The following is a 57,317-nucleotide window of genomic DNA, read 5'->3' as shown; positions in this document are numbered from 1 at the left end:
CCTCCACCGACGGGGTCTCGGAGCCGTCCCAGTAGGCCCGCAGCACGAGGTCGCGAAGGACAAAAGGCCCGGCTTCCGTACGGTCGGCGACCGTGATCCAGATGTGCCGGATCACGCCGGGCCCCTCGATGTCGGCCAGCGTCAGGGTCTCGCCCGCGGGCAGCGGCAGAAACGCCGTGCCCTTGCGGCCGACACCGAGCTTCGAGGCGGTCCGCGCGCCGGCGCCGGGCGCCCCGGTCGGGTTCTCGGCGTTGATCGAGCGGCTGCGGACGCCGGGCCGGGGCAGGGTGCTCCACGAGTTGAACAAGAGAGGGGTCCTTTTACTTGATCGAGCCGGCGGTGACGCCGTGGCTCAGGGTGCGCTGGAAGATGAGGAAGAAGACGAGCGTCGGCAGCAGCGACAGCAGCGAGCCGGCGTTCAGCGTGGTGATGTCGATCGAGTGCTGTCCGCGCAGCGTGGACAGGGCGATCGGGACGGTCTGGGACGACGCGTCGGCGAGCAGGACCACCGGGATGTAGAACTCGTTCCACGTCCAGATGAAGAAGAACACCACCAGCACGGCCAGCGTGGGCCGCAGCACGGGCAGGATGATCTTCCAGAGGATCGTCCACCGGCCGGCGCCGTCGATCCCGGCCGCGTCCAGCAACTCCTTCGGTACGGTGCTCATCACGCTCGACAGCAGGTAGGTGCCGAACGCGGCCTGCAGCACGGTGAAGATGATGATCACCGACCAGACCGTGTTGAACGTGCCGGTCTCCTGGGCGCCGTAGAAGAGCGGGTAGATCAGCGCCTCGTGCGGCACCATGGTGGCCAGCAGCAGGACGGCCAGGATGACCGCGCTGCCCTTGACCCGTCCGATGCCGATCGCGTACGCGCTGATCAGGGCCAGCCCGGTGCCGGCGAACGCGACCACGGTCGAGATCAGGATCGAGTTCCACAGCGCCCGCGGGAAGTCGACCATCGACATGTAGTCGCGGAAGGCGTCCAGGGTGAACGACTTGGGCCACGCGATCGGGCCGCCGGAGGAGTAGTCGGCGCCCGACTTGAACGCGTTGAGCACGAGCAGCAGGAACGGCGCCAGCATGAGCACCGCGAACAGGCCGCACAGGCCCAGGACGACCCATTGCATCGGCGTGTGTTTCTTGAGGGCGTGCATCACGCACTCCTTTCCGAGCGGCGCTGCCAGACGAGCATCACCGCGGCCACCGCGAAGATCACGACGGACATCACGGTCGCGATCGTCGAGCCGTACCCCACCTGGGAAAGCTCGAAGAAATTCCGGTACGCGTAATAGGACGGCACCACGGTCGACCCCTCCGGGCCGCCGCCGGTCAGGATGAGGATCGGCGCGAACACCTTGAGCGCGCCCACCGTGGCCGTCAGCACCACGATGAACAGCTCGGGCCGGATCTGCGGGATCGTGATCGCCGCGAACTGCCGCCACCAGCCGGCGCCGTCGAGCTCGGCCGCCTCGTACAGCTCGGGATCGACCCGCGAGAGCGCCGCGATGAAGATGACCACCGGGTAGCCGATCTGCAGCCAGACCAGCATCAGCATCACCGAGTACAGCGCCAGGTCGGGATCGCCCAGCCAGTCCGGCGGATCGGAGACCCCGATCGACTGCAGGAACGTGTTGATCGAGCCGTTGCCGGAGTCGAGCACCCAGCTCCAGATGAAGCCGGCCACCGCGATCGGCAGGATCTGCGGCAGGTAGTACGTGGCCCGCAGGAAGGCCGCGATCCGGCTGCCGAAGCGCTTGCCGATGTAGTCGTAGAGCACCGCCGCCAGCAGGATGCCGATCATCGTCGGGATCACCACGATCGCGATGATCATGAAGATCGAGTTCCGGAACGACATCCAGAAGTTCTCGTCGGAGAACAGCGCGGTGTAGTTGCCGAACCCCTCCCAGCGGAAGGGGGCCATGCCGCCCTTCCACCGGAAGAAGCTGAACACCACGTTGACCACGAACGGGATCAGAACGATGGCGGTGAAGCCGATCAGGATCGGGAGCAGGTAGAGCCACCAGCTCCCGGACCCCTTTTTCGCCGGCATGGTTACTTGCCCTTGCCCTCGTCGTAGAACTTCTGCAGCGTGTCGATGTACTGGTCGGCCGTCTCGTTCTTGTTGCTCATGGCCTGCATGTGCTGCTGGATGAAGTCGAGGAAGCCCGGCACCGGGTAGTCCGGGTAGAAGGTCAGCGTGTCGGCCTGCACGAGCTCGTTGAACCGCTCGGTGAACTTCTTGGTGATCGGGTCGGTGATGACGCTCGCGTCACCGGCCAGCGGCAGGCCGCCCAGCTTGCCGATCTCGTTCTGCACCTCGGGGCTCAGGGTGGTGTCGATCCACTCGTACGCGAGTTCCTTGTTCTCCGCCTTGGCCGGCACGCCCCAGAGGTGGCCGGAGGAGCCCATCGTCATGTTCGCGCCCGGCAGCGTGAAGTAGTCCCAGTCGAACGAGGCGTCCTTGCGGATGCGGGCGAACTCGCCGTTGTTCCAGATCAGCATGGCCGCCTTGCCGCTGAGGAAGTTGACCGTGGCCTGCTCGAAGGAGAGGCCGCCGAGCTTGTCGCCGACGTAGCCCTTGTCGATCCACTCCTGGAACTTCTTCGTGCCGTCCGACCAGGGCGCGGCCTCGAAGTCGACCGGCTGCCGCACGAACATGAAGTCGTCGATCTGCTGCCGGTTGGCCTGGGCCGAGACCAGTGAGTACCAGACCCACATCTGGTTGAAGCCCTGGCTGGTGGCGGCCGAGCTGGAGATCGGGATGATCTTCGCCGCGATCAGCTTGTCCATCGCGGCCTCGAACTCGTCGAGGGTGGTCGGCAGGGTCGTGATGCCGGCCTTGGAGAACAGTTCCTTGTTGTAGTAGAACATCACGTACTCGCCGATGTTCGGGATGCCGTACCAGTCGCCCGAGCCGGCGTAGCCGTCCTCGTCGTACTTGGCGAAGGCCGACATGCCGCCGGTGACTTTCTTGTCCCAGCCGTACTTCGTGACCTGCTCGGTGAGCGGCTCGAGGAGGCCCTGCGCGGCGAGCTGGCCGCCGTCGGCGTTGCCCTTGTTGAACTCGACGACGTCGGGCACGTCGTTGCCGGACAGTGTGATCTTGGCGTTCTGGCGGGCCGCGTCGAAGCTGGTCTGCTCGAACTTGACCTCGACGTCCGGGTGCTTCTGCTTGAAGATCTCCAGGGCCTTCTGCCAGCCCTGGCCCTGCGCGCTGGTCGGGTTCTCGTACTGGACGATCCTCAGGGTCTTGCCGTCTCCGCCGCCGCTGTCGTCCCCGCCGCCGCAGCCGAACGTGGCCAGGGACAGGGCGGCGGCGCCGATCAGGGCGACGGCCTTGCGTCGTGTTGTCACGGGATTTCCTCCGGGAGGGATTATTCTGACAAAACGGTCATGCCTGGGGCGCATTGATGGCTTTGGCAAGGCGTTTCGGGCTTACCTCAGGCGGGCGACGGATGTTCGCTCGACCAGCGGACACGGCATGAGGCAGTGCTCCTCGGCCGGCTGGGCGGTGCCGCGCAACCGGGCGATCGCCCGCCGGGCGGCCCAGGCGCCCATCGCGCTGTGCGGCAGCTGCACGGTGGTGAGCCCGGGCAGCAGGCTGTCGGCGACGAACTGCTGGTTGTCGAAGCCGACCACCGAGACGTCCCGCGGGATCTCCAGGCCCAGCCGGTGGGCGGCCTGGTAGAGGCTGAACGCGAGCTGGTCGGAGAAGCAGAACACGGCGGTCGGCCGGTCCGGGCGGCTCAGCAGGCTCTCGGCCGGGGCCAGCCCGGCCATGGTGCTGGGCTCGGTCGCGGCCACGATCAGCGAGGGGTCGACCTCGATGCCGGCCTCGGTGAGGGCCCTCGTATAGCCGGTGAGCCGCAGCTCGCGGGCCACGAAGACCTCGCTCTCGATGGTCAGGAAGGCGATCCGGCGGTGGCCGGCCTCGATCAGGTGGCGGGTGGCCGTGTAGGCGCCGCCGGTCTCGTCCGGGACCACCCAGTCGACCCGCGCGTCCGGCTCCTTCGGGCGGCCGTCGAGCAGAACCATCGGGATCGGCGTGGACACCGGGGGCAGTTCCATCTCGCGGTGGAACTTGGAGGCGAGGATGAGGCCCTCGACGTGCCGCTGCAGCAGCGCCACGGTGGCCGGGCGTTCCATCTTCCGGTCGCCCGCGGTGTCGATGAGCAGCAGCAGGAAGCCCTCCTCCCAGGCCGCGACCTGAGCGCCGGCCAGCATCTCGCCGGCGAACGGTATGGTCGCGACCTGGTCGGAGAGCAGTCCCAGGGTGTGGGTCTGCCGGGTCTTGAGGCCGCGGGCGAGCAGATTCGAGGCGTAACCCATCTGCTCGGCGGCCTTGCGGATCCGGTCGGCGATCTCCGGCTTGATCCGGCCCGAGTCGCGGTCGTTGAGCACGAGGGAGACGCTGGAGATCGAGACCCCGACCTCTTTCGCGATGTCCTTCAGGGTGATCACTGCGCCTCCGGTTATGCTCACCACTGCGTGTCAAACGTTTGATGTGAAGCTAAGCACGTCAAACGTTTGACGCAACGGGGAAACACAACCGTTATCCGCAGGGCGCTGCCCCGGAAACGCCGATGGGCGCCGGCGACATCGACTGATGTCGCTGGCGCCCGAGCTCTCAGGCCTCCGGGAAGTCCTCGCCCAGCAGCGCGCGCAGCCGGGGCAGGGCGCGGGCGTTGCGCATCTTGACCACCGAGGCCGAGACGCCGAGGATTCCGGCCACGGTCTCGACGCTGTGGTCCTCGGCGTGCCGCAGCACCAGCACCGCCCGGTCCTCGACGCTCAGCCGGGCCAGCGCGTCGACCAGGGCCACACGCAGCTCGTGCTCACCCTCGTGCCGGGCGAGGACGGGCTGGTCGGGCGGGTCGGCCAGCACGATCTCGGAACCGCTGCGGCGGCCCTGCTGGTCGAAGACCAGGTTCATCATGACCCGGCGGCTGTACCCCTCGAGGTTGGTGCTGGTGCGGATCCGGTTCCAGACCGCGTACATCTTGGTGAAGGTCTGCTGGGTCAGATCCTGGGCGAGATGCCAGTCCCGGCACATCAGATAGGCGCTGCGGCGCAGCCGGGTGGCCGAGGACTCCACGAAGACGGTGAACTCCGCGTCCCGGCCTTTGGGGGCCCGTTCGACGGGCTTGGGCGGGCTCACGGTGTCGGTCACTGCACCCCACCGACCGGTGCGCTGGGCGGGCAGACGTGGCCGACGATGTCCAGCACGCCCGGCTTCCTCCGGTAGTCGGCCTGGAACGCCGGGAACCGGGACCGGTCGGTCAGGCGTACGCGGAAAGACTCGGGAAAGCTCTCGGTGCTGAGCGAGGCGACGAATTCGGGGCTGCTGTCCTCCCACAGCGCCTTGAACCGTTCGTACGCCTCCTGGTTGCTCTCATAGGTCAGCGACTTCACCCGCGGGTCGGCGTCGAGGGCCGCGCGGAGCGACGTGCGTTGCGGCTCGCTCAGCGTGCCGAAGATGGCGGCATCGGTGGCGTCGGCCTCCTCGGCCTGGGCCCGGCAGGCCGGCGCGACCTGGGGCAGCATCGCCGCCGCGATGGTGATCGGCGGTGCCGCCGTCTCCGGTTGCCGGGCCGAAAGGCCGAAGACAGTCCCCACCCCCAGCGCCACCGCCACCCCGGCGGCCATGCCGGCCATAGCCGTCCGCCGCCGTCGGCGCACCTGACCGCCCTCGGCGATGGCGACCCGCGCCATCTCCGAGACGTCGGCGCCGGGGTCGTCGCTGACCGCCCGGTCGAACTGCTCCCGCAGGTTCGCGTCCAAGACCCGATCTCCTCGCTGTCCGTTCCTGGGTGTGTCCCGAGGTGGCGCCGGTGCTCGACGGTCCATCCTCTGCTGTTAGGACCGGATGGCCCACCGATCCGGTCACAGGGCCGTTCTAGGCTGGGGTGATGTTCCAGGTTCGCGGTGATTCCGGCCCGGCGGTGCTGCTGCTCCCGGGCGGCGCGGCCTCGGCCGACGGGTTCTTCCCCGGGCTGGCCGAGGGGCTGATCGCCGACCCCGGATGCCGGGTGATCCTGCACGACCGCCCCGGCACCGGCACCTCGGAGCGGCCCGGCTCTTTGGCCTCGGCCACGTCCGGCCTGCACGTCACGATCGCCGAGGCCGGCCTGGGCCCGGTGGTGGCGATCGGCCAGAGCCTGGGCGGCGCGGTGGCGGCGCTGCTGGCCCGCGACCACCCCGGCGACGTCGCCGGCCTGGTGCTGATCGACCCGTCCCCGGTCAACGACGCGGCGCGGGCCCACCAGCTGACCCAGACCATGCGCAAGATCGAGACACTGCACCGCCTGCCGTTGCTCGGCCGCGTGATGCAACCGCTGATAGGTGCGCTCGGCGCCAACAAGCATCTGAAGAGCGCGACCCGCCCCGACATCCGAGCCGCGTGGCAGAGGATGAAGGAGCTCGACCTCTCCCAGCTGGCCCGCGCCGCCGAGGGACTGGACACATTGGCCGCCGGTTTCCGCGAGTCCGACCTGCCCCGGGTGCCGGCCGCCGTGATCACCGCCGACCGCAAGCCCGACACCCCGATGCACCGGGCCCACGAGCGCCTGGCCACCGCATTGGGCGCGCCGTTGCTCTCGTGGCCCGGCGCCGACCACAACGCCCAGCTGACCCACCCCGACGAGGTGCTGGCCGCCTGCCGCGCCGTGGTCCGACAGGTCCAACCGGGTCTAACGGATTAATGCCGATAAGTTCGTAGAGTGAAGCGATGGGAATCGACTTCGCCCCATCGGAAAGATCGCGTCTAGGGATCGAGTGGGAGATCGCCTGTGTCGACCGGCGCAGCGGTGAACTGGCGCCGGCCGCGCCGGAGCTGCTGGCCCGGGTCGGGGCCGGGGGAGACTTCCCGCATGTGACGGGGGAGTTGCTGACCAACACGGTGGAGCTGGTCAGCGCGCCGCACCACCGCACCCGAGACGCCGTGGCCGATCTGACGCGGCTGGCCGAGCGGGTGGCCGCGGCCGCCGAACCGATGGGCGTCGACCTCATCTCGTCCGGCACGCACCCGTTCAGCCAGTGGTTCCAGCAGTCGGTGACGCCGGGCCGGCCGCGCTACGACACGCTCATCGACCGGACCCGGTGGTGGGGCCGGCAGATGATGATCTGGGGCGTGCACGTCCACGTGGCGGTCGACGACCGGCGCAAGGTGCTGCCGATCATCGACGGGCTGCTCACCTATCTGCCGCACTTCCAGGCGCTCAGCGCGTCCAGCCCGTTCTGGGCGGGGGAGAACACCGGGTACGCCTCCAACCGGGCCCTGATGTTCCAGCAGCTGCCGACCGCGGGGCTGCCGCCCCAACTGGACGACTGGGCGCAGTACGAAGCCCTGGTGGCCGACCTCGAGCACACCGGCGTCATCGAGCAGCTGAACGAGCTGCGCTGGGACATCCGGCCGTCGCCCAGGTGGGGCACGATCGAGGTGCGGACGTTCGACGGCATCTCGACCGCGGGCGAGATCGGGGCCATCGCCGCGCTCACCCAGTGCCTGGTCGAGCACTTCTCCCGCGAGCTCGACGCCGGCCGGGGCGTGCCCAAGCTGCAGCCGTGGTTCGTCCGCGAGAACAAGTGGCGGGCCGCCCGCTACGGCATGGAGGCGATCATCATCCAGAACGCCGCCGGCGACGAGCTGCTGGTCACCAAGGACCTGGAGGAGCTGCTGCCGGCCCTGGCGCCGATCGCCGAGGCCCTGGACTGCCAGGCCGAGCTGGAGGGGCTGCGCGACATCGTCGAGGGTGGCGCCAGTTATCAGCGTCAGCTGCGGGTGGCCGCGGCCAACAACGGAAGCCTCAAAGCCGTCGTGTCGTCGCTGGTGCGGGAGTTGCGCGAGGGCTAGATGCGTTTCACGGAAACGGTCACCCGGCGGGCGGTGGCATAGATCGCGCCGGCCCAGCCCTGGGCGTCACGGAAGGCCAGGCTGGTGGCGCCCGTTTCGGCCCGGTCGGCGAGGACGGTGAAGGCGCGCGGCAACTCGCGGCGGTAGAACGACAGCACGGTCTCGGGGTCGGGCTCGGTCAGCGTGAACGAGGCGCCGGACTCGCGGTCGGCCAGGTCGGTGACGCGGCTTCCGGGCGGTAGGGGAAAGGCCGACGGCACATTGCGTACGGCGGTTCCGACGCGTTTCACCGGCGCCTTGGTGTCGGCCGCGCGCACCATCGCGGCGGGCTGGCTGCGGCGGTTGTCGGTGGTCGTGGCCGCGGAGGCGCTGGTCGCCCCGAGACCGGGGACCGCCAGCAGAGTGGCCAGCACCGTGACAATCCGACGTGCGAACATGCGCCGCCGCCTCTCTGTACGAACCCGGTCCGAGTTGCCGAGCCCATCCTCCGCCATTCGGTCAAGGAGTGGTGTGGCAGTCGACACGTATTCGATATAAACCCGTCACTTTTCGTTTCCCACCCGTAACGTTGAACGCTGCCCCGGGCGGCTGAGCGCCGTGCGACCGGCCGACAATGACCTGAGGTATGGGATGGAGCACGCCCGGTGACCGTGACGACCGCTGACCTGCGTCTGATCGACCTTCCCGAGTTCACCGTCGAGCCGGAGTCACCGGCGCTCTTCCACTCCACCTCCACCCCCGTCCGCCGCACGCTCGTCGACGTCCTCGACACCACCGTCCGCGCCCACCCCGGCGCCCGCGCCCTCGACGCCGGCGGCACCGCGCTGACCTACCGTGAGCTGGCCGACGAGGTCGAGAAGCTGCGCATGACCCTGCGGCAGCACGGCATCGGCGTCGGCGACCGGGTCGGCGTCCGGGTCTCCTCCGGCACGACCGACCTCTACCTCGCGATCCTCGGCGTGCTGGCGGCGGGCGCGGCCTATGTGCCGGTCGACGCCGACGACCCCGAGGAGCGGGCCGAGCTGGTCTTCGCCGAGGCCGACGTCTGCGCGGTGCTCGGTGACGACCTCAAGATCACTTTGCGCCGGGAGCCGGAGGGCCGCCCCGGAAAGCCGGGCCCGTCCGACGACGCCTGGATCATCTTCACCTCCGGCTCCACCGGCACCCCGAAGGGCGTGGCCGTCTCGCACGGTTCGGCCGCCGCCTTCGTCGACGCCGAGGCCCAGCTGTTCCTGGCCGACGACGACGCCGAGCCGATCGGCCCGCACGACCGGGTGCTGGCCGGGCTGTCGGTCGCGTTCGACGCCTCCTGCGAAGAGATGTGGCTGGCCTGGCGGCACGGCGCCTGCCTGGTCCCGGCCGCCCGCTCGCTGGTGCGCAGCGGCGTCGACCTGGGCCCGTGGCTGGCCGAGCAGCGCATCACCGTCGTCTCCACGGTGCCGACCCTGGCCGCGCTGTGGCCGGTGGAGGCGCTCGACGACGTCCGGCTGCTCATCTTCGGCGGCGAGGCCTGCCCGCCCGAGCTGGCCGAACGTCTCGCCGTCGAGGGTCGCGAGGTCTGGAACACGTACGGGCCGACCGAGGCCACCGTCGTTGCTTGCGCGGCCCGGATGACCGGCGAGGGTCCCGTACGCATCGGGCTCCCGCTCGCCGGCTGGGAACTGGCCGTGGTCGACGCCGACGGCATGCCGGTCGCCATGGGGGAGACGGGCGAGCTGGTCATCGGCGGGGTCGGGCTGGCCCGCTACCTCGACGCGGCCAAGGATGCCGAGAAGTTCGCGCCGCTGCTCTCGCTGGGCTGGGACCGCGCGTACCGCAGCGGCGACATCGTGCGTGCCGAGCCCGAGGGCCTGTTGTTCCTCGGCCGCGGCGACGAGCAGGTCAAGCTGGGCGGCCGCCGCATCGAGCTGGGTGAGGTCGATGCCGCGCTGCAGGCGCTGCCCGGTGTCGCCGGCGCGGCCGCCGCCGTGAAGCGCACCGCCGCCGGCAACCAGCTCCTGGTGGGCTACCTGGTTCCGCTCGACCCGGCCGGGTTCGACACCACGGCCGCCTCCGAGCGCATCCGCGAGCAGCTTCCGGCCGCGCTGGTGCCGCTGCTGGCCGTCGTCGAGGGCCTGCCCACCCGAACGTCGGGCAAGGTCGACCGGGCCGCGCTGCCCTGGCCGCTGAGCACCGGTGGCGCCGGCGCGGACGAACTGACCGCGACCGAGGCCTGGCTGGCCGGCGGCTGGGAGGAGATTCTGGGCGTACGCCCCTCCGAGGCCGGTGCCGACTTCTTCAGCAGCGGCGGCAGCAGCCTCAACGCGGCCCAGCTGGTGGCCTGGATCCGGCGCGAGCACCCGCAGGTGTCGGTGGCCGACGTCTACCAGCAGCCCCGCCTGTCGCAGATGGCGGCCAAGCTCGACGCGCTCGGCACCACCGCGACCGTGCGCCGCGAGGTCCGCCCCACGCCGCGCTGGTCGGGCCTGGTGCAGGGCCTGCTCATGCTGCCGATGCTGGCCCTGGTCGGGCTGCGCTGGCTGACGATCCTGGCCGCGGTCGGCAACCTGATCCCGGCCTCGTGGGCGCCGCAGGTCTCGTGGTGGTGGATCGCCGGCGCCTGGCTGCTGCTGTTCAGCCCGCCCGGCCGCATCGCCGTGGCCGCCGCCGGGGCCCGGCTGCTGCTGCGCGGCGTACGCCCCGGCAAGTACCCCCGCGGCGGAAGCGTGCACCTGCGTCTCTGGGCGGCCGAGCGGCTGGCCGAGCTGACCGGCGCGACCGGGGTGGCCGGCGCGGGCTGGATGATCACGTACGCGAAGGCTCTGGGCGCCCAGATCGGGCCCGACGTCGACCTGCACTCGGCGCCGCCGGTCACCGGCCTGCTCAAGCTGGGCCGGGGCGCGGCCGTCGAGCCCGAGGTCGACCTGTCCGGCCACTGGGTCGACGGTGACATCGTCCGCGTCGGCAAGGTGCGTATCGGCGCCGGCGGACGGGTCGGATCGCGCAGCACGCTGATGCCCGGCGCCCGGGTCGGCAAGGGCGCGCGGGTCGAGGCCGGCACGACCGTCACCGGTGCCGTGCGGGCCAAGAAGGGGTCGTCCGGCGTGGCCTGGCCCGCGCAGCGACCCGAGCGCCGCTCCCGCGTCTGGGTGGCCGCTTACAGCCTGACCGCCCAGCTGCTGGGCCTGGTGCCGGTCGTGGCCGCGCTGCCCGCCATCGCGATCCTGGCGTGGGCGGTCACCGGTCGCCCGGTGCTCGAGGCGGCCCTGATCGCCGTGCCCGTCGCGACCGTGGCCTACTTCCTGACGTACGCGCTGCTCGTGCTCGCCGGTGTCCGCCTGCTGAGCATCGGCCTGCGGGCGGGCTTCCACCCCGTGCGGGGCCGGGTGGCCTGGCAGGTCTGGACCACCGAGCGCCTGATGGGCATGGCCCGCACCGCGCTGTTCCCGATCTACGCCAGCCTGTTCACGCCGGTCTGGCTGCGGCTGCTGGGCGCCAAGATCGGCCGCAACGCCGAGCTGTCGACCGTGCTGGCGCTGCCCGCGATGACGACCGTCGACGACGGCGCGTTCCTGGCCGACGACACGATGGTGGCCACGTACGAACTGAGCCACGGCTGGCTGCACGTGGCCCCGGCCCGCATCGGCAAGCAGGCGTTCCTCGGCAACTCGGGCATGGCCGCGCCCGGCCGCTCGGTGCCCAAGCGCGGCCTGATCGGTGTGCTCTCGTCGGCGCCGCGCAAGGCCAAGAAGGGCTCGTCCTGGCTCGGCTCGCCGCCGATGCCGTTGCGCCGCACGGTCGAGACCGCCGACACCAGCCGCACCTTCAACCCGCCCTCCCGGCTCAAGGTCGCCCGCGCCCTCATCGAGCTGTGCCGGATCGTCCCGGTGATGCTGGCCGGCGCGCTGGCCGTGCTCGTCCTGGCCGCGCTGGCCGTGCTCTGGCAGGAGTTCGGCGCGATCGTGGCCGCGCTCGCCGCCGGCCCGGTGCTGCTGGCCGCCGCGCTCGTCGCCGGCCTGACCGCCACGCTCGCCAAGTGGCTGCTGGTCGGCCGGTTCCGGGTCACCGACCGCGCGCTCTGGACCTCGTTCGTCTGGCGCAACGAGCTGGCCGACACGTTCGTCGAGGTGCTGGCCGCGCCGTGGCTGTTCCGCTTCGCCACCGGCACGCCGCTGCTGAACGTGTGGCTGCGGTCGCTCGGCGCGAAGATCGGGCGTGGCGCGTGGGTCGAGACGCTCTGGCTCCCCGAGTACGATTTGGTGCGGCTCGGAGCCGGTGCCACGGTCAACCGGGGGTGCGTGGTGCAGACCCACCTGTTCCATGATCGGATCATGAGCATGGACACTGTGACCCTGGGCGCGGGCGCCACGCTCGGCCCGCACGGGATCGTGCTGCCCGGCGCCGGCATCGGTGCGCGCACCACCGTCGGCCCCGGCTCGCTGGTGACCCGTGGTGACGTGGTGCCCGACGACACCCGATGGCTGGGCAACCCGATCGCGAACTGGGCATGACCCCACCGGGCGCCGACCACTCGACCGATTCGTACCTCCCCCGCAACGGCAACGGCGGATACCGGGTCCTCCACTACGACCTGGACCTCGACTACCGGATCATCTCGAACCGGCTCGCGGGCAAAGCGACTGTCACGGCTCAGGCCGGGCAGTCGCTGTCCCGTTTCAGCCTCGATCTGGGTGTGTTCCGGGTCGAGGAAGTGCGCGTCGACGGGCGGCGGGTCACCTTCACCCACCGGGCCGGCAAGCTGCGCGTCAAGCCGGACAAGGTGATCGGCTACGGCGCCATTTTCAAGATCGAGGTCCGGTACGCCGGCAAGCCCGTCCCCGTGTCGGGCCGGTGGGGCGACCTGGGCTGGGACGAACTGACCGACGGCGTGCTGGTGGCCAGCCAGCCCAACGGGTCGCCGTCGTGGTTCCCGTGCAACGACCGGCTCGAGAAGGCCACCTTCCTCGTGCGGCTCACGGTGGCTTCGCCGTACACGGTGATGGTCACCGGCGACCTCGTCTCGCGGCGCCGCGGCGCGGGCAGCACGACGTGGGTCTACGAGCGCACCGAACCGACCGCCCCCTACCTGATGAGCGTGCAGATCGGCCGCTACGAGCAGGTCGAGCTGGCCTCCGGCGCGGTCACCCAGCGGGCCGCGATCCCGCCCCGGCTGCGCGCGCTGTTCCGGCACGACTTCGGCCGGCACGGCGAGATCATGGGCACCTTCGAGCGGCTGTTCGGCCCCTACCCCTTCCGCGAGTACGTGGTGGTGGTCGCGGACGACGACCTCGACGATCCGGTCGAGGCGCAGGGCATGGCCGTGTTCGGCCGCAACCACCTCGATGGGCGGCGCACCCACGAGCGGCTGGTCGCGCACGAACTGGCCCACCAGTGGTTCGGCAACAGCCTGACGGTCGCGGACTGGCGCCACATCTGGCTGAACGAGGGCTTCGCCACGTACGCGGAATGGCTGTGGTCGGCCGCCTCCGGGGGAGCGTCGGCCGACACGCACGCCGCCCGCTGGCACATCTGGCTGGCCGGTCAGCCGGCCGACGTGGCGATCGCGAACCCCGGCGTCGGGCGGATGTTCGACCCGCTGGTCTACAAGCGGGGCGCGCTGGCGCTGCACGCGGTGCGGGCCCGGCTGGGCGACGCCGCGTTCCTGCCGATGCTGCGGGCGTGGACCGCCGAGAACCGTCACGCCATGGTGACTACCGAGCAGTTCCGTACGCACGTGGCCCGCTTCACCGCCGAGCCGCTGCGCGACCTGTTCACCGCCTGGCTCGACCGGCCCGCCCTGCCCCCGTTGCCACGCGCCGGCGCCTGACCGGTCCTTTCCCGTCACCGCCGAGCCGCTGCGCGACCTGTTCACCGCCTGGCTCGACCGGCCCGCGCTGCCCCCGTTGCCACGCGCCGGCGCCTGACCGGTCCTTTCCCGTCACCGCCGAGCCGCTGCGCGACCTGTTCACCGCCTGGCTCGACCGGCCCGCGCTGCCCCCGTTGCCGCCCGCCGGCGCCTGACCGGTCCCTTCCCGCTCGTCCGCGAGATTTAGCGGTCGCTTCCCTCGCCCCGGCGCTTGGCCGGTCGCTCTCTCGCCCGTGAGCTGTCCCTCGCCCGCGAGCGTTTCTCTGCCGCAAGCATTCCCCCGGCCCGCGAGCGTGGTCGCGCGCCTTCTCTCGCGCGGCGCGCCTTCTCTCGCGGGCGTGTCTTTCTTCGCGCCGCGCGTTTTCCTCGCGGGGCGGGCGCGCCTTCTTTCGCGCCCCGCGCGCCTTTCCGCGGGGCGCGCTTCCTCGCGTGCGAGCCTGACTAATTCCCTTCCTCGCCCGTGGGTCGGGCCGGCCGTTTCCCCGTGTTGCCGAAAATCGGTGGAGCGGCGAGGGTCGATGCCGTTAGCGTGCTGCCGACCGCCGTCGTCCAGGTGAAGGCACACCCTTGTACATCGCGTGAGACATCCCAAGCGCTGATCTGACGCGCGCCGCATCGCTTGCGGCGCGTCGCTTCCTGCTGCGGATTCTTCTCACGGAACCGGTGTGTTTCTGTGCTTCAAACCTGGATTGTCATGCCCACACGCCTGCCGCTCGTGCGTCGCCGCTGTCACGCGTGCACGTCCGACCGGCTGCGGGCGAACGGCAAATTTCGCGTCAACGCCAACCACAAACTGCTCGACGCCTGGATTCTCGCGCTCTGCACCGCCTGCGGCGAGACGGCGAGACTGACGTATCTGGAAAGAACGAACGTGCGTTCCGTACGGCCCGAACTGCTCGACCGGATGCACCACAACGACCTGGGTCTGGCCGCCGAGCTGCTGCGCGACCCGGTCCTCCAGCGCCGCAACCGTTTCCGGCTCGACTGGGACGGCGCCTGGCGCCTCGACACCGGCGAGCCGCTTCCCGCCGACGTCGAGGTGCTGGAGGTGTCGGTCCGGTTCGCGGCTCCGATCCCGGTGCGGCCGGTCCGGCTGATCGCCGAGGGCTGCGGCCTCAGCCGGGCCGAGGTGGAACGCCTGCTCGGAGACGGGCGGCTTGTCTCGGCCGTACGGCTGGGTGGCAAGCTCTCCGCCGATTTCACCTTCACGCTGAAACGCTGAGCGATCGCGGGCCTGTCCGGCGACCCAGCCGGGCAGGCCCCCCTAGCCGGCTCGACCTTCGGCCACGGCGGCCATCTGGGCCGTCACCGTGCCCCAGCCGTCGAGGAAGCCCAGCTCTTCGTGACGCTTGCGGGCGGCCGGGTCGCCGTGGCGCACCAGGGCGCGGAAGTCGGTGCCCTCCGGGTGCTCCCCGAACGTGATCTCGGCGGTCATCGGGACCGGCTGCGGGTCGGCCGGGCGCCAGCTGCTGTCGATGGCGTTGGTGAACACGATCCGCTCGAGATCGTCGACCACCAGGAACAGCGCGTCGAGGTGGGGCACGAACTCGCTGCCGTCGTCGCTCATCCGGGTCACCAGGCCGCCGCCCGGCTTCGGCTCCAGGCGGTCGACGCGGCAGACGGTCGGCGCCGGGACCCACCACTGGGCGAAGCGGTCGGGGTCGGTCCAGGCCTGCCACACGACAGTGCGCGAGGCCCGGATGACACGTTGCACGGTCAGGTCGAGGTCGGGATTCATGACGGGTTCTCCTCGGGGTCGGTGACAGACGGGTTGGTGACGGACGGGTTGGCGCCTGGCGCGTCGGTGACTGGTGGGGCGGTGACTGGCGGGTTGGTGACGAACTGTTCGAGCCGGTCGGTGCGCTGCTCCCAGATCCGGTGCTGCTCGGCCAGCCAGTCCTCGATCACGGCGAGGCGCTCGCGGTTGAGCGCGCACGTGCGCACCCGGCCCGCCTTCGTGGTGCGGATGAGCCCCGCAACCTCCAGCGTCCGTACATGCTTCATGAACGAGGGCAAGGTCATCGGGAAGGCGGCGGCCAGGTCGCCCACGCTGGCCGGGCCCTGGCCGAGCCGCCGGACGACGCCGCGCCGGGTCGGGTCGGCCAGGGCGACGAAGACGTCGTCGAGGTGCGCCGAATACTGTGCCACGCGGCTAAGTATTGACCGGCCAAATACTTAGCGCAAGGGCTAAGTGTTGAGATCGCCGGAAACACCGGCCCGTCGGAGCGACATGTCGAGGGTGTGACAGAGATGCGAGAACGACAGCAGCGGCAACGCTACGAGGAGGTGTACGCACGCACCTACGTCGACCTCGTCCGGTTCGTCGTGCGCCGTGGTCACCCCACCGATCAGGCCGAAGATGTCGTGGCCGAGGCCTTCGTGGTGGCGTGGCAGCGCCTGAAGGACCTGCCGGCCGACGTCGGCGAGGCCCGCGCCTGGCTCTTCGGCATCACCCGGCGGCTGCTGCTGGCCAAACAGCGCTCCGACACCCGCGGGCAGGCGCTGTCCGTCCGGATCGCCGGTCAGGCCGCCGTCGACGGCACGACGATCGAGCACGACGACCTCGTCGCCACCTCGGTCGACCTGGCCCACGCGTGGGGCCGGCTCACCGCGATGCACCAGGAGGCGCTGAGCCTCTCGGTCTTCGAGGGGCTGACCGGCGCCCAGGCCGCGCAGGTGCTGGGCATCTCGTCGGTCGCCTTCCGGATCCGCCTGAGCCGCGCCCGCCGACTCCTCAAACACGGCCTCGGCCCGCCCGACGTCGTCGTCGCCGCCCCCGACCGCAGGCCCGCTGACCCTCACCGCATGCCCACCAGCAGCGAAAAAGGATACGTGTGATGACCCTCGACGATCAGCTCCGCCGCCACGACCCGGCCCGTCACGTCCCCGACGATCTGGCCCGCTCGCCGCACGCCCTGGCCACGCTGGCCCGGGTGACCGCCACCGAGCCCGGCACCGGTTCCCCCGCCGTGTCCTACCGTCCGCCCCGCCGCCGCGCCTTCCGCTACGCGATGGCCGCTGCTGTCGCGACGGCCGGGGTTGCCGTCTCCGCCCCGATCCTCGGCGACGACCAGGCAGCCGTCGCGACCTGGGACGCCCAGCCCAAGCCGGCCTCGGCCCAGGACGCCGCCCGCTATACCAAGGATTGTTCGCAGTGGACCGGCATCCGCACCGGCACGGCCCAGATGGTCGAGGTGCGCGGGATCTGGGTGATGACCTACTTGTCCACCGCCGACGGCGACGCGCAGTGCTTGCGGTCGACCCGGCCCACGGCCGAGTCCCCCGACGGTGAGGGCCAGGCTTCGTACGGCCCGGCCCTGCCCGCGCCGGCCGCCGATGCGCTCTCGACGGTCGGCGTCATGGAGACGTCGGGCGGCGTGACGGCCACGCAGTTCCTGATCGCGGGCAAGGCCGGCGCCGACGTCACCGGTGTCGTCTTCCACGCCGAGGACATGGACATCCGGGCCACGGTCCGCAACGGGCACTTCGCCGCCTGGTGGCCGCAGCGCAAGCCGTCCAGCATCGTCGGGCGGATGGTCGAGAACACCGGCTACAGCGGGTCGCCCAACCCCGATGTCACCATCACGCTCAAGAGTGGCCGCAGCTTCACCACCGAGATCAAGGACTACGACACGAACCAGTAGGCCTCCACTCCGCTCTCCTCCGGTGGTGCGGATCGAGGTCATACCGGGGAGGCCCCGCTGTCCCCGGCTGCTATCCGTCAGGCGACGCGGTTTCTTCCGAGAGCCGCGGTGTCCCCGCCGGTCGCCGATATTGCGTTGTCGGCGACCGGCGCGTCCTGTCACCCTGATCATGGCCCCGGCGGCTTCAGAAGAAAGCGCTACCGCAACGGATGCATTGGCGATCAAACCACGCTGATCCGCTGCCTTCACGGCGACCGATCCTTCCCATCGGAACCGCTCCGGGGCCACCCGAATCGTTCAGAGGTGAAACAGTCATGACCAACACTCACGAGGTGATCGTCCACAGCGGATTCCGCGGCCTGCGTTATGCCGACGGCCGTTTCGACCAGGTTCTCGAGCCCGGCCGGTACGAGCTGCCCAAGCGCCGCTTCGGCGGCCGGCGCGTGCCCAGCGTCCGGGTCGTCCCGATCGACGTGCGCGAGCGCGAGCTCAACATCAAGGGCCAGGAGATCCTGACCGCCGACAAGGTCGCCGTACGGGTCAACATCGTCACCCACTTCCGGGTGGTAGACCCGCAGGCCGCCGTCGAGCAGGTCGCCGATTACTCCGACCGCATCTACAGCGACGTGCAGCTGGCCGCGCGGCGCTCCCTGGCGTCGATGACCCTGGAGGCCATCCTCACCAACCGCAACCAGCTCAGCGAGGACATCCTGCGCGACGTCGAGGGCGTCTCGGCCGGTTACGGCGTGCAGATCATCCGGGCCGACGTGAAGGACCTGGTCTTCCCGGGCAACCTCCAGGAGATCATGAACCGGGTGCTCACGGCCCAGCGCATGGCCGAGGCCCAGATGGTCGAGGCCCGCACCCGGGCCGAGCGCGACACGCTGGAGGCCAACTCGAAGGCCAACGCCGAGCGGGTCGCGGCCGAGGCCGACGCCGAGGCCAAGCGCATCCGGGCCGACGCCGAGGTCGACGCGCTGCGCCGCCTGGCCGAGGCTGCTGAGGCGTACGCGCAGCACCCGGCCCTGCTCCGCCTGCGCGAGCTGGAGACGCTGGGCGCGCTCGGCACGAACGCGGCCGCCCGCCTCTACATCGGTTTCGACAAGCACAGCGACGTCGGCCCCGAGTAGAACCCGGTCCCATCTGGAACGCAGTGCCGGTCGGAACGCGGTGCCGGTCGGAACGCGGTGCCGGTCGGAACGCGGCGCCGGTCGGAACGCAGTGCCGGTCGGAACGCGGCGCCGGTCGGAACGCGGTGCCGGTCGGAACGCGGTGCCGGTCGGAACGCGGTGCCGGTCGGAACGCGGTGCCGGTCGGAACGCGGTGCCGGATGGAACGCGGTGCCGTGCGAAACGCGGTTCTGGGTGGGCCGCGGTGCCGTGCGGAACGCGGTTCTGGGCGGGACGTGGTGCCGGATGGAACGCGGTGCCGTGCGGAACGCGGTTCTGGGTGGGACGTGGTGCCGGATGGAACGCGGTGCCGTGCGGAACGCGGTTCTGGGTGGGACGTGGTGCCGGGCGGAACTGGGCCCCGGGTGGGACGTGGTGCCGGAGGGAACGCGGTTCTGGGTGGGACGTGGTGCCGGGCGGAACTGGGTCCCGGGTGGGACGTGGTGCCGGGGGGAACGGGGTGCCGGGCGGAACTGGGTCCCGGGTGGGACGCGGTGCCGGGCGGAACGCGGTCCCGGGCGGAATCGGGTCCCGGGTGGGACGCGGTTCTGGGTGGAACGTGGTGCCGGATGGAACGTGGTGCCGGATGGAACGTGGTGCCGGATGGAACGCGGTCCCGAGCGGAACTGAGTCCCGGATGGAACGCGGTTTCGGATGGACCGTAGTCCCGAACAGCAGAGGTAGACGGGTGGCCGCCCTGTCCTGCGGGACGGCGGCCACCCGCATGTCTTCAGGTGGCGTTCAGGGTGCGTGCGGGAGGATGGGGGCCGGCGCTTTCCTGGAGGTAGACGCGATGCGCGTACTCGTCGTGGACGACGAGCAACGGCTCGCCCGGTCGTTGCGGCTCGGGCTCGAGGCGGAGGGCTTCGCGGTCGACGTGGCCCACAACGGCGTCGACGGGCTGTGGCTGGCCCGCGAAAACACGTACGACGCGATCGTGCTCGACCTGATGCTGCCCGGCCTCAACGGCTATCAGGTCTGCGCGACCCTGCGCGCCGAGCAGGACTGGACACCGATCCTCATGCTCACCGCCAAGGACGGCGAATGGGACCAGGTCGAAGGCCTCGACACCGGCGCCGACGACTACCTCACCAAGCCGTGCTCGTTCCCGGTGCTCGTGGCCCGGCTGCGCGCGGTGAGCCGGCGCGGCGCCCGGGAACGTCCCACCGAGCTGGTGGTGGGCGACCTGCGTCTCGACCCGGCCGCGCGTCGGGTCTGGCGGGACGGCCGCGAGGTCGAGTTCACCACTCGCGAGTTCTCGCTGCTGTTCTTCCTGGCCCGCCACCCCGGCGACGTCGTCTCCAAGCGGCAGATCCTGGACGGCGTGTGGGACGCCGACTTCGAGGGCGACCCGAACATCGTCGAGGTCTACATCGGCCACCTGCGCAACAAAATCGGCCGCGAGACGATCCAGACCGTCCGCGGCGCTGGCTACCGGCTGGCCGGCGGGACCGCGGCCGTGGGAAGTCGCGGTGGTGATGGTGGCGGGACCGCGGCCGTGGGAAATCGCGGTGGTGATGGTGGCGGGACCGCGGGCGCGGGAAATAGCGGTGGTGGTGGCGGCAGGAGCGCGGGCGCGGGAGACCGTGGTCGTGACGGTGCCGGGCGCTTGGCCGCGGGAAACCATGACGGCGCCTGAAGCTCTGCCGCGTGGAAGTACGGCGGCGAGAATGACGGCTGACGTCCGGCTGCGGACGACGGCGGCGGCCGTACTGGTTGTTGCGGTTGCCCTGCTTGTCGGTGCGGTCTCGCTGGTGCTTCTGGTGCGCGAATCCCTGCGCGACGGGCTGGAAACCACCGCCGAGCAGCGCGCCACGGCCCTGCTGCGTCAGGCCGAGTCGGCCGGCCTGCCCGCGCCGGACGCGAACGACGACGATGCCGACGAGGATGACCTGCTCTGGCAAGCTGTCGCGCCCGACGGCACGACCACCCGTTCCGGCCCGGCGCTGCCCACGGCCTCCACCGACGAGGTCGAGCTGCCCGGTGGGGAACACCCCTATCTGGTGGCCACCGACGAGGGCGGCGGCTACCGCGTGTCGGTCGCCGTTCCTCTGGAGGAGGTCGAGGACTCGACTGCCGCCCTGCGGACGCCTCTGCTCTTCGGCCTGCCGCTGCTGATCCTGCTCGTCGGCGGCACGACCTGGGTGGTGGCTTCGCGCGCGCTGGCCCCGGTGGAGCGTATCCGCCGCGAGGTCGAGGCGATCACCGGTGACCGGCTCGACCGCCGGGTGCCCGAGCCGGCGTCCCGCGACGAGATCGGCCGGCTGGCCCGCACGATGAACCAGATGCTGGGCCGCCTGCAGGAGTCCCGCGACCGGCAACGCGAGTTCGTCGCCGACGCCTCGCACGAGCTGCGGTCTCCGGTGGCCAGCATCCGCCAGGTGGCCGAGGTCGCCCAGGCCCATCCGGCCGCCCTGCCCGACGGCGAGCTGGCCGACACGGTGCTGGAGGAATCCGCGCGTCTGCAACGGCTGGTCGACCAGTTGCTGCTGCTCACCCGGGCCGACGACGCCGGCGCCGGGCACGCCCGCCACGACGTCGACCTGGATGACCTGGCCCTGGCCGAGGCGCGGCGGATCGCCCGTACGGGAAAGCGGGTCGACACCTCGGCCGTGGGCGCCGGCCGCGTGCGGGGCGACGCATCGGCGCTGGCCCAGGTGATCCGCAACCTCGCCGACAACGCCGCCCGGCACGCTCGCGAAGCGGTGGCTGTCGGCGTGCGCGAGAACGGGGGAGCGGTCGAGCTGACGGTCGACGACGACGGCCCCGGCATCCCCGAGGACCAGCGCGAACGCGTCTTCGAACGGTTCGTCCGGCTCGACGAGGCCCGCGCCCGCGACGCCGGGGGCAGCGGGCTCGGCCTGGCCATCGTCCGCGAGATCGTCACCGCCCACGGCGGCACGGTGTCAGCGTCACCCTCGGAGCTGGGCGGAGCCCGTTTCACCGTACGAATCCCCGGCTGAAGCCGTACGAATCCTCGGCTGGAGCCGTGCGAATCCTCGGCTGAAGCCGCACGAGTGCCGGGCTGAGAATCGTGCGAGCGCCGGTATGAAAGGCCGTGCGAGTGCCGGGCTGAAGCCGCACGAGTGCCGGGCTGAGAGTCGCACGACAGTCGTGTGAGTGCCGGGCTGAAGCCGCACGAGTGCCGGGCTGAGAGTCGCACGAGTGCCGGGCTGAGAGTCGTGCGAGCGCCGGTATGAAAGGCCGTACAAGTGCCGGGCTGAAGCCGCACGAATGCCGGTCGGAACGGCCGTGCGAATGCCGGGCCGCCAGCCGCACGGATTCCGGGCTGAAAGCCGCATTCAGGCTGGATTCAGCGACCGTCCCGCAGAGTGTGCGGCATGAACATCACCAAGCTCCGCAGCAAGCGCGTCATCGTCACCACCGCGGCCCTGGCCGCCCTCGCCGTCGGGGGCGGCGTCTGGGCCACCGCCGCCAACGCCGACAGCGAGGTGAAGGGCGGCGACCGCGACCGGGTCGGCAACGCCGCGGTGCAGGCCGTCGGCGGCGGAACGGTCCTCGACGTGGAAACCAGCGACGACCCCGGTGAGGCGTACGAGGTCGAGGTCCGCAAGACCGACGGCAGCGAGGTCGACGTGGCGCTCGACAAGGACCTGAAGGTCGTGAAGCAGCAGGCGGACACTCCCGACGCCCCCGACCCGGCAGTGAGCGACACCGACCGGGCCGCGGCCGAGAAGGCTGTCCTGGCTGCCTTCCCGGGCGGGACCTTGCTGGACGTCGAGGCCGGTGACGACCAGGGCGTGGCGTTCGAGGCCGAGGTCCGCGCGGCCGACGGCGCCGAATGGGACGTCGACCTCGACGCGTCCTTCGCGGTGCTCGCGAAGACGGCCGACTAGGTATACCTAGGGCGTCCGAGCGCGGCTCCTAAAGTGCCGTGACCAGGGAAGATAGGTAAGCGCGGTCGATGTGGCGGGGCGAGCGCCGATCGAGGATGGATACATCACCTCGAACGACGAAGGAGACCGCCATGATGCTCCACCCCGACCTCATGCTGAGCCTGGCCAACGACCGCCACCGCGAAATGATCGCCGAGGCCGACCGCGGCCGCCTGCTCACCAGCGCCCGCCTGGCCCGCAAGGCCCGCCGAGCGAGCAAGGAGCGGGCGGTCCGCGGACACCCCACCGGTACCCTGGCGTCGTGCGAGCCATCCGCGGCGGTGCCGGCCCGGTGATGATCGGCCGAGAAAGCGAGCTGCGCCGGTTGGCGCGGCTCGCTTCGGCGCGCGAGCCCGCGGTCGCCGTCATCGCCGGCGAACCCGGCATCGGGAAGACCCGGCTGGTGCACGAGCTGCTCGGCACCCTGCCCGACACGACCGTGGTTCTGGTCGGTCACGCCGAGCCGGGGTCGCTGTCCCGGCCGTACGAAGTGCTCCTCGACGCCATCGACGGACGGCCTGAGGTCGGCGAGGAGGAACTGGCCGCGCTGGCCGACGCGAGCCGCAGCCCGGTCGAGCGGCTGCACACCGGTCTGGCCATCCTGAACGACCTGATCGGCGACGCACCCGCGGTCATCGTCTTCGAAGACCTGCACTGGGCCGACTCCGAGAGCGCGGCCCTGTTCGAGCGGATCGCCGACCAGCGCGGGCCCCGGCTGCTGATCGGCACCTACCGGCCCGACGAGGTGACCCGGCGCCAGCCCATCGCCGGCCTGCTGGCCCGCACCGAGCGGCGGCACACGGTCATCCACGTACGGCTGGAACGCCTGACCCCGTCGCAGACCGCGGCGCTGCTGGCCGCCGCGACCGGTGCGCCGGCGCCGCTGCGGGCCGCGACCGCGCTGCACCACCGCACCGGCGGCAACCCGTTCTTCCTCGAGGAGCTGCTGCGCGCGCTGCCGAACTACGACTTGGAGGAGCTGGTCGACCAACCGCTGCCGTGGAGCCTGGCCGACGTGCTGCGCCGTCAGGTCGACGACCTCGACCCGGTCAGCCATCGCATCGTCGAGGCGGCCACTGTGCTCGGCCACCGCATCCCGTTCGACCTGCTGGCCGAGGTGACCGGCACCGGCGAGGACGAGCTCATCGCCGTGCTGCGTGACCTGGTCACCGGTGGCGTGCTGGTCGAGGCGGGCGAGGACGAGTTCACCTTCCGGCATGCCCTGGTGCGCGAGGCGATCGGTGACCAGATGCTCGGCCGGCAGCGGCGCCGGTTGCACGAGGCCGCGCTCGACGTGCTGCTGCGCGCGGGCGGCTCCGACCCGGCCATGGTGGCCCACCACGCGCAGGGCGCCGGCCGCTACGACGACATGGTCGACGCGGCCCGCCGGGGCACGGCGCTCTACCTCTCGATCGGCTCGGCCTACCAGGCCCTGCAGCTGGCCGAGACGGGCCTCGACGAGGTGCCCGACGACACCGACCTGCTGGCCGGCGCCGCCCGTGCCGCCTGGCTGGCCGGTCTGCTCGACGACGCCCTGCGCTACGGCCGCCGCTGGCGCGACCGGGCCGACTCCACGACCGACCGGGCCGAGTCGCTCTATCTGCTGATCCGCCTGGCGTGGGAGTCCCGCGAGTTCGGCGAGATGAGCGCGCTCACCCACGACATCGAGACGATGATCGCGCAGCTGCCGCCCGGCGCCGACCAGGCCCGCGCGATGACCGCGATCGCCCAGTCGGTCTACCTGCGCGACGAACTGGACGCGGCCGTGCTCTGGGCCGACCGCGCCCTCGACCTCGCCGCCGAGTTCGACCTGCCCGCCATCCGCCTGGCCGCGCTGCTCGAGAAGGGTTCGGCGCTCAGCGAGGACCGGCAGCGGGCCGCCGAGGGCCGCGCCATCCTCACCGGCCTGGTCGACGAGGCCGAGAAGACCGGGGAGTGGGTGCTGGCCGCCCGCGCCCTCAACACCCTGCTCTCGGGCGAACCGCCGGCATCCCCGGCCGAGCACGCCGAGACCCTGGAGCGGATGCGGGTCGACGCGGAACGGGCCGGCTTCGAGTCGCTGTCGGTCGCCACCTACTTCCAGGGAAGAGCCCGATTGGCCGTACGGGCCGGGGATCTGCGCGCCGCCCTCGACGCGCTGGAGGAGGGGCGCGAGCAGGACCGCAACTACCGCCGCCGGGGGCGCTGGGCCGACTATTTCGGGTTGTTCCTGGCCGGGCTCTGTCTCGAGGCCGGCAAACTCGACCGGGTCGAGCAGCTCGTCGCCGACCTGGCGACCGTGCCGAACAACCCGTCGACCCTGGTTCCCGGCCTCACGTTCCACCTCGCCTGCCGGCGCGGCGACCGGCCGGGCGCGGAGAAGGCCTGGGCGGAATTCGTCGCTGCTCTGGACGAGCAGATGTGGCGCAGCGGAGAGCAGGCCCACGACCTGTTCTCGGCGGCGCTCGAGATCGGCTTTCCGCTGCCGGCCCTCGACGAGTTCCACCGGGAACTGCTCGCGGCCGATGTCTGGGACGCCCACCGCACACTGGTCGACGCCCAGCTCGCCGAGGCGCACGGCCGGCACGCCGAGGCGCTGACCGGCTACCGGTCGATCACCGAGGCCAACGTCCTGGCCCCGGCGGTGCGCGGAACCGTCCACATCGGAGCTGCGCGCTGCCTGCTCGCCACCGGCCGGCAGGCCGAAGCCACCGTCCACGTCGAAGCGGCGGCGGGTCTGCTCGCCCGGTGGGGTGGCTGGCGGGTGGCCCAGCTCGACCGGTTGCGGGCCCTGCTGGGCCTGACGCCGGAATCCTCCGCGGTCACCGGCCCGGCCGCGCTCACTCCCCGCGAACGCGAGGTGGCGATGCTCATCAGCGACGGCCTGACCAACACCGAACTGGCCCGCCGCCTCTACATATCCCCGAAAACCGCCGCCGTCCACGTCTCGAACATCCTGCGCAAGCTGGGCGCCGCGTCGCGTACCGAGGTGGCCGGCCTGATCGGACGGCCCTGACCGCCCCTTGCCAGCGGTCACCGGCAGGCGCATACTCCGCGGCCATGGGGGTTCGTCGATACGCCGTGGTCATGGCCCTGCTCCTCGCCGGTGGCGCCGGTCTGGCCGCCGCGCCGGAAGCTCTCGTGCTGACCGGCCCGGAACGGGTGCTGATCGGCCACAGCGCGGTGTTCACGCTTCAGGCGAGCGCCGGCACCGCCGAGGTCGTGCTGACGCTGCCCGACGGCGTCACCTATGAGTCGGCCGAACCGGGCGCGGTGAAGACCGGTGCGGGCGGCCGCAATTCGGGTCCGTGCACCGTCGAGGGGCCGGTTGTCACCTGCACCGTGGACCATCCCGAGGACGAGCTGCCCAGCTGGACGGCCACGGTCCGGTTCGCCGATGACCTCACCCCGGGCCGCCCGCTGACCCTCACCGCCACCGCGGGCGAGCTGACCAGGACCGTGGAGACCATTCCCGTACGGGGTGCCGACCTCGCGGTTTCCGCCGAGGCCCCGACGGCCGTGATCACCCCGGGCGAGCCGCTGACGTACACCGTGGTGGTGCGCAATCTCGGCCCCGACCCGGTCGCCGGGTTCACCCTGTGGGAGTGGTTCGACGGCGGCTGGTACCGCGGGGTCACGGTCGACCACGAGGACGCGCAGTGCGAGTCCGACCCGGGCCAGTTCAACTGCCGGATCACCCGGGAACTGCCGGCCGGGGCCGAGATCCGGCTCGACCATGTCATGCCGACCGTGGCCGACGACAAGACGTACGGGCGCAGCGGCATCGTGGAGCTCGAGGTGAACGACGACCCGGCGCCTCTCGACCCGTCCAACGACAAGGTCACGTTCCCGGTGAAGTTCGCTCCGAAGCCCACACCGAGCCCGACGCCGACCACCACGACCCCGGCCCCGGGCGACGGCGAGGGAGGTGGCGGTGGTGGTGACGGCGGCCTCCCGATCACCGGCCCCGCGACGGGCCCACTCGTCCTGACCGGCGTCGCGTTCGTGCTGCTCGGCGTGGCCGCCTTGGGTTTCACCCGGCGCCGCCGGGCCTGAGGCGTCCGCTGTCGGTGGCCTGACACGCCGCGGCCGGGCTTGAGTCGCCGCTGTCGAGTCAAGGACTGTGCCCGGGCATGACGCGCCGGGCGGCGGAACATGGAGTCTTAATCGCGGGCAGACCCGGAGGGGGCCGCGATGGCTCTCATCGAGAAGATCGCTGCTCTCGCGTCGCCGGTGGGGCGGGGACGCGCGATGGCCTTTGCCGCGCTGCTGCTGGCCGCGACCATGCCGACGCCGACACCGACACCCTCACCCACGGAATCCAGCCCGGAGCCCCCGGCCATCGAGGCGCCGGCCCTCAGTCGCACCGAGGGGTGGCCCGGAGACACGATCGTCGTCACCTTCCCATCGCGCGCCGACATCTGCTGGGCCGGGTTCGACGACGGGGAGAGGATCGACTGCGGGTACGACGTGAAGAGGAATCGCGTGTCCACGCTGACCGTGCCGCGCGATGCCCGGCCCGGGACGCATCGCATCGAGTGGTTCCACGACACGATCCGGGTCTCGGCAGCGGCCGAGCCGGTGCCGCTCGCCTTCGAAGTGAAGCAGGCGCGGTTCGAGGCCCGGCCGTCGACGATCACCGGCGTGCCGGGAAACGAGGTCACCGTTGTCTTCACGAGCCTGACCGACGGCGTACTCATCCAAGGTTGTCAGATCCGATTGCGCCAGGTCGGCGGCGACTGCGAGTTCCGCGACGACCGGTGGACGGCCACCACGGTCGTGCCGCCGACGGGTTCGAAGGAGCCGCTGGACACCGAGATCGCCTGGACGGTCCGATATTCGGCCGGTGACAACCACGAGGGTGAGGTGCCGGGCGCCGAGCGGTTCCGGATCGATCCGCTGCCACCGCCCCGGTTCACCGTGGAGGCCAACCGGAAGACGGTGGGGCCGGGGGAGTCGGTCGAGGTGCACTTCGCCGCGGCGACCGGCGGCGTCACGGTCGAGGGCTGTTCCGTCACGCTGACCGAGCCCATTCCGTGCGACCTCAAGACGTTGACGGCAACCGTGCCGATACCCGCGAACCAGTCGCAGGGCGCTCTTACGCTCACCTGGAACCTGACCTATGTCAGCACGCGGCCCGGCGAATCCCAGGGCAGTGACGAGGGCGACCTGCCGGTCGAGGTCGTGTGGCAACCCCGGCAGTTCGTCGTCACCATCCAGCCCGGTGCGGCCGCTCCCGGCGAGTGGGTCACCCTGACCGTGACCTCGGCGACCGAGGGCGTCGAGATCGTAGGCTGCATGGCCTTCTTCCCGAAGACCGTGACCGAGAGCCTGTGCCGCAAGTCGAGCAAACGGTGGTTCACCCGGGTGCGGGTCCCGTTCGGCACCGCACCGGGCGTCGCCGTGCTGCGCTGGGGCATCAGCGCGCGCACCGCCGCCGGTGCGGACATCGCCGACAACGGCACCCTCGACTACACCGTCCAGCCGCCGCGATCCGGTGGCGGCACAGGCCCGACCGTCGATCCCACCGGCTCCGCGACCACGCGGCCGGTGGCGGACGAGGACTTCTATGCGGCCACCGATCCCGAATCGGCCCGTCCCGGCGACCGGGTGGTCGTAGCGGTCTCCCCGGCCCGTCCCGGCGTGCGGGTCGGCGGCTGCCGCGTGGCCTTCTCCGGGCGCGGCACAGCGTGCCGTCCCGCGGTCGGCGGCTGGACGGCCACGGTGACCGTCCCGCGCGGAGCGTCGGCCGGAAGTCTGCCCCTGCGCTGGGAGGCCACCGATGAGGAGACGGGCGGGCAGGGCGGCGGGACCATCGACTACGAGGTGCTCGGCGCCGCGCCGCCCGCGGCCGCTTTCTCGGTGCTGCCCGATCCGGCGGCCGCGGTAGCCGGTCAGACGGTCAAGCTGACGCTCGATTCCCTGGTCGAGGGCGTCGAGATCCTCGGCTGCAGCGCCGGGTTCACCGCGGAGGGCATGAGCTCCTGCCACCGTACGGGGGAAGGGTGGGTTGCCGAATTGCTCATCCCCGTCACCACGGAACCCGGCAAGACCAAGGTCATGTGGCAGCTGACGTATCAGCGGGCCGGCGCGGAACAGGGTGCGGCCAACGGGTTGACGCTGTTCTCGGTGCTGCCGCCCGAACCGGTGGCCGGCCCGTGGGACAAGGTCCGCGGATTACTGAGCCGCGGCCTGCTCGGCGCCCTCGTCGTGGTCGCCCCGTTCGCCTTCGCCCCGGTGCGCCGCCGCATCGGCAAACTGTTCCACCGCGACGATCCGGGCGACGACGAGACCGCGGGGGAGCTGACGGCCGTGGTTGCCGAAGGCCGGTCCATGACGGCGGTGACGGAACGCGACCACCCGGCCGTCGATCTGGTCAGCATCACGCCGGCCATCGATCCGACCCTGCACGAGGAGGTGCCATGACCGGCACCGTGGACCTGCGCACCTTGCTCTTCGACGATCCCGCCGGGGCGGCCGACGCCTTGGCCGCGACCGTGTTGGGACAACCCGGCGGCGACATGGACGGCGCCGTCCGCGCCATGCCCGAGGCCGCCCGCAAGGCCGCGCTGACCCGCCTGACCGAGGCCGCCACCGGGCTGCTCGAACAGACGTCACCGAGGTCTTCGTCAACGGCTGGAGCAAGCACCAGAGGATCCGCGAGGAGGCTCGGGCCAGCCTGGCCGAGCCGGACACCCGGCGGACCGTCGGCCTGGCCACGCACGCCATCTCGCTCAACCACGAACCCTCGGTGGAGCTGCACCTGAGCGGGCGGAGACTGGCCGCGGTCACCCTCCAGATCCAGCTCGAGATCCTGGTCCGCAGCCTGCAGGCCGTCATCAAGGCGGGCCGCCTGATCGCCGTCGGCGCCGGCACCTGCGACGTCGACGGCAGCCTGGCGATCGGCGGCATGCCCGCCGCCCGACGCCAGATGAGCCTGCCGCTCCCGCTGACCGTCAACCTCGGCGACGGCTGGCCGCTTGTCGCCTAGGTCACTTGCTCAACCGGAAGTTTGGACTTGGCGGTTCAGTTTTGAGGAGGGAAAGTATGGACTGAGCGGTCCTAAACGAGGGAAGAGGCTTGTGATGAACGACTACTACCTGCTCGGACGCTCGGGGCTCCGGGTCAGCCGGCTCGCGCTGGGCACCATGAACTTCGGCGTCGACGGGTTCCACAAGGCGTACGGGAAGACCGGGGCCGAGGCCGAGCCGATCTTCCGGGCGTACGTGGAAGCCGGCGGCAATCTCATCGACACCGCCGACTTCTACACGGCCGGCGAGAGCGAACGCATCCTCGGCAGCCTGATCAAACAGGCCGGGAACCGGGAACGGCTGGTGCTCACCGGCAAGTTCACCAACAGCATCGATCCGGCCGACCCGAACGCCAGCGGCAACGGGCGCAAGCACATCATCCGGGCCGTGGAGGCCTCCCTGCGGCGGCTCGGCACCGACTACCTCGATCTCTACCTGCTGCACACCTGGGACCGGATCACGCCGGTCGAGGAGGTCGTGCGCACCCTCGACGACCTGGTGCGGGCGGGCAAGATCCGGCACGGCGGCCTCTCCGACGTGCCGGCCTGGTACGCCGCCCGCGCCCAGAGCTGGGCCGAGGCGCACGCGATGGCCCCGCTGGTCACCGTTCAGCTGCCGTACTCGCTGGTCAACCGGTCGATCGAGCCCGAGTTCGTGCCGATGGCGCAGGCGCTGGGCATGGGCATCACGGCGTGGAGCCCGGTCGCGGGCGGGCTGCTCACCGGCAAGTACAGGCGCTCGGCGGACGGGCTGGACGGCTCGGGCCGGCTGGCCGGCGGCGCCGTCAGCGAGCACGACTGGCGGGTGATCGAAGCCCTCGAAGGCGTGGCCGCCGACCTCGGCCGTCCGATGGCCCAGGTCGCCGTCAACTGGGTCGCGACCCGGCCCGGGGTCGCCTCGGTCGTGCTCGGGGCCAGCAGCGCCCAGCAGGTCGCGAGCAACCTGGCCGCGCTCGAGTTCGAGCTGCCGGCGGAGGCCCGGCGCCGGCTCGACGAGGCGAGCGCCACCCCGGCCGTGCCGCCGTACGCCATGTTCACCCCCGAGTACCAGAGCTGGATCGTGAGCCCGGGCCTCGGCATCGGCGACAAGCCCGAGGGTTACCACCCGCCGGTCTTCAACGCGGTCCGCCAGTAGGGTCGTCCCATGACGGGACTGACCACCAAGGGGGCGGCCACGCGCGACCGGATCGTGCGGGCCGCCACCGAGCTGATCCTCGAGCGGGGCGTTGCCGGGATGACGCTCGACGAGATCCGGGTCGGCACCCGAACCAGCAAGAGCCAGCTGTTCCACTACTTTCCCGGCGGCAAGAGCGAGCTGGTCGGGGCGATCGCCGGCTTTCAGAACGCCCGGGTCATGGCGGCCCAGGAGCCCTGGCTCGACCGGCTCGACACCTGGGAGTCGTGGCAGGGCTGGCGCGACGCTGTCGTGGCCTACTACCGCAACCTGACCCACAAATACTGCTCGGTCAGCGCACTGGTCAACGACGTCGCCCCGACCGACCCGCGCCTGGCGGCCGAGGTCGCCGCCTACGCCGACCGGTGGCGCGAGCAACTGGCGGCGGGCCTGCGCCGCATGCGCGAGGCCGGCCGGCTGCGCCCCGATGCCGACCCCGATCGCCTGGCCCTGGCCGTCTTCGCCGCGTTGCAGGGCGGCCTGCTGGTGATGCAGTCGCACGAGAGCATCGAGCCGCTGGAAGCCGTGCTCGACGGCACGCTCCTGATGCTCCGCTCCTATGCCGTCCACTCTTCGTCCACTGGGGCTGCCTAAGTCAGGCCACCAGCCCGCGGCGGTAGGCGTAGACGACGGCCTGCACCCGGTCGCGCAGGTCCAGCTTCGTCAGGATGCGCGACACGTACGTCTTGACGGTCTCGTGGCTGATGACGAGCGCATCGGCAATCTCCGAATTGGACAGTCCGTTTGCCATGAGGCGCAACACCTCCAGCTCGCGCGCGGTCAGTGGCACGTCGCCGGGCGGGGTGTCGGCGGGGCGGATCCGCATCGCGTAGCGGCCGACCAGCTGGCGGGTCACCTCGGGGGCGAGCAGCGCGGCGCCGGCCGCCACCGTGCGGATGCCGTGCAGCAGATGGGCCGGCGGCGCGTCCTTGAGCAGGAAGCCGCTCGCCCCGGCCCGCAGCGCCCGGTACACGTGCTCGTCGACGTTGAAGGTCGTCACCACCAGCACCTTGACCGGGTGCTCGACCCCGGCCCCGGCCAGTTTCCGGGTCGCCTCGATGCCGTCCATGCCGGGCATGCGCACGTCCATCACGACCACGTCGGGGCGCAGCCGCCCGGCCTGCTCGACCGCGGTCACGCCGTCGTCGCACTCGCCCACCACCTCGAGGTCGGGCTGGGCGTCGATGATGGTGGCGAAGCCGGTCCGGATCAGGGCCTGGTCGTCGCAGACCAGCACCCGGATCACGACGCGGCCCCGACCGGGATGCGGGCCGTCACCACAAAACCGCCTCGCGGCTGCGGCCCGGCGCTGAACTCCCCGCCGAGCGTGCCGACCCGTTCCCGCAGCCCGGTGAGCCCCCGTCCGCTGCCACCCGGCGAGGCCGTGCCCGACCCCGACCCGTCGGTGCTGATCCGCACGTCCACCTCCGACCGGCCGTACCGCACGGTCACCGTGGTGCGGGCGCCGTGGTCGTACTTCAGCGCGTTCGTCAGGGCCTCCTGTGTGATCCGGTAGACCGTGCCGTCGGAGCCACCCGTCGTCTCACCCTCCTCGTGCAACTCCACCGGCTGCCCGGCCCGCCGGGTCTGGTCGACCAGCGCCCGCAACTCCCCGCCGTGGCCCGGGTGGAGCAGGTCGAGCAGCTGCCGCAGGTCGGTGATGGCCCGCCGCCCGGTGTCGCTGACCGCGCTCAGGGTCTCGTCCAGCCGGTCCGGCGCCGCTGTCAGATAACGCGCGGCCTCGGCCTGCACGACCATCGCGGTCACGTGGTGGGTCACGACGTCGTGCAGTTCGCGGGCGATCCGGGTGCGCTCGGCGGCCCGCGCCGCCTCCTCCAACTGCCGGCGGCGCTCCGACTCGGCCGCCCGGTTCTGGCGCATCCACGAACCGACCCCCCACATCGCGGCCAGCACCACATAGAACAGCACGAAGTCGGCGACCCCGGTCGGCCCGATCCGGTCCAGCACCACGGCGAAGACGACGTACGCGACGGTGGCGGCGGCCATCACGGCCCGGCGATGCGACCTCAGGTGTGCGCCGGCGCTGAACAGGGCGATCGGCAACGCGGTGCCACCGAGCGTGTGGAAACCCATGAACTGGTCGAACGCGAACCCGCAGGACACCGCCGCGAGGGCGATCGACGGCCATTTCCGCCGTACGGCCAAAGGAAGGCACTCGACCGCGATGACGAGCACGCCCAGCAGGTCGAACGGCTGCTGCGGCACGAGGTCGCTGAACCGGGTGCCGTGCCGGTGCCAGGCCGGGACCAGGGCGACCGCGGTGAGCAGAAGCGCGAAGGGCAGGTCGCGGAGGATGACGTCGTAGCGTCGCCAGGGGCCGTTCACGCGACGAGCGTAGAAGGCTCGCGCCGCCGCATCGGCACCATGTGCCCGCGCCGGTGGGCCAGCCACAGGAACACGGCCGTCACGACGACGCCGGCCATCAGCGCGGACAAGCTCGCCTCGGGGCCGAACGTGCCGCCGCTGATCCAGGCGTTGCCGCTCGACTCGGCGTCCAGCAGCCCCTGCTTCAGGCCGTTGCCGGACACCTCGGTGCTGAAAACGGCCGCCTGGGCGTAGTTCCAGCCGAAGTGCAGGCCGATCGGCAGCCACAGACTCCGGGTCGCGATGAAGGCCGAGGTCAGCATGCCGCCGCCGGCGACCGCCACGCACAGCGCTCCCCACAGCGTGGCGTTCTCGTTCAGCAGGTGGACGCCGCCGAACACCAGCGCCGACAGCAGCAGCGCCAGCCACGTGCCGGTCAGCTTCTCGACGTGGCGGAACAGCACGCCGCGGAACATCAGCTCCTCGGTGACGGCGGCCGCGGCCATGAACCCGATCAGCCCCACCGCCGCGAGGGGATCGTCGCTGAGCCCGTGGACCCGGTAGCCGCCGTTGACGGCGATGTTGCCGATGACCGCGGCGAAGATCCCGGCCCCGAGCAGTGTGCCCCGGGCCAGTCCCGAGGCGGCCGGGCCCGGGAGCGCCTCGGTCACGTCGCGCTTCTCGGTCCACCGGACGGCCCAGTAGTAGACGGCCACCGCGATCAGCGACGTCACCAGGCCCGCCGCGAGGGACAGCCAGGGACTTTCGGTCACCGAATTGACCGCCTGCCCGGCCAGGAAGGCGGCCGCGACGACCGCGACCAGCTGGACTACGAACCGCATGACTGATCCTCCGCTGCTCCCGCGGACATCCGTGCCGCGGCTGCGAAGAAACGTACGAATTCCGGCGCTTCCCGTCGTCACCTCCGAGCGGACATCCGCTGTAGCTCGCGCGAGCTACAAACCGCGGGTGCGCGTCGATTCCGGTTCCCCGGCGGCTTCCGGCTGCCCCTTCGTGAGGAGCAGCCCGAGCAGGCGCAGGTTGTCGTGCGACGCGCTGCCGGGGTCGGTGTTGTAGACGAACAGCGTCTGGTCCGGGTCGCCGGGCAGGGCCAGGGCCTCGTATCGCAGCGTGATCGGGCCGACGGCCGCGTGCGTCATGCGCTTGGTGCCGTGGGTCCGCTCGTGCACCTGGTGACCGTTCCACCACGTACGGAAATCGGCGCTTTTGATCGTCAGTTCACCCACAAGTTCGTTCAGCCGTACGTCGTCCGGGTGGCGCCCGGCATAGAGGCGCAGAGTGCCGACGGCTTCGGCAGCCACGGTCGGCCAGTCGAGGAACACCTCGCGGGCGGCCGGGTCGAGCACGATCCACCGGACGTAGTTGCGGTGCCGCGGCGCCAGACTCGTCCAGTCGGTCAGCAGCGCCCGCGCCAGCGGGTTGGCGGCGAGCACGTCGGTGCGCCGGCCCAGGATCAGCGCGGGATGGTCGGTCATCGAGGCGATCAGCTGCTGCATCGCCGGACGCACCCGCTGCGGCGGCGCCTGCTCGGCCGCGCGGCGCACCGGACGGGCCAGGTCGGCCAGGTGGGCCCGGGCCGCGGCGTCGAGCCGGAACACCCGGCCCAGGGCCTCGACCACCGCCTCGGACGGGCTGGAGTGGCGGCCCTGCTCGAGCCGCGTGTAGTAGTCGACGCTCACCCCGGCCAGCATCGCGACCTCCTCGCGGCGCAGGCCCCGCACCCGGCGGCCGGTCGCCAGGCCGTCCAGGCCCGCCTCCTCGGGAGACAGGCCGGCCCGGCATTTGCGGAGGAAGTCGCCGAGGTCGGTGCGTCCGGTCATGCCTCCATCATCGGCCGCGAACCGGCCCGCGCACAGGCGTTGGGTGGGCATGGCGTACCCAGGCAGCGCTGGGCCAGCTCGGCCGTGTCCGTGAGGCGCGCCCCGCCACAGCATGGGAGGCGTTCGTTCGACGTCAAGGAGAACCCCATGACCACCTGGTTCGTCACCGGCACCTCGCGCGGCATCGGCCTCGAGCTCGTCCGGCAGCTGCTCGTCCGCGGCGACAACGTGGCCGCCACCACCCGCTCGGCCGACCGCCTGGGCGCGGCCCTGGGCGATGCCGGCCGTGAGCGGCTGCTGCCCCTCGAGCTCGACCTCACCGACGGGACGGCGGTCGCCGCCGCCGTCCGCGCCACCACCGACCGCTTCGGCGGGCTCGACGTGGTCGTCAACAACGCCGGCTACGGCTTCCTGGGCGCGGTCGAGGAGGCCACCGACGCCGAGGTCCGGCGCATGTTCGACGTGCAGATCTTCGGCGTCTGGAACGTGCTGCGGGCGGTGCTGCCGGAGATGCGGGCGGCCGGTCGCGGGCACATCGTCAACGTGTCCTCGATTCTGGGGCTGACCGCCTTTCCGGGCTGGAGCCTCTACTGCGCGGCCAAATATGCCCTGGAGGGGCTGTCGGACTCGCTCGCGGCCGAGGTCGCCGGGTTCGGCATCAAGGTGAACGTGGTCGAGCCCGGCTACACCCGCACCGATTTCCTGCGGACCTCGTCGCTGGGGCTGCCCGCTCAGGCCGCCGACGGTTACCAGGCGATCCGGGAGATGACCGACGCGCATCTGGCCATGCCGGGGACCCAGCTCGGCGACCCGGTGAAGGTGGCGGCGGCCATCATCGACGTGGCCGTCTCGGGGAACGCGCCGTTGCACCAGGTGCTCGGTTCCGACTCGTACGGGCTGGCCAAGGGGCGTCTCGACGCGCTCGCGGCCGACATCGAGGCCGGGCGGGAGCGGGCCCTGAGCACCGATGTCACCCCGGCCTGACCCCGCCTCGCCCGCCACGGGGTAGCCGTCGATCAGTGTCCATGTTTAGATATCGCTCGAAACGCTACGAGCAACGGGGGATTCGTGAAGCGTGGTGAGCAGTCCTTTGTGGATTCCACAGCCTTAGGGGCCTAGTCCCGAACTCAACCTGTTCGTTTTCCGCGGCGCGGGGGCCGTGGCGCTGACGCGTGCCTCCCCGCGCCGCTCCCGGCTGTGGAGAAGGATGGTCGTGAAGGTTTCTCTGAGCGTGCGCGCCCGGGTCGTGGCCCTGGCCTCGCTGGTCGCTCTGATCGGCGGCGCCGCCGTCAACGTGCCGGCCGCGGCGGCCGCGCCCGAGCGGGCCCCCCGCAGCCTGGTAGGCCTGCTGCGCACCGAGGGCACGCCGCTGCCGCCCGTGCCGCCGCTGGTGACCGAGTCGTGGAACGGCACGACCGGCATCGACGCGACGGCCGAGCGGTGGCGCAAGGCGGTCGCCGACGTGGCCGAGCTGTCGCCCGAACCCGAGGTGCGTGCGGCCGCGCTGGCGGCGCTCTCGACCGGCGATCCGGCGGCGATCTTCCGGTTCGCCAACGTCGAGAAGCGTCAGCTCGAGGCCGCGATCGACGCCCGCAAGCGGCAGCAGGCGGCCGACAACCTGGTGACGATCCGGGCCATGGCCGGCACCGGTGGCACCCATTTCAACGCCGAGGTGCAGCGGGTTCTCGCCGGCACCGACACCGACCGCGAGCTGTTCCTGGCCTACGGCGCCGACGTCGCCCGGCAGCGGGACGAGAAGCTCGCCGCCGACGCCCGCGAGCGGGCCGCCCAGCTGCGCGAACGGTTGCGGGTGTTCGCCGCCGCGGCGCCGGCCGAATCGCACGTGAAGGCGGCCGCCGAACAGGCCCTGGCCGGCGACGACGCCGCGATCGCGGCCTTCTGGAACACCGGCTATCTGGCCGCGGCCAAGGCCGACGCCGCCGAGCGTGAGCAATACCTGAAGGACCTCGAGGCGCGTAACAAGGCGGCCGAGGAGCTGTCGGACCTGGCGCAGCGGGCCAGGCGCGCGTCCGAGGCACGCACCCGGCTTTTGCGGGCCCACGGCGACGGCGTGGAAGCGTTGCAGCGCGCGGCCAACGACATGGCAGGTTCGGCCAACTCGGCCCGGCACGCCGAGCGGGTCCTGGCTCGCGCGGGCACCGCGGCTTCCAAGTCGGCCGAGCTCAACCTGGCCAAGTCGCAGACAGCGAACTTCGTCAACGGCGCCCGCCTGGCGGCAGAGCAGGCTCGCACGGCCGCGGCGATCGCGACGTCGGCCGCCGACGAGCTGATCGCCACCGGGCTGGACTACGGCGCCGAATGGTCGCTGATCGCGCAGGGCATGAGCGAGGCGTCGGCGGCGGCGCTGGGCGCGGCCACCACCGCGCAGCACGCCATCGACGCGACCATCGCGACCAACAACGCGCAGGGCGCGCAGGCGCAGGCCGAGGCGCACGCGAAGCAGGCCGAGCAGTGGCGCAAACACGCGCAGGAACACGCGGCGGCGGCGGCCCGGCTGGCGACGGCAGCGGCCAAGCAGGCGGCCGCGGCGAAGACGGCCGCCCAGCGTACGAAGAAGGCCCGGGAAGAGGCCCAGGCGGCCGAGGCCAAGGCGTGGGCGGCCGCCGAACGCACCAATCGGCACCGGGAGACCGCGGAGGCCCGGGCGGCCGAGGCCAAGCAGGCCCGTCAGGTGGCCGAGGCCGAGCGAGCCAACGCCGCCCGCTTCCGGGCCGAGGCCGAGCAGCACGCGGCGACGGCCCGCACGGCCCGGGGCAACGCCGAGGCACAAGCGGCCGCGGCGAACCGGGCCCGGGGCAGCGCCGAGGGCGCCGAACGCAACGCCAAGGCGGCCCGCGACCGCTCGTGGAACCAGGAACGCATCGCCGCCTCCGCGCGTGACGAGGCCATCGCGGCCGAACGCGCGGAGCAGGCGGCCAAGGCGCGGGCGCGGGCACTGAAAGCCGTGGCGGCTTCGGCGGCCGGTCAGGCGGATTCGGCCGAGGCACAGCGCTACGCCGACGAGGCCGACGCCCAGGCCGGTGCGGCCGGAACGGCGGCCCGGAACGCCCGGTCGGCGGCCAACACGGCGACCGGTGCCGCGGCCAACTCGCGGGCGGCGGCCCACCAGGCGCAGCAGGCAGCCAACCGGGCCTGGGCGGCGGCCCGTCAGGCCGAGGCGGCGGCCCGGGCGGCGGACGCGGCGGCCGACCGGGCCGAGGCGACCGCGCAGCAGACCCACTCCCACCGCATGCGGGCCGACGCCAAGGCGGCGGTCGCGACCACGAACGAGATCCGGGCGGCCGAGGCGGCCACCGCGGCCGTGAACCTGGCCGGTCAGGCCGCGGACGAGGCCGTCCAGTCGCTGTGGTCGGCCAACCGCACCCGCGACGAGGCCCAGGCCGCCACCACCGAGGCGGTCGCGGCGGCGGCCCAGGCCGACATCGCCATCGCCGCGGCGTCGGCCGCCTCCAGCTCGTCGGCCGGCATCGCCGAGCCCCACAACACGGCGATCGGCATGGTCACGCCGTTCACCGGGGCCGACATCGACGCCGACTTCGTGGCGCTGGTGGCCCAGCTGGCGCAGACCATCGGTGAGGAACAGGCCGAGGCGGCCCGTGCCCGGGCGGCCGAGGCGGTGCGGGCAGCCGAACTGGCCGAGGCGGCCGCGCAGCGCGCCAACGATCAGGTCAAGCCGGCCTACACGGCAGCCGCCCAGGCCGCGCGGTCGGCGGCCCAGGCGGCCCAGTCGGCGGCCGAGGCCAAGCAGTCGGCGGCCCAGGCAGCCGTGGACGGGGCCGCGGCGCGCACCGCGGCGGCCTCCGCGGCCCGGGCCGACGCCCAGGCCCGGGCCGACGCGCTGGCGGCCCGGCAGGCGGCCAACGAGGCCGCCAACGACGCGGCGATCGCCGGCCGGAGCGCGGCCGCGGCCCAGAACGACGCCAACGCGGCCGACAGCGCCGCGACCCGGGCCGAATCCGACGCGGCGGCCGCGCGCGGCGCCGCCGACCGGGCCGAGTCGGACGCCGCCGCCGCCCGCACGGCCGCCGACAACGCGCAGGACCATGCGGACAGCGCGGCCGAGGCGGCCAGCCGGGCCCTGCAGCACGCGACCGAGGCGCAGCAGGCGGCCGAGCGGGCCGAGGCGGCCGAGCGTCAGCGGCAGCAGGACCAGGCCAGCAACGCGGGTGCGCCGGCTCCGGGGGAGGAGGACGACCTCCTCAAATACCTCACCCCGGAACAGCGGGCCGAGTACGAGAAGGCGAAGCAGGAGGCCGGGCAGTCCATCCTGGACTTCCTCAAGGCCGAGGGCCTCGACTTCCTGATCGGGCTGATCGTGCCCGAAGACCTCATGGAGTGCGTGAAGACGCCCAACTTCGAGGCCTGCTTCTGGACGATCATCGAGCTGGTCCCGTGGGGCAAGCTCAAGAAGATCGGCAACGTCTGGGACCTCTACAAGAAGTGGGAGAAGTTCGCCGACAAGGTCCGCAACGGCCGCAAGAAGCGCGACGACATCGCCGACGACGCGCGCCGCAGCCGTGACGCCTGCAAGATCAAGCCGCCGGTGCCCGGCAACGGCCGGGTCGCGGCCCTCGCCGACCCCGACCCGTTCCCGTGCGACGACGTCGACGCCGCCGGCTGGCCGGTCCCGAACATGGACAACTGCAAGGCCTGCGCCAAGAAGATCAAGGAGCTGATCGGCGGGGAGACGTTCCGTCTTTCGGACTCGATGGGTGCCCCGAAGCTGGGACCATCCAAGCACGACCCGACCGGTCGCTGGGACGAGCATTTTGTCGTCATCAAGGACGGCGTTGTCTACGATGGCTTCACCGGCCCCAAGGGGATGCCGCTCAAGCAGTACCGCGCCCAGTGGACGTACGGCGAATATCTCGACTTCAAACCCGTGGACCTGGATTGACCCTCACCGAGCTGTGTTTCCACCTGCGTAACCGGCGCGGGATGTACCTTCCCGACGGCCGGTACGCCTCAGCGGTCGCGTTCGTCGAGGGCTTCAACCAGGCCCTCGACGGCGCCCCACTGGACGGGTTCGGGGCGTTCGTCTCGCGCCGCCTGCACGGCGGTGAGTCGCCCGTCCGGTGGGACTATCTGATCGCCCGCACCAAGGCGCCGGACACGCGTCTGGATCAGATTCCGCCCGAGCTCGACGGCGAACTGACGGACATGCTGGTCGAGTTCCTGGAGGAGTTCGCCCAGCGCTGAGGCAGGCCGAACCGGTCGAAAACCGCCGGGTCGACGAACGTCACGCAGCGCCGGATCAGGCCGTCGTGCACCGCGAACAGCTGCAGCGAATGGGCTCGCAGCTCGCCGGTGGCCCGGTCCGGCGCGTACGCGGCCAGGGCCGTCCCGCCGTTGGCCGGCACCGTCCGCATCCGCCAGCCCGGGCCGCGCATCGCGAAGACCCGCTCCAGGAACTCGCCGTAGTGCGCCCGCCCGGCCAGCCACAGGTCGACCGGCGGCATCTCCAGCGCCACGTCGTCGGCCAGCAGCCGGGTCAGCCCCGGGACGTCGGCCGCCTCGAACGCGGCCAGATAGCGCTCGACCACCGCGCGCTCGCCCGGGTCGGCCGGTTCGCGCAACTCCTCCAGCACCGGTCCCGCCGCCCGCAGCGTGGCCCGGGCCCGCTGCAGGCTGCTGTTCACCGAGGCCACGCTGCTGTCCAGGGCGTCGGCGACCTCGGCCGCCGGCAGCTCCAGCACCTCCCGCAGCACCAGAACGGCCCGCTGCCGCGCGGGAAGCAACTGCAGGGCGGCGACGAAGGCCAGCCGCAGCCCGGCGCGCTGCTGGGCGTCGTCCGGAAACGGCTGCAGCCACGGGATGTCGAAGCTCGGCGTCAGCGGGGCCTGCGGGTCGTCGCCGGCCGCGCCCAGACCGCTCGGCAGCGGCCGCCGGGCCCGGCCCTCGAGCGCGGTCAGACAGGCGTTGGTGGCGATGCGGTGCAGCCAGGTGCGCACCGACGCGCGCCCGGGGTCATAGCGGTCGGCCGCCCGCCACGCCCGCAAGAACGTCTCCTGCACCAGATCTTCGGCCTCGTCGGCCGAGCCGAGCATGCGGTAGCAGAGGGCCAGCAGGTCGCCCCGGTAGGCCGTGTGCCACTCGTCCCAGTCCTGCGCCACGGCCCCGACACTATTCCTTCCTTCGCCACCGATGAGTCCCGTGCGGGCCGGCGGTATGTGGTGGCGAGGAGAAAGGAGCCCCCTCATGGGCGACATCATCGTGATCCAGTTCGCCACGCTCGACGGCGTGGTGTCCGACCCCGAGAACTGGGCCTTCCGCTACGGCGCGGGACCGGTCACCGACGACAAGTTTCAGCTCGGCGCGCGGATGGAACAGGGCGTGCAGCTGTACGGACGGCGCACCTGGGAGCGGTTCGCGCAGCTGTGGCCGGGCCGGGACAGTGACTACGCCAAGCTGATGAACACGGTGCCCAAGCGGGTCGCCACCCGTACGGGAATCGACGCGGCCGCCTGGTCGAACTCGGCACCGATCGAGGGTGACCCGCTCGCCTGGGCCGCCGCCGAGCGCGCCCGCCGCGACGTTGTGGTCATCGGCAGCCTGAGCCTGGTGCACACGCTCGCCGCGGCCGACCTGGTCGACGAGTACCGCCTGATCACCTTCCCGACGGTGGTCGGCGCGGGCGACCGGCTGTTCGAGGCCGGCCCGCCCGCCGAGTTCCGCTTCACCGTGGCCGAGCCGGTCGACGCCGCCGTCCGGACGGTGTTCCGCCGCGAGCGGACTTCCTAGCCCGCTTGGCGACGGCCTCGCCGCCACATCTCGTAGTTTCCGCATTCGGCGGTGATGTCGGCCGTCGCCTGGGCCGCGGTGATGAAGTCGTCGATGACCGGCGAGGTGCGCGATTCCGGCACCGCCAGGCATACCTCGTCGGGCGCCAGATCGGGGACGGGCACAAAGGCGACTTCGGGATGGGTGTGGAACACCGTCGTCGAGCGGGCCACGAACGAGATGCCGCGGCCGGCCGCCACGTGTTCGAGCGTCTCGTCGACCCCGCGCACCCGATATCCGGAATCCGGGTGGGGGCGCCGGGTGGGGTGGTTGCTCGGGCCGGCGTGCCAGACCAGCGGTTCGCCGGCCAGGTCGGCCTCGGTGACCTGTTCCTTGCCGGCCAGACGGTGACCGGACGGCAGCACCGCCACCCGCGGCTCGGTGTAGAGCGGGATGACGCGCAGGCCGGTCTCGTCGATGGGCAGGCGCACGTAGCCGACGTCGATGCGGCCGTCGAGCAGCATCGGGGCCTGGTCGTCCCACTCGATGCGCTGCACGTCGACCAGAACCTCGGGGTGCCGCTCGGCGAACCGCCGCACCGCCCCGGTGACCGCGATGCCGGCTCGGAAGCCGACCATCAGCCGCCGGCTGCCCCGCGCGGCCACGGTGACCCGGCGACGGACCGCCTGCGCGGAGGCCAGCAGCGGGCCCGCGTCGGTCAGCAGCTGCCGGCCGGCGTCGGTCAGGGCCACGCCGTGGCTGTCCCGGGTCAGCAGCGGGGTGCCGAGGTCGTGTTCCAGCGCGCGGATCTGCCGGCTCAGCACCGGCTGCGCGATGTGCAGTTCGTCGGCGGCGCGGCCGAAATGCAGACGGTCGGCGACGGCGACGAAGTAGCGCAGCTTGCGCAGGTCCAGATCCATGAAGCCTCCCGATCCGGCGATGCCCTAACGGTATCGCGACCGCCGAAAGAGGTCTTGGACGCGCATCCGGGGCCGGTGGCACCGTGGCTTCCGGCAATCCGGTTCCAGAAAGCAGGCACACCCATGAGCAGCATCAGCATCATCGGCGTCGGCACCATGGCCCGCGCCATCGGCGCCCGCGCGGTCGAGGGCGGCAACACCGTCGAGGTCATCGGCCGGGACGAGGCCAAGACCAGGGACCTGGCCGCCTCGCTCGGCGGCGGCACCACGGCCGGGACGTTCGGCGCCACCCCGGCCGGCGACATCGTCATCCTGGCGGTGCTGAACGCCGGCGCCGTGCCGGTCGTCGCCCGGTACGGCAACGCGCTGGCCGGCAAGGTCATCGTCGACATCACCAACCCGGTCAAGGCCGACGCGACCGGGTTGGTCACCCCGGACGGCATGTCCACCGCGCAGGAGATCGCCGAGGCCGCCCCGGCGAGCGCCCACGTCGTGAAGGCGTTCAACACCGTCTTCGGCCACATCCTGGCCGCGGGCCACCCGCTGGACGTGTTGTTCGCCGGCGACGACGCCCGGGCCAAGGCGAGCGTGTCGGCGTTCATCGAGAGCCTCGGCCTGCGTCCCCGGGATGCCGGCGGCCTCGGCATGGCGCACTGGCTGGAAGGAACAGCGCTACTGATGATCAACCTGGCCCGCCACGGGGTGGGGAACGCCGACTTCGCGCTGACCGTCAGCGCCCCCGGAGAGAAGTAGCATGCGCGTCTTCGTCGCCGGCGGGACCGGCCATTCCGGTTCGTACATCATTCCTGAGCTGATCGCCGCCGGGCACGAGGTGACCGGCCTGGCCCGGTCGAACACCGCGGCGGCGGCGCTGTCCGCGCTCGGCGCCAAGGTGCGGCGGCGCGAGATCGCCGAGGCCATCGGCCGCCGCCTGGGCCTGCCCGCCGTGAGCGTTCCCGCGGACGAACTGGTGCTGCCGGGATACTCCGGCTTCCTCGCGAACGTCGTGACGCAGAACTACGCGGCGTCCAATCTCGTCACCCGCCGGGCCCTCGGCTGGGAACCCGCTCAGCCCGGCCTGCTCGCCGACCTGGACAACGGCCACTACTTCCCCGCCGATTGACGGCAGGGAAGTAAACCGACCTACGCCCTCGCGGCCTCGACGGTGTAGGGGTGGCTGTCGAGGGCGATCGGGTATCCGAAGTAGGTGTAGCCGATGTGGTGGAGGGTTCCGGTCTCGCCGGCTGCGGACTCGTCAGTGAAGGTCAGGCGCAGCGTCTCGGCGTAGGTGTCGCCGGGCTGGAGGCTGGGGTAGCTGTTGGAGTACCACCAGTAGTAGCTGTTGCTCGGGCCGCTCACCGGGACCCACTCGTCGCCGTCGAGGCGTTCCACGACGAGCTGGTCGTTGCCGGCGCGGTAGAGGGCGATGCCCGGCCGCAGGATCGAGTAGGCCAGGGGAGTGGTGTTGGTCAGCGACACCTTGACGACCGCCGGCTCCCCGACGGCGAAGCTCGCGGGGGAGCTGAGGTCGGCCCGCGGCTCGACCAGGTCGACCCGGTCGGGCTCCTCGTCGGTCGCGAACACGGAGCCATTGCTTGTCAGCGCCTCAGTGTGCACATCGACGGTCACGGTGTCGACGTGTGGGGCGGTGCTGGTCGGGCGGGTGGCGATCCGCAGCTGGAAGGTGGCCGTCTCGTCGGCGGCGACGCTGCCGAGCTCCGGTGTCGTGGCGACCAGCGAGCCGCCGACGGTTTCGTAGGCCAGGTCCCGGTATTGCCACCCGAACTGGTAGGTCAGCTGCACCGTCGCGTCGAGCGGGCGCACGTCGCTGCCGGGTGCGGGTGTGAGGGTCAGGCGCAGCCGTACGCCAGACCGGTCGTCGCCGCCGGTGTTGACCACCTCTACCGGCAGGTCGATCGGGTTGAGCCCGGCACCGACGACGGCCGGCGGCGCGACCTCGACATGGGGGCCGGCGGCGGCCAGAGCGGGCGCGGCGGCCAGGGCGGGTGTGGCGGGCAAAGCGGCGGCCCCGGTCAGGACCAGGGCCGCCGTGGTGGCACGCAGACAGGTGAGGCGCATTCTCTTCTCCCCGTGATGGATGAGCCTTCCCGGGAAGAGTATCGGTAAATGTCGATTTTTAGGTGGCCGTGCAGGTGGCGCCGTTGAGGGTGAAGGACGTGGGCCGGGGGTTGGTGCCGGTGTGGGTGGCGTTGAAGCCGAACGTGACCGTCGCGCCCGCGGCGAGGGTGCCGTTCCAGGACGTGTTGGTGGCGGTGACCTGCGTGCCGGACTGGGTCACGTTCGCCGACCACGCCTGGGTGATGCGCTGCCCGGCGGCGTACGGGAAAACGAGGGTCCACGCGGTGACCGGGGTCGGACCGTTGGTGATGGTGACCGAACCGGTGAAGCCGCTGCCCCAGTCGTTGGTGGAGTAGGCGACCCGGCACCCGGCGGGCTGAGTCGGCGTCGGCGTCGGCGTCGGCGTGGGAGTGGGAGTGGGAGTCGGGGTCGGCGTCAGGGTCGGGGTCGGCGTGGGGGTTGGTCCCGTGGTGCTGGGCTCGGCGCCCCAGACGAGCGTGCTGCCGTCGTAAAGGGTCACGCCCTGGTTCGGGCCGGCCGCCGCCTGATAGGACGGGTCGTTGGTGGGATCCCACGTGCCGCCCTCGACGACCCCGATCTTGAGCTGGACCTCCATCCGGTGCGCCGACTGCCCGGCCGGGGCGATCGTGTAGCCGGCGCAGTCGACCTCGACGTACCAGACATTGCCCGAGAACTGCTTGGCCGCGGTGGGCCCTGGGCACCCCTGGGTGTACGGCGACGAGACGGTCAGCGCGGCGTCGCTGTCGCGGGTGAAGTAGTAGCGGAACTTGCCCGCGGTCAGCGCCCGCGCCGGGAACGCCGACTTGTTGTAGACCACGGCCTTGATGCCGGTCGAGCGGGTCTCGTTCTGCATCACCGTCGTCTCGACCGACAGCTCGGGGATGTCCGGCTTCTCGGCCACCGGGAACGAGGCCAGGGGCGCGCCGCCGTACTCGCCGTAGAGCCGGGCCAGCGCGGACGTGAACCCGGCGTTGTAGTCGGTCGCGACCTCGTTCATCACGTAGTCGCCGCGGCTGTCGGTGTACGCGTCGTCCGGCGCCGACGGGCCGCCGACCAAGGCGCCGTAGAGGACGTGGCGGGTCTGCTCGGGCACCTGCTGGCTGTCCCACCACGATCCGTGCGCCGTACGGTGGTGCGGGTTCTTCGGCGCGTTGGCCCCGAAGCCGATGACATAGCTGGAGTTGCGCGGGTTGGCGCCCAGGGCGTAGCCGATCTGCCGTACGGCGAAATCGTGGTAACGCTGTTTGCGCGCCGTGTCGGTGAGGCCGTCGCTGTAGACCAGCGCGACGAAGGCGGTGTTGGCCGCGTAGCGCAGCGCTCCCCACGTGTCGACGACCACCATGCCGCCGGGGGAAGTGCGCACCTTCTCGCCGTTGACGCCCACGGTGAACCAGTCGAGCCAGCGGTTCGCGTCGTCGGCGTACTTCTGCTTGCCGGTCAGCCGGGACAGCAGCACGTAGTTGCCGTACTGCTTGTTGTCCCAGCTGATCGTCCACTTGTACATCTTGGTGCTGGTCTGATTCTCGTTGCCCTGCGCGTCGTAGCCGGCCTCGGCCTTGGCCAGATAGGCCGCGTCACCGGTGGCACGGTGCAGCCAGATCGCGCCCCACACCAGCTCGTCGGCGTAACCGCTCCACGACCGGTAGAACGACGTCGCGTCGGTGATGCACTCGTGGTAGCTCTTCCGCACGGTGTCGGCGAACGCGTACAGCTGCTTCGCGTGGGTCAGAAGCGTTTCCGCGTACGAGGGATCGGTCGCCCGGAACACCATCGAGCTCGCGGCCATGGCAGCGGCGGTCTCGGCCGCGAGTTCGGTGCCGCCGCAACTGGCGTCGATCTTGTAGGCCGGTCGCGCCATCGGCATGACCTCGGCCGGGCCCCACCACTTGTGGTCGTCGTCGCCCTTGCCGACCTGACCGTAGAGCACGTTGGCCGAGGGGTGGGCCTTGATGAAGTAGTCGTTGGGCACGCGCAGGTTGTTCAGCAGGTGGGTGAGCTGACCCGAGCTCGCGTACGCGGCCCGGTTCTCGACCGCGCCCCACGCCAGCATCGTGGTCGTGAACGCCATCGGCAGCCCGAACTTGACGTGGTCGCCCGCGTCGAACCAGCCGCCGGTCAGGTCGAGCCCCACATCGGAGCCGTCGCGCATCGCCGAGTCGCCGCGCCACGAGACCCGGTTCCAGGCGGGCTTCTTGCCGGAGACCTGAGCCTCGTAGAAGAACAGCGACTTCTGCAGGGCCTCGCCGTAGCTGTAGGTGGGGGCCGCGGACGCGCCGGCGGGGACGGCGAGCCAGACGAGACCGAGAACCAGGGTAGCCAGCAGAGCGCGGATCTTCATGAGCGACTCCTCGGGGATTGAGGGTCATCGTGACATGGGAGCGCTCCCACCGCAATGAACCGTTCACGGCGTTGTAATGGGAGCGCTCCCATGTGACGATGCTCATCAATGTAAGGCTGCTCCCCACGCTCGTGACCATTCCGTACCGCTCTTCCGGCAGCACCCGCCGCACCCCGATCGGCGCCCCCACGGCGTCGCCGCGTGAGAAAGAGGAAACCCGTGACACGAAAGACGGTCATCGCCGCCACGATGACACTGATCGCCATCCTGGTGGCCGCCCTAAGCGGCGCCGTCCCCGCCGCGGCCGCCCCGCCCGCGGCGGCCAAGGTGGCCACCGGCTATTCGCACACCTGCGCCGTCCGCGCCGAGGGCTCCCTCTGGTGCTGGGGCGGCAACTACAGCGGCCAGCTCGGCGACGGCACCGTCACGAGCCGGACCGCGCCCGCTCGCGTCGGCACCGCCACCTGGACCAGCGTGGACGGCGGCACGAGCTTCAACTGCGGGATCCGTACGGAGGGAACGCTCTGGTGCTGGGGCAGCAACTCGCGAGGGCAGCTCGGCGACGGGACGACCGCCCGGAAAACGGCCCCGGTCCAGGTCGGCACCTCCGGCGGATGGGCCAGTGTGAGCGCGGGCGACAGTCACACCTGCGCCGTCCGTACGGAGGGAACGCTGTGGTGCTGGGGCTTCAACCGGTTCGGGCAGCTCGGTGACGGCGCGGCCGTCTACACCGCCACCACGCCGTTGCAGGTCGGCACCGCCACCAGCTGGGCCAGTGTGACCGCCGGCTACGCGCACACCTGCGCCTCGCGCACCGACGGCACGCTGTGGTGCTGGGGCGACAGCTCGATGGGCCAGCTCGGCCTGGGCATCCTGAGCTACCGCACCACGCCCGACCAGGTCGGCACCGCGACGAACTGGACCGGCGTGACGGCCGGCTATCTGAACACCTGTGGCGTGCGGGCCGACGGATCGCTGTGGTGCTGGGGCGAGAACGGCTACGGGCAGCTGGGCGTCAGCGGCACATACCAGTCGGCGCCGGTGGCGGTGGGTGCGGGCGCGACCTGGAGCAGCGTGACCGCGGGCTTCGACACGGTCTGCGCGACCCGGACCGACGGTTCGCTGTGGTGCTGGGGCAACAACGCGTCCGGCCAGGTCGGCGACGGCACGACGACGCACCGGTTCGCACCCACGCGGGTCGGCACCGCGACGACCTGGACCGGCAACGCCTCGGCCGGGCATCACAATTGCGGATTCCGTACGGACGCAACGCTGTGGTGCTGGGGCAACAACGACAGCGCGCAGGTCGGCGACGGCACCACCACCGCCCGACCGGCACCGGTGCAGGTCGCCCTGCCCAGCTGATCCTCAGGCGTCCCGGACGAACACGATCGCGTCGATGTCGGGGAGCTGGGCCGGATCCAGGGCGGCATAACCGAACCACGGTGACTCCCGGGCCACCGGCTTCGCGTCGCCGAGGATGCGGCCCAGCCCCGCCGCGTCGACCAGCAGCGGGCTCCGCGGCTGGGCGTACAGGAAACCCTCGATGGTGTCCTCGGGCGGGGCCCCGACGCCGTGCTCGCGGAACGTGCCGATCGCCATGGAGAGAAAGGCGTAGTCCGCACCCAGGAACGCGCCGGGACTCCACCAGTGCAGCGGCTCGCCGCCCATGCGCATGCTGCCCCGGGTGCGCTGCAGGTGGACGTTGTGGCCGAATGCCAGCACCGGGCCACGGGCGGCGAGCGCGCGCAGGTTGGCGACCATCATGGACGCCCGCACGTTCAGCAGCCATGTGAGGCGGGCGGGGGAGGTGTCGGCCATCCAGTAGTGGTAGCGCAGCAGGCCGGTGGCCGTCCGGGCGTACAGGCGGGCCCGTTCCACGTCGCCCAGGCCGGGCGCCGCAGATTCGAGCAGGGCCGCGAGGTCGTCGGCGATCAGGCGCAGCCGCCGGGCCTCGGGGGAGCGGCCCATGGACTGCGCCGGCTCGTACATGGCCGACGGGTTCGCCCACTGCTCGTCGGCGCCGAGCAGATCGTCGAGCTCGGAGGCCGTACAGGGAAGCAGATCTGTCTCTTCGAGGAGGGCGTGCAGCGCGAACAGGGCCGGGCGGGGGCTCGGCGCGGCGGCGATCTCCAGGGGGCCGTCGAAGCCGGCGAAGCGCACCCGGTCCGCTTCGGGCCGGCCCTCGTTGAACGCGCGCATCCAGCGGATCAGCTCGCGGTTCGCGGCCGACGCGCCCCAGTCGTGGCTGATGCCGTGCTCGGCGACCTCCTCCAGGGTGCCGGGGCCGCCGGCGACGTAGTCGTCCACGATCAGACCGGCCAGGCAGTCGCTCTCGATGGTGATCGTGCGGTAGCCCGCCCGCTCGACCAGGTGCTGGAAGAGCTCGTTGCGGACCTCCAGCAGCACTTCGGTGCCGTGGGTGGGCTCGCCGAGGCCGAGGACGCGGGGTTGGAACGGCAGCAGGCTCAAGACATCCATGGGTTAAACGCTATCGTTGAATCGTCGGTTGAAGCTTTTCGTCCGAGACAGGCGGTCAGTGGCTCAAAACCTTCAAAGGCCGGTCGACCTGGCCCGGGCCTGCGGGCTGTCCACGCAGGCGATCCGCAACTACGAGGCCGACGGGATCCTGCCGCCGGCCGAGCGCAGCCTGTCCGGCTACCGCGCCTATACGCCGGTGCATCTGCTGGCGTTGCGGGCGTTCCTCGCTCTCGTGCCGGGCCACGGCCACCGCGCGGCCTCGCTGATCCTGCAGGCCGTCAACCGGGACGAGGTCGAGGTGGCGCTGCGGCTCGTCGACGAGAGCCACGTCCAGCTCCTCGACGACCGCCGTACGCTCCTGGCCGTCGAAGCCGCACTCCGCGACCTGGCCCCCACTCCGCCCGAACGCGGTGACACGTTCGTCGGCCCGCTGGCCCACAAGCTCGGCCTCCGCCCGGCCACGCTGCGCAAGTGGGAGCGCGCCGGACTGGTCCATCCGCGTCGCGACCGACAGACCGGCTACCGCGTCTACAGCGCGGCCGACGTGCGCGACACCCAGCTCGTGCACCAGCTCCGCCGCGGCGGCTACCGGCTCGACCAGATCGCCCCGCTGATCGCCCAGGTCCGTTCGGCCGGCGGCATCGCACCCCTGGAGTCGACGCTGCGCGACTGGCACGCCCGGCTCACCGCCCGCAGCCGAGCCATGCTCACCGGAGCCGCGGCCCTCGATGCGTACCTCGAGGAGCGACACCCCACCGGCTGACCGGCCGTGTCAGGATCATGCGGGGGATCACTTCGTGCCGGCCACGGGAAGGAACGATCGACTTGCTCACCGACCTCTCTGAGGACCAGCTGGCCACCTACCGCAGCACCCAGACGGCGCCCGACGGATTTGACGAGTTCTGGGCCGAGACCCTGGCCGAGGCGGCCAAACACGACATCGACGTGCGCCTGAGCGAGGTGGAGACGGGCCTCGAGACCATTTCCACGTACGACGTCAGGTTCCGCGGCTTCTCGGGCCAGGAGGTCGCGGCCTGGCTGCGGGTGCCCGCGCACGCCACCGGGCCGCTTCCCGCCGTCGTGCAGTACGTGGGATACGGCGGCGGCCGCGGCCACGCCCTCGAGAACCTGCTCTGGGCCTCGGCCGGGTTCGCGCACCTGCAGATGGACACCCGCGGTCAGGGCTCGGGCTGGAGTCTCGGCGTGACCGCCGACGAGGCGCCGGCCCAGCCGCAGGTGCCGGGCGTGATGACCCGCGGCATCCTCGACCCGGCCACCTACTACTACCGGCGCATGTTCACCGACGCCGTCCGCGCCGTCGACGCCGCCCGCAGCCTCGACACGGTCGACTCCAGCCGCGTCGCGGTCGTGGGTGGCAGTCAGGGCGGCGGCAACGCGCTCGCGGTGGCCGGGCTGCGCTCCGACCTGGCCGCGGTGGTGGCCTTCGTGCCGTTCCTGAGCGACTTCCCGCGGGCGCTGCGGGTCACCGAGTCGTACCCGTACAAGGAAATCATCGACTACCTGGTGGTCCACCGACCCGACGTCGAGGCGGTGCACCGCACCCTGCAGTTCTTCGACGGCGTCAACTTCGCCGCCCGCGCGACCGCGCCCGCCCTGTTCTCGGCCGCGCTGCGCGACACGGTCTGCCCGCCGTCGACGGTCTTCGGCTCCTTCCACGAGTACGGCGGTGAGAAGGAGATCGAGGTCTGGCCGTACAACGGGCACGAGGGCGGCGGCATCTTCGACGAGGAGCGGGCCCTTCGCTTCCTGCGCGGCCGGCTCGGCGACGCCTGATGGGCCGGCCGATCATCGCCGGCTTCCATCCCGACCCGAGTGTCTGCCGGGTGGGGGAGGACTACTACCTCGCCTGCTCCAGCTTCGAATACTTCCCCGGCGTGCCCCTCTTCCACAGCCGCGATCTGCTGACCTGGCAGCAGATCGGCAACGTCCTCGACCGCCCGTCCCAGCTGCCGCTGCCGCCGGAAACCGGGGCTTCGGGCGGCATCTACGCCCCGACCCTGCGCCACCACGACGGGCGCTTCTGGATGATCACCACCAACACCTCGGGCGGCGGCAACTTCCTCGTCACGGCCGAGAAGCCCGAGGGCCCGTGGAGCGACCCGGTCTGGATCGACCTGCCCGGCATCGACCCCGACCTGGCCTGGGGCGAGGACGGCAGCTGCTGGTGCACGGTCTCGGGCACGCACACCGCCCGCATCGACCCGGAGACCGGCCAGGTCCTCGACGGCCCGTTCCCGGCCTGGACGGGCACCGGCCTGCAATATCCCGAGGCGCCGCACCTCTACCGGATCGGTGGCTGGTGGTACCTGATGATCGCCGAGGGCGGCACCGAACGCGGGCACACCGTCGCCATGGCCCGGGCCCGCACACCCCTCGGCCCGTACGAGGCAGCGCCGCACAACCCCCTCGTCACGCACCGCAGCACCAACCGCCCGATCCAGAGCACCGGGCACGCCGACCTCGTCGAAGCGCCCGACGGCACGTGGTGGATGGTGCTGCTGGCCACCCGTCCGCGCGGCAATACCCCGGCCTTCCACGTGCTCGGCCGCGAGACGTTCCTGGCCCCGGTCACCTGGATCGACGGCTGGCCCCACGTGGGTGAGGTGGGCACACCGCAAGCGCCCGCGCCGGCCGACGTGCGAGACGACTTCGACGGCGAATCCCTGGCCCCGCAATGGATTTCGCCACGATCGCGGCCCGACGGGTCGTGGTCGCTCACCGAACGGCCGGGCCGGCTGACCCTGCACGCCACCGGTTCGACGCTCGACGAGCCCGGCAGCACGTTCCTCGGCCGGCGGCAGCAACACCACGCCGCCCGGGTCAGCACGCGGCTCGATCCGGGGGCGGCCCGGGCCGGCATTTCCGTACGGCTGGACGAGGCCCACCACTACGACCTGGAGATCGACGACGGGCGGGCCCGGGTGGTCGCCCGCATCGGGCCGCTGCGCTCGGTCGTGGCCGAACAACCGGTGGCGCCCGGCCCGGTCGAGCTCACGGTCGAATTCCGTACGCCGGAAGGCTTTCCCGGCCCCGACCTCATCGCGTTCCGGGTGGGCGACGGGCCCGACCTGGCCGCCCTCGACGGCCGCTACCTGTCCACCGAGGTCGCCACCGGCTTCACCGGCCGGGTGGTCGGCCTCTACGTCACCCGTGGCACGGCCGTCTTCGACTCCTACGTCAGTTCGGCACGGCCTGGATGACGCCCGACGGCGGGGGCAGCTCGGTGAGACCGGTGAACGTCCAGCCGGTCTCACCCAGCCAGCCGGCCACCTCGTCGACCTGGTAGAGGTCGCCGCCGCTGATGATCAGGAACTCGCCGGCGCCGAACCGGGCCGACGGGTGCGGGGCCAGCTCGGTGCGCCACCAGTCGACCAGCAGCAGTGTGGTCCCGGGCGCCGCGACCGACCGCAGCCGCCGGAACAGCTCGGCGATCCGCTCGGGCGGGAGCAGGTGCACGAGGTTGGCCACCAGGATCAGGTCGTGCCCGCCCGGCAACGGCGACTCGAACACGTCGGCGCCGATCGCGGTCAGCCGCGGGATCCGCTGCTCGGCGACTGCCCCCGCGACCTCGGGCAGGTCGATCAGGGTCGCGGTCAGATTCCCGTACGCCGTGAGGATCGGCTTGACGAAAGTGCCGTAGCCGCCGCCCACGTCGAGCAGCCGGTGGTGCCGCCCGAAGTTGTATGCGCGCGCCAGGTCGGCCGCCGTCTCGGCCGTGACCAGGGCGACCGTCGACTCGTAAGCCTCGGTCTGGGCCTTGTCGAGCACCGGGCGTACGCCCTGCCGGGTGCGGAACGCCTCGACCGCGTGCTCCCAGGCCGGATAGCTGACCGTCTCCCAGTAGCGGGCCATCGTGCGCAGATCGGCCGGCCCGCGCCCGCTCAGGAAGGCCTCGGCGTCGGGCGCGTTGCGGAAGGCGCCGCCCTCGCGCACCAGAAGCCCCGCGTCGGCCAGCAGATCGGCCAGGGCCCGGGCGCTGCGCTGCGGGATGCCGCAGCGGTTGGCCAGCTCCTGTGACGTGGCGGCTTGCGGCCCGGCCGCCTCGAACAGCCCGAACTCGACGGCCGCGAACACCGTCTTGGAAATCATGAACCCGCAGTACAGATCGATGATTCGCGCCGGCCCCGGCGGTCCGTCCGGCGTCTCGAATACTCGCGCCATGTCCACAGTGTTCTATCCAGGCTGTGCTCCGGCAGCCCCGTTCAACCGGTTCGCGAACGCCTCGATCACCTCGTTCGGGTCCACGTCGGCGCCGATCGAGGTGCTGAGCAGGTCGAACAGCAGCCCGTCGAGCGCGTAGTGCAGCAGAGCGATCTCGAACGCGCCGCCCGGCAGTCCCGTCGATGCGTGAAATGCGACATCCTCGGCGTACGACCGGTGCAGTGTCCCGGCCAGCAACCGCCCCAGCTCGGGCCGTCGCGCCCCTTCGAGTCGCAGCTCGAACAGCGCCCGCATCAGATCGGGTTCACGGGTGGTGCGCCGCACGATGTCCCGCAGAAAGTCGGCCTGCTCTCTGAGAGGTTCGAGCTCGTCCGCGGACGGCGCCATGCGCGCGAAGATCCGCTCGGCCAGCCCGCTGAGAAGCGCGTCACGCGAGCGGAAGTAGTTGGAGGTCGTGCCGACCGGCACCCCCGCCTCCTGATCGACGGCGCGGTGCGTGAGGCCGCGGGCGCCCGCCCGGGCGAGGACCCGGAGCCCCGCATCGGCAAGCAGATCACGGCGCTGAGGATTGCTGACCACGCGACCAGGCTAGCACCAACCACAGCAGGTGTTGTACTTTAACCACGACAGCCATAGTGATTGGGGCCCCGCATGCGAAAGCTCGTGTACTACATCGCGTCGACGATCGACGGTTTCATCGCCGCCCCCGACGGCGCTTTCGACTTCTTCCCGTTCGAGCCGGACCTGCAGGAATACATCCGTACGAACTGTCCCGAGACGCTGCCGACCCACTCGCGGGCCCCGCTGGGCATCCCCGACGACGAGCCGAACCGCAGGTTCGACACGCTCGTGATGGGCCGGGGCACGCTCGAGCCGGCTCTGAAGGCCGGGATCACCAGCCCGTACGCCCACATGAAGCAGTACGTGTTCAGCCGTTCCCTCCCGCCCGGCGGCGAGCCCGAGGTCGTCAACACCGACCCCGTCGAGTTCGTCCGCGCCCTGAAACAGCAGGACGGTCTCGACATCTGGCTCAGCGGCGGCGGCGATTTGGCCGGCCAGCTGCTGAACGAGATCGACGAGCTGATCGTCAAGCTGAGCCCGGTGATCGCCGGCGAGGGCATCCCGCTGCTTCGCCGCGACTTCGACCCGACCCGCTTCGCGCTGGTCTCGGCGACCCCACTCAAGAGCGGCGTCGTCGTCCTGACCTACCGCCCGTGAACAGGCTTTGTGTCCGGGGTCCGACACGCACAGCCACCCGTCGGGGCGATTCCCGCTCGACGTGAACCGGCCGACAATGACCTCCGGACGGCGATCGGACACGTCATGATCAGGGTCGGCGGGACAGTCCTCGGCATGGTGGCCTTCATTGTGCCGATCGGCTTCGTGACGGCGTGTGCCCCGGGCTCGCCGGAACCGTCCTCTGTCTCGGCGCCGGCCGCTTCCACGCCGTCGGACTGCGCCGAAGCGGGCCGCGCCCTCGACGACGGGCTGTTGAACCGGGCCGAGGAGAGGTACCTGGCGGTGCTGTCGCCGCCGAGTCGCCCGTCCGCGACCGCCGCGGCTCCGACCACCACCGGACGGGCGGCGTCGCCAGTTCCCACCACGCCTTCGAACACGCCGTCGGCCAGTATCCCGCCCGCACCCACCGAGACCGCCCGGGAATGCGCCCTCGCCGGAGTCGTGGCCGTCCGGAGCAAGCGAGCCGACGCCGCGGGCATGGTGGCCGCCGGTGAACACGCCCTCCGGACGGGTCAGTACGCGACCGCCCAGGAGTGGTTCGAGCAGGCCCAGAAGACCGACCTCGACAACAAGGACGCAGCCGCCGGCCTCGTGGCCGTCCGGGAAGAGACCGCCGGCACCGGTCATCCGACGACCCTGGTCGGCTACGGCGACGTTCTGCTCCGGCTCGCTCTACCGTTTCTCGGTGCACTGGTGACCATGCTCTTGTTCGTACGGCTGCTGCTCGGACTCATCAGGCTGACACCCAAGCCGCGGCAGAGTTCGAATACCGACCCGAGTGCGGCACGACCGCCTCCTCGTAGGAAGGTCGTTTCGCCTCTGGTCGCCGGGCTGGCGGTGGTCGCGGGGATCGCGGGGGCGGCCGGGGCGGCATGGGTGATCGCCGGATATGCCGATGTCGGGGGCTGGCTGGTGCTGGCGGGAAGTGCCGTTGCGGGCTGTTTCGCCGCCTCGGTCATAGCGGTCCGGCTCAGTCGGCGGCTCCGCGTGCGGTTCGAGGTGCGCGGCGCCGACAACGCGGTCGACGGCCAGGCCACCGCGTTCCTGGTCGGGCGGCTGGCCGCGCTGGGCGGGCAGCGCCCGCAGGGGTTGCTGATACCGCGCGGAACCGACGTGGTCGCCCTGCCGGACGAGGCGCTGGCGGCCATGCCGCAGAGCGCTGTCCTCAAGGCGTTGCTGAATCTCGGGTGGACGCTCTTCCACCTGTCACCGTGGCGCGTCACGGTGACGATGGGCGCCGGCGACCGGGCCAGCATCGAGATCTCCCGCAACCGGCGTCCGGTCGTGACCGACGTGCTCTGGACCCGCGAGATCGTGCCCCCGGACGACGACGTGGCGGACGTCTCCTACGTGCTGCTCACCGGGGCCGCCGCCCTCGTGCTGGTCACGCTGAGCGAGGCGCACACCGAGCTGGGCAAGGGGTTGTGCGGCACGAAGAACTGGCGCAGCCTCACCAAGCAGGTTCTCGCGACCGAACCGCCGTATCTGACCAACAGCCACGTACGCACGCACCTGTTGGCCGAGGCCATCGACGTGGACCCGGGAAACCGGCTGGCCTGGTACGCCTACCTGCTGTCTCTCGTCGGCAGCGAACCGGCTCTGGTGGACGAATGGTCCGGCGTCGCCCGTCGCCTCGACGCGCTCTACCGCGTGCTGCCCGGTTCGGTCACCAAGACCTCGCCGACGGTGCCGGCCGACGGATATACGGCGCTCCGGATCCGGATCATGTATTCCAGCGCGGTGGGATGGCTGCGCCACGGAGAGGACGAGGACAAGGACCACCCGGCGGACGAACGCGCTGAGGCCTTCGTCCAAGCCAAAGAGTCCGCCACAACCATGCTGAGTGCGGTCACGGCGGCCGGCGGTGAGGACCGTGTCGGGGAGTTCGCCAAGGAGATGAAACCGATGGCCGAGACCCTCGTCGCCTCAGTCGTGGCCGCGGAGAAGAAGTTCGCCGAGGAGAGGAAACCGATGGCTGAGACGCTCGTTGCCTCAGTCTCGGCCCCGGAGAAGAACTCCGCCGAGGCGGGGCCGGTGAGCGATCCGGGCGGTGGTGGTCAGGAGGAAGAGGCGCCCGACGACCCCCTGGACGGCCTGTTCAGCAAGTCGTTGCGCACTCTCTATGTGGAGGCCTGCCACCAGGCCCGCATCTCGAAGCGCCAAGAGGCGTTCGCTGCGCTGGGCCTGGCCGTCGGCCTACCGATCAACCGGCTGGGCGCCCGGAACGACCCCGCGTTCCGTGAGCTGCGGAACCATGGCGACTTTCGGCGGATCATGACCGGTCAACCCGACATCGGCGGGCTGAAACCGATCAGGAGCTACCGGAGCGCTCTCCACGCCCGGGCCGTGTTCGTCCCGGGTGACCTACTCGCCAGGTCAGCCAGTGACGACGAGGGTCTGGCGGCTGAGCTCGGTGTGCGGGCGGACGCGATCGTGGCGTGGCGCGAGCTCTGCCGTCTGGTGGTCAGCTGCCCGGAACCGGCCCACGCGGTCGCCTGGACGAATTTGCTGCACGACGCCGGCATCGTTTCGCCCGCTGACCTGCGCAGGTCGTTCGA

The 57,317-nt window shown here is 71.5% G+C and carries 51 protein-coding genes and 1 pseudogene (2 of these 52 only partly in view); 31 read left to right on the top strand and 21 right to left on the bottom strand.

Annotation, left to right across the window (positions count from 1 at the left end; genetic code table 11):
• From JIG36_RS05145 to JIG36_RS05115, 7 genes are all read right to left on the bottom strand, one after another.
• A protein-coding gene (locus JIG36_RS05145; RefSeq protein ID WP_203374792.1) for a glycoside hydrolase family 172 protein crosses the window boundary here: on the bottom strand, positions 1-307 show its beginning. It extends 788 nt beyond the left edge of the window; 307 of the gene's 1,095 nt are visible here — the first part of the coding sequence; it begins with the start codon at positions 305-307; its stop codon lies beyond the left edge, outside the window.
• Between the two features lie 13 nt (positions 308-320).
• A complete protein-coding gene (locus JIG36_RS05140) occupies positions 321-1,157 on the bottom strand; it encodes a carbohydrate ABC transporter permease (protein ID WP_203374791.1) in 837 nt (278 codons plus the stop codon).
• Positions 1,157-2,053, bottom strand: a complete 897-nt coding sequence (locus tag JIG36_RS05135) for a carbohydrate ABC transporter permease (RefSeq protein ID WP_203374790.1) — start codon at positions 2,051-2,053, stop codon at positions 1,157-1,159. Before JIG36_RS05135 ends, JIG36_RS05140 begins: the two co-directional genes overlap by 1 nt.
• Before the next feature lie 2 nt (positions 2,054-2,055).
• On the bottom strand, positions 2,056-3,357 hold the full coding sequence (locus JIG36_RS05130; protein WP_203374789.1) for an ABC transporter substrate-binding protein: 1,302 nt from the start codon (positions 3,355-3,357) through the stop codon (positions 2,056-2,058).
• Positions 3,358-3,438: 81 nt separating this feature from the next.
• On the bottom strand, positions 3,439-4,464 hold the full coding sequence (locus tag JIG36_RS05125) for a LacI family DNA-binding transcriptional regulator (protein ID WP_203374788.1): 1,026 nt from the start codon (positions 4,462-4,464) through the stop codon (positions 3,439-3,441).
• Between the two features lie 166 nt (positions 4,465-4,630).
• On the bottom strand, positions 4,631-5,173 hold the full coding sequence (locus JIG36_RS05120; RefSeq protein ID WP_203374787.1) for a SigE family RNA polymerase sigma factor: 543 nt from the start codon (positions 5,171-5,173) through the stop codon (positions 4,631-4,633).
• Positions 5,170-5,784, bottom strand: coding sequence for a permease-like cell division protein FtsX (locus JIG36_RS05115; protein WP_203374786.1), 615 nt, complete (start codon positions 5,782-5,784; stop codon positions 5,170-5,172). Before JIG36_RS05115 ends, JIG36_RS05120 begins: the two co-directional genes overlap by 4 nt.
• 128 nt (positions 5,785-5,912) lie before the next feature.
• On the opposite strand from JIG36_RS05115, the gene JIG36_RS05110 reads away from it, so the two are divergent.
• On the top strand, positions 5,913-6,704 hold the full coding sequence (locus JIG36_RS05110; protein ID WP_203374785.1) for an alpha/beta fold hydrolase: 792 nt from the start codon (positions 5,913-5,915) through the stop codon (positions 6,702-6,704).
• Between the two features lie 26 nt (positions 6,705-6,730).
• Positions 6,731-7,855 (top strand): glutamate--cysteine ligase, encoded by a 1,125-nt coding sequence (locus JIG36_RS05105; RefSeq protein ID WP_203374784.1) that lies wholly within the window; start codon positions 6,731-6,733, stop codon positions 7,853-7,855.
• On the opposite strand, the gene JIG36_RS05100 is transcribed toward JIG36_RS05105, so the two are convergent.
• Complete coding sequence (locus JIG36_RS05100) at positions 7,852-8,292, bottom strand: hypothetical protein (RefSeq protein WP_203374783.1); 441 nt, start codon at positions 8,290-8,292, stop codon at positions 7,852-7,854. The genes JIG36_RS05105 and JIG36_RS05100 overlap by 4 nt on opposite strands.
• A gap of 207 nt (positions 8,293-8,499) precedes the next feature.
• Here JIG36_RS05100 and JIG36_RS05095 point away from each other — a divergent pair, with 207 nt between their 5' ends.
• The 3 genes from JIG36_RS05095 to JIG36_RS05085 all read left to right on the top strand — a co-directional run bounded on the left by JIG36_RS05095 (position 8,500) and on the right by JIG36_RS05085 (position 14,922).
• Complete coding sequence (locus tag JIG36_RS05095) at positions 8,500-12,345, top strand: Pls/PosA family non-ribosomal peptide synthetase (protein ID WP_203374782.1); 3,846 nt, start codon at positions 8,500-8,502, stop codon at positions 12,343-12,345.
• Positions 12,312-13,661, top strand: coding sequence for a M1 family metallopeptidase (locus JIG36_RS05090; protein WP_236045529.1), 1,350 nt, complete (start codon positions 12,312-12,314; stop codon positions 13,659-13,661). The genes JIG36_RS05095 and JIG36_RS05090 overlap by 34 nt, the downstream gene beginning before the upstream one ends.
• Before the next feature lie 733 nt (positions 13,662-14,394).
• Positions 14,395-14,922, top strand: coding sequence for a DUF1062 domain-containing protein (locus JIG36_RS05085; RefSeq protein ID WP_236045528.1), 528 nt, complete (start codon positions 14,395-14,397; stop codon positions 14,920-14,922).
• Between the two features lie 42 nt (positions 14,923-14,964).
• On the opposite strand, the gene JIG36_RS05080 is transcribed toward JIG36_RS05085, so the two are convergent.
• Both JIG36_RS05080 and JIG36_RS05075 read right to left on the bottom strand, forming a co-directional pair.
• Positions 14,965-15,438: an SRPBCC domain-containing protein gene (locus tag JIG36_RS05080; RefSeq protein WP_203374780.1), complete on the bottom strand. Its 474-nt coding sequence runs from the start codon at positions 15,436-15,438 to the stop codon at positions 14,965-14,967.
• Entirely contained in the window at positions 15,435-15,848 is a 414-nt protein-coding gene (locus tag JIG36_RS05075; RefSeq protein WP_203374779.1) for an ArsR/SmtB family transcription factor, read from the bottom strand. Before JIG36_RS05075 ends, JIG36_RS05080 begins: the two co-directional genes overlap by 4 nt.
• A 102-nt stretch (positions 15,849-15,950) precedes the next feature.
• Here JIG36_RS05075 and JIG36_RS05070 point away from each other — a divergent pair, with 102 nt between their 5' ends.
• From JIG36_RS05070 to JIG36_RS05005, 14 genes and pseudogenes are all read left to right on the top strand, one after another.
• On the top strand, positions 15,951-16,538 hold the full coding sequence (locus tag JIG36_RS05070; protein ID WP_203374778.1) for an RNA polymerase sigma factor: 588 nt from the start codon (positions 15,951-15,953) through the stop codon (positions 16,536-16,538).
• Positions 16,538-17,344, top strand: a complete 807-nt coding sequence (locus tag JIG36_RS05065; protein WP_203374777.1) for a hypothetical protein — start codon at positions 16,538-16,540, stop codon at positions 17,342-17,344. Before JIG36_RS05070 ends, JIG36_RS05065 begins: the two co-directional genes overlap by 1 nt.
• 314 nt (positions 17,345-17,658) lie before the next feature.
• Positions 17,659-18,474 (top strand): slipin family protein, encoded by an 816-nt coding sequence (locus JIG36_RS05060; RefSeq protein ID WP_203374776.1) that lies wholly within the window; start codon positions 17,659-17,661, stop codon positions 18,472-18,474.
• 832 nt (positions 18,475-19,306) lie between these two features.
• Positions 19,307-19,954 (top strand): annotated as a pseudogene (locus tag JIG36_RS05055) (response regulator transcription factor); the annotation flags it as partial.
• A 229-nt stretch (positions 19,955-20,183) separates the two neighbouring features.
• A complete protein-coding gene (locus tag JIG36_RS05050) occupies positions 20,184-21,476 on the top strand; it encodes a sensor histidine kinase (RefSeq protein ID WP_203374774.1) in 1,293 nt (430 codons plus the stop codon).
• Positions 21,477-21,854: 378 nt separating this feature from the next.
• Complete coding sequence (locus JIG36_RS05045) at positions 21,855-22,370, top strand: PepSY domain-containing protein (RefSeq protein ID WP_203374773.1); 516 nt, start codon at positions 21,855-21,857, stop codon at positions 22,368-22,370.
• A gap of 131 nt (positions 22,371-22,501) precedes the next feature.
• Entirely contained in the window at positions 22,502-22,705 is a 204-nt protein-coding gene (locus JIG36_RS05040; protein ID WP_203374772.1) for a hypothetical protein, read from the top strand.
• Positions 22,672-25,404 carry an ATP-binding protein gene (locus JIG36_RS05035; RefSeq protein ID WP_307872571.1) on the top strand — a complete coding sequence of 911 codons (2,733 nt, stop codon included), beginning with the start codon at positions 22,672-22,674 and terminating at the stop codon, positions 25,402-25,404. The genes JIG36_RS05040 and JIG36_RS05035 overlap by 34 nt, the downstream gene beginning before the upstream one ends.
• 44 nt (positions 25,405-25,448) lie before the next feature.
• Complete coding sequence (locus JIG36_RS05030; RefSeq protein ID WP_203374771.1) at positions 25,449-26,444, top strand: hypothetical protein; 996 nt, start codon at positions 25,449-25,451, stop codon at positions 26,442-26,444.
• Positions 26,445-26,582: 138 nt separating this feature from the next.
• Positions 26,583-28,814 (top strand): COG1361 family protein, encoded by a 2,232-nt coding sequence (locus tag JIG36_RS05025; protein WP_203374770.1) that lies wholly within the window; start codon positions 26,583-26,585, stop codon positions 28,812-28,814.
• A complete protein-coding gene (locus tag JIG36_RS05020; protein WP_203374769.1) occupies positions 28,811-29,155 on the top strand; it encodes a hypothetical protein in 345 nt (114 codons plus the stop codon). Before JIG36_RS05025 ends, JIG36_RS05020 begins: the two co-directional genes overlap by 4 nt.
• Positions 29,140-29,379 carry a hypothetical protein gene (locus JIG36_RS05015; RefSeq protein WP_203374768.1) on the top strand — a complete coding sequence of 80 codons (240 nt, stop codon included), beginning with the start codon at positions 29,140-29,142 and terminating at the stop codon, positions 29,377-29,379. The genes JIG36_RS05020 and JIG36_RS05015 overlap by 16 nt, the downstream gene beginning before the upstream one ends.
• Positions 29,380-29,473: 94 nt before the next feature.
• Complete coding sequence (locus JIG36_RS05010; protein WP_203374767.1) at positions 29,474-30,553, top strand: aldo/keto reductase; 1,080 nt, start codon at positions 29,474-29,476, stop codon at positions 30,551-30,553.
• Between the two features lie 9 nt (positions 30,554-30,562).
• Entirely contained in the window at positions 30,563-31,186 is a 624-nt protein-coding gene (locus JIG36_RS05005) for a TetR/AcrR family transcriptional regulator (RefSeq protein ID WP_203374766.1), read from the top strand.
• Position 31,187: 1 nt separating this feature from the next.
• On the opposite strand, the gene JIG36_RS05000 is transcribed toward JIG36_RS05005, so the two are convergent.
• The 4 genes from JIG36_RS05000 to JIG36_RS04985 all read right to left on the bottom strand — a co-directional run bounded on the left by JIG36_RS05000 (position 31,188) and on the right by JIG36_RS04985 (position 34,758).
• Entirely contained in the window at positions 31,188-31,838 is a 651-nt protein-coding gene (locus JIG36_RS05000) for a response regulator (RefSeq protein ID WP_203374765.1), read from the bottom strand.
• Positions 31,835-32,938, bottom strand: coding sequence for a sensor histidine kinase (locus JIG36_RS04995; RefSeq protein WP_203374764.1), 1,104 nt, complete (start codon positions 32,936-32,938; stop codon positions 31,835-31,837). The genes JIG36_RS05000 and JIG36_RS04995 overlap by 4 nt, the downstream gene beginning before the upstream one ends.
• Positions 32,935-33,759 (bottom strand): CPBP family intramembrane glutamic endopeptidase, encoded by an 825-nt coding sequence (locus tag JIG36_RS04990; RefSeq protein WP_203374763.1) that lies wholly within the window; start codon positions 33,757-33,759, stop codon positions 32,935-32,937. The genes JIG36_RS04995 and JIG36_RS04990 overlap by 4 nt, the downstream gene beginning before the upstream one ends.
• 114 nt (positions 33,760-33,873) lie before the next feature.
• On the bottom strand, positions 33,874-34,758 hold the full coding sequence (locus JIG36_RS04985) for a helix-turn-helix transcriptional regulator (RefSeq protein ID WP_203374762.1): 885 nt from the start codon (positions 34,756-34,758) through the stop codon (positions 33,874-33,876).
• A 147-nt stretch (positions 34,759-34,905) separates the two neighbouring features.
• Here JIG36_RS04985 and JIG36_RS04980 point away from each other — a divergent pair, with 147 nt between their 5' ends.
• The 3 genes from JIG36_RS04980 to JIG36_RS04970 all read left to right on the top strand — a co-directional run bounded on the left by JIG36_RS04980 (position 34,906) and on the right by JIG36_RS04970 (position 39,978).
• Positions 34,906-35,742: an SDR family NAD(P)-dependent oxidoreductase gene (locus JIG36_RS04980; RefSeq protein WP_203374761.1), complete on the top strand. Its 837-nt coding sequence runs from the start codon at positions 34,906-34,908 to the stop codon at positions 35,740-35,742.
• Positions 35,743-35,971: 229 nt separating this feature from the next.
• A complete protein-coding gene (locus tag JIG36_RS04975; RefSeq protein ID WP_203374760.1) occupies positions 35,972-39,676 on the top strand; it encodes a hypothetical protein in 3,705 nt (1,234 codons plus the stop codon).
• On the top strand, positions 39,673-39,978 hold the full coding sequence (locus JIG36_RS04970; RefSeq protein ID WP_203374759.1) for a hypothetical protein: 306 nt from the start codon (positions 39,673-39,675) through the stop codon (positions 39,976-39,978). Before JIG36_RS04975 ends, JIG36_RS04970 begins: the two co-directional genes overlap by 4 nt.
• Here JIG36_RS04970 and JIG36_RS04965 read toward each other — a convergent pair.
• Positions 39,903-40,892, bottom strand: coding sequence for an RNA polymerase subunit sigma-70 (locus JIG36_RS04965; protein ID WP_307872570.1), 990 nt, complete (start codon positions 40,890-40,892; stop codon positions 39,903-39,905). The genes JIG36_RS04970 and JIG36_RS04965 overlap by 76 nt on opposite strands.
• Before the next feature lie 85 nt (positions 40,893-40,977).
• Between JIG36_RS04965 and JIG36_RS04960 the strand changes: the two genes are divergently transcribed.
• A complete protein-coding gene (locus tag JIG36_RS04960) occupies positions 40,978-41,520 on the top strand; it encodes a dihydrofolate reductase family protein (RefSeq protein WP_203374757.1) in 543 nt (180 codons plus the stop codon).
• Here JIG36_RS04960 and JIG36_RS04955 read toward each other — a convergent pair.
• Entirely contained in the window at positions 41,517-42,419 is a 903-nt protein-coding gene (locus JIG36_RS04955; RefSeq protein ID WP_203374756.1) for a LysR family transcriptional regulator, read from the bottom strand. The two genes, JIG36_RS04960 and JIG36_RS04955, sit on opposite strands and share 4 nt — an antisense overlap.
• A 123-nt stretch (positions 42,420-42,542) precedes the next feature.
• Between JIG36_RS04955 and JIG36_RS04950 the strand changes: the two genes are divergently transcribed.
• Together JIG36_RS04950 and JIG36_RS04945 are read left to right on the top strand one after the other, a co-directional pair.
• On the top strand, positions 42,543-43,172 hold the full coding sequence (locus JIG36_RS04950) for an NADPH-dependent F420 reductase (protein ID WP_203374755.1): 630 nt from the start codon (positions 42,543-42,545) through the stop codon (positions 43,170-43,172).
• Between the two features lies 1 nt (position 43,173).
• Positions 43,174-43,542 carry an NAD-dependent epimerase/dehydratase family protein gene (locus JIG36_RS04945; protein ID WP_203374754.1) on the top strand — a complete coding sequence of 123 codons (369 nt, stop codon included), beginning with the start codon at positions 43,174-43,176 and terminating at the stop codon, positions 43,540-43,542.
• 20 nt (positions 43,543-43,562) lie between these two features.
• On the opposite strand, the gene JIG36_RS04940 is transcribed toward JIG36_RS04945, so the two are convergent.
• The gene (locus tag JIG36_RS04940) at positions 43,563-44,498 is read right to left on the bottom strand and encodes a COG1361 family protein (protein ID WP_203374753.1); all 936 of its coding nucleotides are present in this window, start codon (positions 44,496-44,498) and stop codon (positions 43,563-43,565) included.
• Positions 44,499-44,556: 58 nt separating this feature from the next.
• Positions 44,557-46,857, bottom strand: coding sequence for a glycoside hydrolase family 9 protein (locus JIG36_RS04935; protein ID WP_203374752.1), 2,301 nt, complete (start codon positions 46,855-46,857; stop codon positions 44,557-44,559).
• 219 nt (positions 46,858-47,076) lie between these two features.
• On the opposite strand from JIG36_RS04935, the gene JIG36_RS04930 reads away from it, so the two are divergent.
• Entirely contained in the window at positions 47,077-48,222 is a 1,146-nt protein-coding gene (locus JIG36_RS04930; protein WP_438870695.1) for an RCC1 domain-containing protein, read from the top strand.
• Positions 48,223-48,225: 3 nt separating this feature from the next.
• Here JIG36_RS04930 and JIG36_RS04925 read toward each other — a convergent pair whose 3' ends face one another.
• Positions 48,226-49,338: an erythromycin esterase family protein gene (locus JIG36_RS04925; RefSeq protein ID WP_203374751.1), complete on the bottom strand. Its 1,113-nt coding sequence runs from the start codon at positions 49,336-49,338 to the stop codon at positions 48,226-48,228.
• A gap of 58 nt (positions 49,339-49,396) precedes the next feature.
• Here JIG36_RS04925 and JIG36_RS04920 point away from each other — a divergent pair, with 58 nt between their 5' ends.
• The 3 genes from JIG36_RS04920 (at position 49,397) to JIG36_RS04910 (ending at position 52,559) form a co-directional block, all read left to right on the top strand.
• Positions 49,397-50,101, top strand: coding sequence for a TioE family transcriptional regulator (locus tag JIG36_RS04920; RefSeq protein WP_203374750.1), 705 nt, complete (start codon positions 49,397-49,399; stop codon positions 50,099-50,101).
• A 62-nt stretch (positions 50,102-50,163) separates the two neighbouring features.
• Complete coding sequence (locus tag JIG36_RS04915; protein ID WP_236045526.1) at positions 50,164-51,132, top strand: acetylxylan esterase; 969 nt, start codon at positions 50,164-50,166, stop codon at positions 51,130-51,132.
• Positions 51,132-52,559, top strand: a complete 1,428-nt coding sequence (locus JIG36_RS04910) for a glycoside hydrolase family 43 protein (protein ID WP_203374748.1) — start codon at positions 51,132-51,134, stop codon at positions 52,557-52,559. The genes JIG36_RS04915 and JIG36_RS04910 overlap by 1 nt, the downstream gene beginning before the upstream one ends.
• Here the strand turns inward: JIG36_RS04910 and JIG36_RS04905 are convergent.
• Both JIG36_RS04905 and JIG36_RS04900 read right to left on the bottom strand, forming a co-directional pair.
• The gene (locus tag JIG36_RS04905) at positions 52,537-53,520 is read right to left on the bottom strand and encodes a methyltransferase (RefSeq protein ID WP_236045525.1); all 984 of its coding nucleotides are present in this window, start codon (positions 53,518-53,520) and stop codon (positions 52,537-52,539) included. The two genes, JIG36_RS04910 and JIG36_RS04905, sit on opposite strands and share 23 nt — an antisense overlap.
• Before the next feature lie 12 nt (positions 53,521-53,532).
• On the bottom strand, positions 53,533-54,099 hold the full coding sequence (locus JIG36_RS04900; protein WP_203374746.1) for a TetR/AcrR family transcriptional regulator: 567 nt from the start codon (positions 54,097-54,099) through the stop codon (positions 53,533-53,535).
• Positions 54,100-54,171: 72 nt separating this feature from the next.
• On the opposite strand from JIG36_RS04900, the gene JIG36_RS04895 reads away from it, so the two are divergent.
• The gene (locus JIG36_RS04895) at positions 54,172-54,738 is read left to right on the top strand and encodes a dihydrofolate reductase family protein (protein ID WP_203374745.1); all 567 of its coding nucleotides are present in this window, start codon (positions 54,172-54,174) and stop codon (positions 54,736-54,738) included.
• A gap of 135 nt (positions 54,739-54,873) precedes the next feature.
• On the top strand, positions 54,874-57,317 hold the 5' portion of the coding sequence (locus tag JIG36_RS04890) for a hypothetical protein (RefSeq protein WP_203374744.1). Its footprint extends 130 nt past the window's final position; only the first 2,444 of its 2,574 coding nucleotides appear in the window; the start codon lies at positions 54,874-54,876; its stop codon lies off the right edge, out of view.

The organism is Paractinoplanes ovalisporus (assembly GCF_016834655.1).
Taxonomy (GTDB): domain Bacteria; phylum Actinomycetota; class Actinomycetes; order Mycobacteriales; family Micromonosporaceae; genus Actinoplanes; species Actinoplanes ovalisporus.
Note: the sequence above shows the minus strand (reverse complement) of the source record. Positions and strands in the feature narration are given on the sequence as shown.

Bases quoted from the DNA above. Each gene is read 5' to 3' on its own strand.
- JIG36_RS05140 (WP_203374791.1), bottom strand. From the start codon at position 1,157: ATGCACGCCCTCAAGAAACACACGCCGATGCAATGGGTCGTCCTGGGC.
- JIG36_RS05135 (WP_203374790.1), bottom strand. From the start codon at position 2,053: ATGCCGGCGAAAAAGGGGTCCGGGAGCTGGTGGCTCTACCTGCTCCCG.
- JIG36_RS05110 (WP_203374785.1), top strand. From the start codon at position 5,913: ATGTTCCAGGTTCGCGGTGATTCCGGCCCGGCGGTGCTGCTGCTCCCG.
- JIG36_RS05105 (WP_203374784.1), top strand. From the start codon at position 6,731: ATGGGAATCGACTTCGCCCCATCGGAAAGATCGCGTCTAGGGATCGAG.
- JIG36_RS05100 (WP_203374783.1), bottom strand. From the start codon at position 8,292: ATGTTCGCACGTCGGATTGTCACGGTGCTGGCCACTCTGCTGGCGGTC.
- JIG36_RS05090 (WP_236045529.1), top strand. From the start codon at position 12,312: ATGGCTGGGCAACCCGATCGCGAACTGGGCATGACCCCACCGGGCGCC.
- JIG36_RS05085 (WP_236045528.1), top strand. From the start codon at position 14,395: ATGCCCACACGCCTGCCGCTCGTGCGTCGCCGCTGTCACGCGTGCACG.
- JIG36_RS05080 (WP_203374780.1), bottom strand. From the start codon at position 15,438: ATGAATCCCGACCTCGACCTGACCGTGCAACGTGTCATCCGGGCCTCG.
- JIG36_RS05070 (WP_203374778.1), top strand. From the start codon at position 15,951: ATGCGAGAACGACAGCAGCGGCAACGCTACGAGGAGGTGTACGCACGC.
- JIG36_RS05065 (WP_203374777.1), top strand. From the start codon at position 16,538: ATGACCCTCGACGATCAGCTCCGCCGCCACGACCCGGCCCGTCACGTC.
- JIG36_RS05060 (WP_203374776.1), top strand. From the start codon at position 17,659: ATGACCAACACTCACGAGGTGATCGTCCACAGCGGATTCCGCGGCCTG.
- JIG36_RS05050 (WP_203374774.1), top strand. From the start codon at position 20,184: ATGACGGCTGACGTCCGGCTGCGGACGACGGCGGCGGCCGTACTGGTT.
- JIG36_RS05045 (WP_203374773.1), top strand. From the start codon at position 21,855: ATGAACATCACCAAGCTCCGCAGCAAGCGCGTCATCGTCACCACCGCG.
- JIG36_RS05040 (WP_203374772.1), top strand. From the start codon at position 22,502: ATGATGCTCCACCCCGACCTCATGCTGAGCCTGGCCAACGACCGCCAC.
- JIG36_RS05030 (WP_203374771.1), top strand. From the start codon at position 25,449: ATGGGGGTTCGTCGATACGCCGTGGTCATGGCCCTGCTCCTCGCCGGT.
- JIG36_RS05025 (WP_203374770.1), top strand. From the start codon at position 26,583: ATGGCTCTCATCGAGAAGATCGCTGCTCTCGCGTCGCCGGTGGGGCGG.
- JIG36_RS05020 (WP_203374769.1), top strand. From the start codon at position 28,811: ATGACCGGCACCGTGGACCTGCGCACCTTGCTCTTCGACGATCCCGCC.
- JIG36_RS05010 (WP_203374767.1), top strand. From the start codon at position 29,474: ATGAACGACTACTACCTGCTCGGACGCTCGGGGCTCCGGGTCAGCCGG.
- JIG36_RS05005 (WP_203374766.1), top strand. From the start codon at position 30,563: ATGACGGGACTGACCACCAAGGGGGCGGCCACGCGCGACCGGATCGTG.
- JIG36_RS04990 (WP_203374763.1), bottom strand. From the start codon at position 33,759: ATGCGGTTCGTAGTCCAGCTGGTCGCGGTCGTCGCGGCCGCCTTCCTG.
- JIG36_RS04985 (WP_203374762.1), bottom strand. From the start codon at position 34,758: ATGACCGGACGCACCGACCTCGGCGACTTCCTCCGCAAATGCCGGGCC.
- JIG36_RS04980 (WP_203374761.1), top strand. From the start codon at position 34,906: ATGACCACCTGGTTCGTCACCGGCACCTCGCGCGGCATCGGCCTCGAG.
- JIG36_RS04960 (WP_203374757.1), top strand. From the start codon at position 40,978: ATGGGCGACATCATCGTGATCCAGTTCGCCACGCTCGACGGCGTGGTG.
- JIG36_RS04955 (WP_203374756.1), bottom strand. From the start codon at position 42,419: ATGGATCTGGACCTGCGCAAGCTGCGCTACTTCGTCGCCGTCGCCGAC.
- JIG36_RS04950 (WP_203374755.1), top strand. From the start codon at position 42,543: ATGAGCAGCATCAGCATCATCGGCGTCGGCACCATGGCCCGCGCCATC.
- JIG36_RS04945 (WP_203374754.1), top strand. From the start codon at position 43,174: ATGCGCGTCTTCGTCGCCGGCGGGACCGGCCATTCCGGTTCGTACATC.
- JIG36_RS04940 (WP_203374753.1), bottom strand. From the start codon at position 44,498: ATGCGCCTCACCTGTCTGCGTGCCACCACGGCGGCCCTGGTCCTGACC.
- JIG36_RS04935 (WP_203374752.1), bottom strand. From the start codon at position 46,857: ATGAAGATCCGCGCTCTGCTGGCTACCCTGGTTCTCGGTCTCGTCTGG.
- JIG36_RS04925 (WP_203374751.1), bottom strand. From the start codon at position 49,338: ATGGATGTCTTGAGCCTGCTGCCGTTCCAACCCCGCGTCCTCGGCCTC.
- JIG36_RS04910 (WP_203374748.1), top strand. From the start codon at position 51,132: ATGGGCCGGCCGATCATCGCCGGCTTCCATCCCGACCCGAGTGTCTGC.
- JIG36_RS04905 (WP_236045525.1), bottom strand. From the start codon at position 53,520: ATGGCGCGAGTATTCGAGACGCCGGACGGACCGCCGGGGCCGGCGCGA.
- JIG36_RS04895 (WP_203374745.1), top strand. From the start codon at position 54,172: ATGCGAAAGCTCGTGTACTACATCGCGTCGACGATCGACGGTTTCATC.